Source organism: Comamonas sp. 23 (assembly GCF_049601575.1).
GTDB lineage: Bacteria > Pseudomonadota > Gammaproteobacteria > Burkholderiales > Burkholderiaceae_C > Comamonas > Comamonas squillarum.
The window spans coordinates 765,001-821,178 of the sequence record NZ_CP187127.1; the positions used below are offsets into that span (position 1 = coordinate 765,001).

The window sequence follows — 56,178 nt, forward strand, 5'->3', positions numbered from 1 at the left end:
AGCGCAACCCTTGCCATTAGTTGCTACGAAAGGGCACTCTAATGGGACTGCCGGTGACAAACCGGAGGAAGGTGGGGATGACGTCAAGTCCTCATGGCCCTTATAGGTGGGGCTACACACGTCATACAATGGCTGGTACAAAGGGTTGCCAACCCGCGAGGGGGAGCTAATCCCATAAAGCCAGTCGTAGTCCGGATCGCAGTCTGCAACTCGACTGCGTGAAGTCGGAATCGCTAGTAATCGTGGATCAGAATGTCACGGTGAATACGTTCCCGGGTCTTGTACACACCGCCCGTCACACCATGGGAGCGGGTCTCGCCAGAAGTAGGTAGCCTAACCGCAAGGAGGGCGCTTACCACGGCGGGGTTCGTGACTGGGGTGAAGTCGTAACAAGGTAGCCGTATCGGAAGGTGCGGCTGGATCACCTCCTTTCTGGAAAACAGCTTCGCTGTTTCGGTGGATGCTAACTTTGTGCAAACAAAGTTAAGTGCCATCGGCACGGCAGGAGCCAAAAAAGCAATCAAGATTGAACGCCCACACTTATCGGTTGTTGGAACACAAGCCAGGTGGCTAGCTCACAAGAGTTAGCTGCGTGGAATGGGTCTGTAGCTCAGCTGGTTAGAGCACTGTGTTGATAACGCAGGGGTCGTTGGTTCGAGCCCAACTAGACCCACCATAGATTCCAACGGATTAGAGGTTGAGCTTATGCCGCTTTAGTTAGTCGATGATTGACTAGAGCCAAGCAGTGCGAGGCGTCTGGTGCGAAGCACACTGATGTGTGTGAGCAGCGGGCAACGAAGCAATGCGCCGGCTATAGGCAATCAGGGGGATTAGCTCAGCTGGGAGAGCACCTGCTTTGCAAGCAGGGGGTCGTCGGTTCGATCCCGTCATCCTCCACCAATACTTTTACTGATAACTTATCACTCAACACCAAAGCGGTTTCGCAAGAGACTGTTTTGTTGTTGATTCCGGATTCCCGGATCAAACGGCTGTTCTTTAAAAATTCATAGAGTCGAAAATCAGCGTTGCTGGTGGAAACTGCACATTCGTAAAGGTTTAGTGCAGACCGTGCCACCAGCAACAATTTGATTGCGTCAAAACGAATGAAACTTTGCGAGAGCAATTTTATTCAGTAATGACGAATATTCTTCAAGAATGTGGATCTGGGCGACCAGGTCTACAGCAAAGATATTCACATTACGGCATAACGCGCGAGGTGAGAGACCTCGCAAAGCAGTTGCTTGGGTTCTTGGCTTGAGATCTAGAGATAGATGTCAAAGTTATAGGGTCAAGTGACTAAGAGCATGTGGTGGATGCCTTGGCGATGATAGGCGACGAAAGACGTGATAGCCTGCGATAAGCTTCGGGGAGTTGGCAAATAAACTTTGATCCGGAGATTTCTGAATGGGGGAACCCACCTAGCAATAGGTATCGGCAACTGAATACATAGGTTGTCGAAGCGAACCTGGAGAACTGAAACATCTAAGTACCCAGAGGAAAAGACATCAACCGAGATTCCGATAGTAGTGGCGAGCGAATTCGGAAGAGCCTTGCAGTGATAGTCAGTGTGTTAACAAAACGGAATGGAAAGTCCGGCCATAGTGGGTGATAGCCCCGTATGTGAAAACGCATTGGTGGTACTAGGCTGCAGACAAGTAGGGCGGGGCACGAGAAACCCTGTCTGAATATGGGGGGACCATCCTCCAAGGCTAAATACTCATCATCGACCGATAGTGAACAAGTACCGTGAGGGAAAGGCGAAAAGAACCCCGGGAGGGGAGTGAAATAGATCCTGAAACCGCATGCTTACAAAAAGTCGGAGCCCTTAGGGGTGACGGCGTACCTTTTGTATAATGGGTCAGCGACTTACATTCAGTGGCAAGCTTAACCGAATAGGGAAGGCGTAGAGAAATCGAGTCCGAATAGGGCGACAAGTCGCTGGGTGTAGACCCGAAACCAAGTGATCTATCCATGGCCAGGATGAAGGTGCCGTAACAGGTACTGGAGGTCCGAACCCACTAGTGTTGCAAAACTAGGGGATGAGCTGTGGATAGGGGTGAAAGGCTAAACAAACTTGGAAATAGCTGGTTCTCTCCGAAAACTATTTAGGTAGTGCCTCAAGTATTACCTGCGGGGGTAGAGCACTGTTTAGGCTAGGGGGTCATGGCGACTTACCAAACCTATGCAAACTCCGAATACCGCAGAGTACAGCTTGGGAGACAGAGCACCGGGTGCTAACGTCCGGACTCAAGAGGGAAACAACCCAGACCGCCAGCTAAGGTCCCTAAAACGGGCTAAGTGGGAAACGAAGTGGGAAGGCTAAAACAGTCAGGATGTTGGCTTAGAAGCAGCCATCATTTAAAGAAAGCGTAATAGCTCACTGATCGAGTCGTCCTGCGCGGAAGATGTAACGGGGCTAAGCCAGTTACCGAAGCTGCGGATGCACAGTTTTACTGTGCGTGGTAGGAGAGCGTTCTGTAAGCCTGTGAAGGTGTCTGGTAACGGATGCTGGAGGTATCAGAAGTGCGAATGCTGACATGAGTAGCGTTAAAGCGGGTGAAAAGCCCGCTCGCCGTAAGCGCAAGGTTTTCTACGCAACGTTCATCGGCGTAGAGTAAGTCGGCCCCTAAGGTGAGGCAGAGATGCGTAACTGATGGGAAACGGGTCAATATTCCCGTACCGATGTGTAGTGCGATGTGGGGACGAAGAAGGTTAGCTCAGCCAACTGTTGGATATGTTGGTTCAAGCCTGTAGTCGTGCTCGGTAGGCAAATCCGCCGGGCTAAGATGAGGGGTGATAACGGGTCTGCTTGCAGACGAAGTGAGTGATACCCAGCTTCCAGGAAAAGCCACTAAGCTTCAGCTACACACGACCGTACCGCAAACCGACACTGGTGCGCGAGATGAGTATTCTAAGGCGCTTGAGAGAACTCAGGAGAAGGAACTCGGCAAATTGACACCGTAACTTCGGGAGAAGGTGTGCCCTCAGTAAGTGAAGTTGTACAAACGGAGCTAAACGGGGTTGCAAAGAATAGGTGGCTGCGACTGTTTAATAAAAACACAGCACTCTGCAAACACGAAAGTGGACGTATAGGGTGTGACGCCTGCCCGGTGCTGGAAGATTAAATGATGGGGTGCAAGCTCTTGATTGAAGTCCCAGTAAACGGCGGCCGTAACTATAACGGTCCTAAGGTAGCGAAATTCCTTGTCGGGTAAGTTCCGACCTGCACGAATGGCGTAACGATGGCCACACTGTCTCCTCCTGAGACTCAGCGAAGTTGAAATGTTTGTGATGATGCAATCTCCCCGCGGAAAGACGGAAAGACCCCATGAACCTTTACTGTAGCTTTGTATTGGACTTTGAACAGATCTGTGTAGGATAGGTGGGAGGCTTTGAAGTGAGGATGCTAGTTCTCATGGAGCCAACGTTGAAATACCACCCTGGTGTGTTTGAGGTTCTAACCTTGGTCCATTATCTGGATCGGGGACAGTGCATGGTAGGCAGTTTGACTGGGGCGGTCTCCTCCCAAAGCGTAACGGAGGAGTTCGAAGGTACGCTAGTTACGGTCGGACATCGTGACGATAGTGCAATGGCATAAGCGTGCTTAACTGCGAGACTGACAAGTCGAGCAGATGCGAAAGCAGGACATAGTGATCCGGTGGTTCTGTATGGAAGGGCCATCGCTCAACGGATAAAAGGTACTCTGGGGATAACAGGCTGATACCGCCCAAGAGTTCATATCGACGGCGGTGTTTGGCACCTCGATGTCGGCTCATCTCATCCTGGGGCTGTAGTCGGTCCCAAGGGTATGGCTGTTCGCCATTTAAAGAGGTACGTGAGCTGGGTTTAAAACGTCGTGAGACAGTTTGGTCCCTATCTTCCGTGGGCGCTGCAGATTTGAGGAAGCCTGCTCCTAGTACGAGAGGACCGGAGTGGACACACCTCTGGTGTATCGGTTGTCACGCCAGTGGCATTGCCGAGTAGCTATGTGTGGAAGAGATAACCGCTGAAAGCATCTAAGCGGGAAACTCGTTCCAAGATGAGATCTGCCGGGGGCTTGACCCCCCTGAAGAGTCGTTCTAGACCAGGACGTTGATAGGTTGGGTGTGGAAGCGCAGCAATGCGTTAAGCTAACCAATACTAATTGCTCGTGCGGCTTGACCCTATAACTTTGATTGGCCCCGCCCTTAGATGGGGCCCAATGCAAAGAACACTGCAACTGCAGTTATGCCCAAAGCGCAATCAAATTTAGCTGATAAGACTCTATGAATTCGCTTCAAAAGCAGCAATGCCCTGATCGACCGATCAGCGCAAAGCCGCCAAGGAGCAAAAAGTTATGCCTGATGACCATAGCAAGTTGGTACCACTCCTTCCCATCCCGAACAGGACAGTGAAACGACTTCGCGCCGATGATAGTGCGGATTCCCGTGTGAAAGTAGGTCATCGTCAGGCTTTTATACTGATCAACCCCTCTGCTCTTCCCGAGTAGAGGGGTTTTTCTTTTGGTCGGCACCTGGCAGTGTAGAGCGGCGCATGCCGCATAATGGTCCATCCAGAACAACAAGGGCGTGCAGGGAGACCATGACACCGACTTATTCCATCGGGCAGCTGGCTGCAGAATTTGATCTGACCACCCGGGCCATCCGCTTTTACGAGGACATGGGCCTGTTGCACCCCGAGCGCACCGGCACCGGCGGCAAGCAGCGCGTCTACTCGGCCAAGGAGCGCACGCGCCTGCGCCTGACCTTGCGCGCCAAGCGCCTGGGGCTGAGCTTGCAGGAGGCCAAGGAGATCATTGATCTGTATGAGTCACCGCGCGATACCGGTGTGCAGCTGAGCCGCTTTATCGAGGTGCTGACGGCGCATCGCCAGCGCCTGCAGACGCAGTTGGCAGATTTGCAGGCCAACTTGGCAGAAATTGATGAGCATATGCAGGAAGCCCATGCTTTGCTCGCAAAGCAGCCGTCAAAAAAATAATATATAGTTGACGTGAACGTAAACGTAATGATGCAGCTCTAGCAGCTTTGCTGCGTATCGGCGGCATCGGGTGCGCCATATAGATAGGAGACAAGACCATGTCCAGATTACCAGGCCTGAATTTCCAGTTGGGTGAGGATATCGACGCCCTGCGCGACGCCGTGCGCGAGTTCGCGCAGGCCGAGATCGCGCCGCGTGCCGCCGAGATCGACCGCAATGACCAGTTTCCCATGGACCTGTGGCGCAAGTTTGGCGACCTGGGCGTGCTGGGCATCACGGTGTCCGAGCAATACGGCGGCGCGGACATGGGCTACCTGGCCCATATGGTGGCGATGGAGGAGATCTCCCGCGCCAGCGCCTCGGTGGGCCTGTCCTATGGCGCCCACAGCAACCTCTGCGTTAACCAGATCAACCGCAACGGCAATGAAGCCCAGAAGGCCAAGTACCTGCCCAAGCTGATCAGCGGTGAGCATGTGGGTGCATTGGCAATGAGCGAGCCCGGTGCCGGCTCCGATGTCATCAGCATGAAGCTCAAGGCCGAGGACAAGGGCGGCTACTACCTGCTCAACGGCAACAAGATGTGGATCACCAACGGCCCGGACGCCGACACCCTGGTGGTGTATGCCAAGACCGAGCCGGAGATGGGGGCCCGTGGCGTGACCGCTTTCCTGATCGAGAAGGGCATGCCGGGTTTCTCCATTGCGCAGAAGCTGGACAAGCTGGGCATGCGCGGCAGCCACACCGGTGAGCTGGTGTTCCAGAACGTCGAAGTGCCGGCCGAGAACGTGCTGGGCCAGCTCAATGGCGGTGCCAAGGTGCTGATGAGTGGCCTAGACTATGAGCGCGCCGTGCTGACCGGCGGCCCCCTAGGCATCATGCAGTCGGTGATGGACAACGTCGTGCCCTACATCCACGACCGCAAGCAGTTTGGCCAGAGCATTGGTGAGTTCCAGCTCATCCAGGGCAAGGTGGCCGATATGTACACCGTGCTGCAAGCAGGCCGCTCTTTTGCTTATACGGTTGCTAAAAACCTCGATCTGCTCGGAACCGACCATGTTCGTCAGGTGCGCAAGGACTGCGCCAGCGTCATCCTGTGGTGCGCCGAGAAGGCCACCTGGATGGCCGGCGAAGGCGTGCAAATCTATGGCGGCAATGGGTATATCAACGAGTATCCCCTCGGCCGCCTGTGGAGAGATGCGAAACTCTATGAAATTGGCGCCGGCACCAGCGAGATTCGCCGCATGTTGATTGGGCGTGAGCTGTTCGCAGAAACCTGCTGACCGGCTGCGCTGCGCCATCCTGATACCCACACAACAAAGGATAGCCTTATGACTACGACCTCCATCAAAGACCTGTTTGACCACAACCGTTTGTGGGCAGAGCAGATGGAGCGTGACCGCCCCGGGTTCTTCACGGGCCTGATGTCGCAGCAGCACCCCAAGTACATGTGGATCGGTTGTTCCGACAGCCGCGTGCCGGCCAACCAGATCACCGGTCTGGAGCCCGGTGAAGTGTTTGTGCACCGCAATGTGGCCAACGTGGTGGTTCCGAGCGATCTGAACTGCCTGTCGACCATCCAGTACTCGGTGGACCAGCTCAAGATCCAGGACCTGATGGTCGTGGGCCACTACGGCTGCGGCGGTGTGCTCGCGGCGCTCGAAGGCCTGCGCCTGGGCCTGGTCGACAACTGGACGCGCCACGTGCGCGATGTGCGCGACAAGCACCTGGCCTTGCTGCAAAGCCTCTCGCCCCAGCACCGCCATGATGCGCTGTGCGAGCTCAATGCCATCGAGCAGGTGGTGAATGTGGCGCAGAGCACCATCTTGCAGGACGCCTGGACGCGTGGCCAGAAGGTGACCTTGCACGGCTGGTGCTATAGCCTCAAGAACGGTCTGATCACCGATCTGGAAATGACCGTGCCAGGCATTGGCGGGCTGGCCGAAGTCCACCAACGCGCCGTGGCCCTGGTGGCCGAACGCAAGCGCGATTAAACCCGCAAGGCAGCCCTGGGTCAGGGCTGCTTTTTTTACAGCGCGAGCGGGCCCCGAGGTGCCAGCCGCACAAGACCCGAATTCAATCAGGAGACACCCGATGCATGATCCCGTCGTTATCGTTGGCGCAGCCCGTACCCCCATGGGTGCTTTCATGGGCGATTTTGCCGAGCTCTCGGCCAATGACCTGGGTGGCGCAGCCATCAAGGCTGCGGTGGAGCGCGCGGGTGTCGCCCCTGAAAAAGTGGAAGAAGTGCTGTTTGGCAACTGCCTGATGGCCGGCCAGGGCCAGGCCCCGGCGCGGCAGGCCTTGTTCAAGGGCGGCTTGCCCAAGAGCACCGGCGCCGTGACCCTGTCGAAGATGTGCGGTGCCGGCATGGAAGCCACCATCCTGGCCCATGACCAGCTGGTGGCTGGCAGCCGCGATGTGATGGTGGCAGGCGGCATGGAAAGCATGACCAACGCCCCCTATCTGCTCAAAAAAGGCCGTGGCGGCTACCGCATGGGCCATGACAAGGTGTTCGACCACATGATGCTCGATGGCCTGGAAGACGCCTATGAACCCGGCCGCTCGATGGGCACCTTTGGCGAGGACTGTGCCGCCAAGTACCAGTTCAGCCGCGAGCAGCAGGACCAGTTTGCGATTGCCAGCGTGCAGCGCGCGCAGGCGGCGACCCAGTCCGGTGCCTTCAAGGCCGAGATCACGCCAGTCACCGTGTCCACGCGCAAGGGCGATGTGACCGTGACGGAAGACGAAGGCCCCGGCAAGGCGCGGCTGGACAAGATCGCCGCCCTCAAGCCCGCGTTCAAGAAAGACGGCACCATCACGGCGGCGTCGAGCTCCAGCATCAACGATGGTGCCGCAGCTCTGGTGCTGATGCGCGAGTCCACCGCCAAGGAGCTGGGCTGCAAGCCGCTGGCCAAGATCGTAGCCCATGCCAGCTATGCGCAAGAGCCCGAGTGGTTCACCACCGCACCGATCGGCGCGACCGAGAAGGCCCTGAAAAAAGCCGGCTGGAAGGTCGAGGATGTGGACCTGTGGGAAATCAACGAAGCCTTTGCCGTGGTGCCGATGGCACTGATGGCCGACATGAAGGTCTCGCACGACATCGTCAACGTCAACGGCGGCGCCTGCGCGCTCGGCCACCCCATTGGTGCCAGTGGTGCACGCATCATCGTGACCCTGCTGCACGCACTGCAGGCTCGCGGCAAGCGCCGTGGCCTGGCCACCCTGTGCATCGGCGGAGGTGAGGCCACTGCGATGGCGATTGAAATCATGTAGTCTAGTCATCCTGAAAGAGGAGAAACTATGACGAACGAATCGGTGGGCCCCGGCCCGGGGCAGCTGCAAGCGCAGGACATCGAGTCCTTCTGGCAGGAGCTGGTCTACCAAGAGCGCCACCTGGCACTGCTGCCCAACCAAGCCTTTGTGGCGCAGGCCAATGAGATGCTGGCCCGCGTTGCCCCCGATTTGGCCCTGGAGCTGGAGCGCTCTGAAGGCAGCCTGTTTTCGCGTCTGGTGTTCAGCGCCCACGGCAATGTCGACCAGTTCGAGAACCTGATGGCCCTGGTGCGTGCCGCCCCCAGCCTGCCGGGCTACAAGGTGCAGGCGTTCCGCAACCGCAGCCCCATCCAGGATTTCAGCATGGCGATGGAGGGCCTGGAGCTCTCCTGCTCGGATGTGCTGGTGGCCCACTACGATGCCGGCGGCATCGTCGGCCTGGAGCTGGGCTTTGAGAAGATCATTGCGCCCGCGCAGCGCGAGCTGGCCCAGCACATGGCCTTCATCATGCTGGACCACGCGCTGGGTGAATGGGATTTCGCTGTGCGCGTGGGCCCGGTCGAGGTAGTTGATGGCTTTGCGCCGGAAGTCGCCGGCGTCGGCCCGCTGTCCGCCTTTCCGGCGGTGTTCGATGCCTTTTTGCGCGACAGCCTGGGGCGCAGCTACCGCTTTCCCTCGGCAGACGACGACCGCTGGAAAATGCTCGAAGCACGCCGCCGCGATGCGGCAGCTGACGCCGTGCCCGATCTGCTGGGCCTGCGCCTGTCGGCCAATGCCGTGGCCACGCGCGCCGATCTGCCCTACTGCCTGCAATGGACCTTGCCGTTTGAAGACGGCCAGAGCCTGGACCAGGCGCGCGATGCGCAAGAGAGCCTGCAAGCGGCGCTCGAGCGCATGGAGACCGGTATCCTGGCCTACACCCGTATTGAAGGTATGCGCGAGCGCAGCGCCTGCTATTACGTCGATGACGCTGCGGCCGCCCAGCAGTTGCTGCAGCAGCAGGCGGCGGCCTCGCCTGGGCGCGTCGAGGTGTCATTCGATCCGTCCTGGGATGCCTACCTGGCCGTGTATGCGGCAGCCGGCGCCGCGGCGGCCGATGCGGACGGTGACGACCCGGAGGCCGCATGATCGAAACGACGGAGCAACTGCGCGCCCTCTACGCCCAGCCCGCCGAGCGCGCGCTGGCCAAGCAGCTCGACCACCTCGATGCCCATTGCCAGCGCTTTATTGCGCTGTCGCCGCTGTGCGTGGTGGCCACGGCCGGGCAGGCGGCCGAGATGCTCGATGCCTCGCCCCGGGGCGGGCCGCCGGGCTTTGTCAAATGCCAGGGCGCGCAGCATCTGCTGCTGCCCGATGCCGGTGGCAATAACCGGCTGGATTCTCTCAGCAACCTGCTGACCGATGCGCGCATTGCGCTGCTGTTCCTGCTGCCGGGCGTGGATGAGACCTTGCGCGTCAACGGCACCGCAAAGCTGCGCGATGAGGCCCGCTTTATCGATGTGTTTGACGGCGAGCGCCAACGGCCCAAGCTGGTGATCGAGATCGAGGTGCGCGAAGCCTATCTGCACTGCGCCAAGGCCTTGATGCGCTCGCGCCTGTGGCAGGCCGAGGCACAGATTGCGCGCAGCACCCTGCCCACGCTCAACCAGATGATCCATGACCAGATGGGCTTGACTGCGGCGCCCGAGCCACAGGCGGATATGGTGGCGCGCTACCAGCAGCAGATTCTGCAAGAACAGGGACAGTGACAACAACCGCCAAGGAGGGCGTGGGAATGGCTGTGATTTTGGTGATTGGCGCCTCGCGCGGCATCGGCCTGGAGCTGGTGCGGGAATATGCGCAGGCAGGCTGGACCGTGCTGGCCACGGTGCGGGATACCGAGGCCCAGGCGCGCCTGCAGGCGCTGGGCGCGCAGGCGTTCCTGGTCGATGTGCTCCAGCCCGAGAGTGTGACCGCGCTGGCGACTGCGTTGGCTGGCCAGCAGATCGATGTGGCGATGTATGTGGCAGGGGTGATCCGCCGGCCCAACGCCCGCGAGGTGCCGACGCAGGCCGATTTTGATGCGGTGATGCACACCAATGTGCTGGGTGCGATGCAGTTGTTGCCGCAGATCGGCCCGATTGTCGAGGCCAGCGGCGGCGTGTTTGCCTTTATCTCGTCGTCGATGTCGCAGATCGAAGGTGTGGACGACAGCTACTCCTGGCTGTACCGCGTCAGCAAGACGGCGCTGAATATGGCGGTGGCCTCGGCCCAGCATGACTACCCGGGAGCGCGCCTGATCACCTTGGACCCGGGCTGGGTGCAGACCGACATGGGCGGGCAAGAAGCGCCCCTGACCGTGCAGCAAAGCGTGAGCGACATGCGCAAGACCCTGGCTTCGGTCAGCGATGCGGACAAGGGGCGCCTGCTGCACCACGATGGCCGCCGCGCCAAGCATTGGTAAGCCAGCCTGCCAGACCGCGCCAGAACTAGAAAATCCGGAGACAAACCCATGCTTTTGAACGACGACCAGACGATGATCCGCGATGCGGTGCGTGAATTTGCCCAGGCCGAGCTGTGGCCGCACGCTGCGCAGTGGGACCGCGACCATGTGTTCCCCAAGGCGGCCCACCAGGGCTTGGCCCAGCTCGGTGCCTACGGCATCTGCGTGCCCGATGCGCTGGGCGGCGCAGGGCTGGACTACATCAGCCTGGCCCTGGTGCTCGAAGAGATTGCTGCGGGCGACGGCGGCACCAGCACCGCCATCAGCGTGACCAACTGCCCCGTCAATGCCATCCTGATGCGCTACGGCAGCGATGCGCAAAAGAAGCAATGGCTGGCCCCTCTGGCGAGGGGCGAGATGCTGGGCGCCTTCTGCCTGACCGAGCCCCATGTGGGCTCGGACGCCAGCGCGCTGCGCACCACCGCCACCAGGCAGGGGGATGCCTATGTGATCAACGGCGTCAAGCAGTTCATCACCAGCGGCAAGAACGGGCAGATGGCGATTGTGATTGCGGTGACCGACAAGGGCGCCGGCAAAAAGGGCATGAGCGCCTTTATCGTGCCCACCGACAACCCCGGCTACCAGGTCGCGCGGCTGGAGGACAAGCTCGGCCAGCACAGCAGCGATACCGCACAGATCAATTTTGAGCAATGCGTGGTGCCGGCCGAGAACCTGATTGGCGCCGAGGGCGAGGGCTACAAGATTGCGCTGGGCGCGCTCGAAGGCGGGCGCATCGGCATTGCCGCCCAAAGCGTGGGTATGGCGCGCAGCGCCTTTGACGTGGCCGTGCAGTACGCCAAGGAGCGCGAGAGCTTTGGCACCGCCATCATCAACCACCAGGCCGTTGGCTTTCGCCTGGCCGAATGCGCCACGCAGATCGAGGCCGCGCGCCAGCTGATCTGGCATGCCGCCAGCCTGCGCGATGCCGGCCAGCCTTGCCTCAAGGAAGCGGCCATGGCCAAGCTGTTTGCCAGCGAAATGGCCGAGCGCGTCTGCAGCGCTGCCATCCAGACCCTGGGCGGCTATGGCGTCGTCAATGATTTTCCGGTCGAGCGCATCTACCGCGATGTGCGGGTCTGCCAGATCTATGAAGGCACCAGCGATGTGCAGAAGATTCTGATCACCCGCGCGCTGGCCTGAAGACTTTCGCGCAGACGTACCAAAAACAAACCCGGCGCTGCCGGGTTTGTTGATTACAGCGGCAGACGCCGGCCGTCGGCAAACACCATCAGCTCGCCGGGCTGGAAAGGCGTCCACTGTTCGTTGGTGGTCAGCGGCGCGGTCACCACCACGGCCACCCGGTCCTGTGGTGTGGTGCAGGTGGCAAAGTCAATGCTCAGGTCCTCGTCGCTCAGCTGGGCCTGGGCAAAGGGATGCGCGCGCTCGGTGTAGCACAGGAAGGTGTTGGCATGGGCCCAGAGCGCCTCGCCGTTGGAGAGCAGAAAGTTGAAGGTGCCCTGGGGCGCGATCTGCGCGGCCAGCTCGCGCAAGGTGTGGGTCAGCTCGGCAATGCTGGGCGTGCCGGCATGGGATTTCCACAGCTCCTGCATCAGCCAGCAAAATACATGCTCACTGTCGGTGTCGCCCACCGGGTGAAAGTGGCTGTGCAGGCGCGGGCGGAAATCCTTGAGGTCGCCATTGTGGGCAAACACCCAGTTCTTGCCCCAGAGCTCGCGCACAAAGGGGTGGCAGTTTTGCAGCATCACCTGGCCCTGGGTGGCCTTGCGGATATGCGCAATCACATTGCGGCTTTGGATGGGGTAGCGCCGCACCAGCTCGGCCACCGGCGACTGGACGGCGGGCTGGTGGTCCATCAGCAGGCGCAGGCCGCCTTCTTCAAAGAAGGCGATGCCCCAGCCATCGCTGTGGTGGTCGGTATTGCCGGCCCGCTGCGAAAAGCCGCTGAAGCTGAAGTTGATGTCGGTGGGGGTGTTGCAGTTCATCCCCAGCAGTTGGCACATGGCAAAAACTCTTTGAAAACCGTTGGATGGCCCAGTGTAGACCATTCGCCAGCCGCTCAGGGCTTGGCGCCCGCACGCGGCTGTAGCTGGCGGGCGGCAATGCCGGCCAGCACACAGACCACGGCCAGCATCAAAAAGGTGTCGCGAAAGCCCGCGACGCGTTCGGCCAGCGCAATGTCGATCGCGGGCGACTGGTTGGCGTAGAAGGCCACGCGCCACTCCAGAAAGATGCCGCAGAGGCTGACGCCAGCGGCGCCGCCGAGCATGCGCAGAAAGCTGAAACTGCTCGAGCCCTGCGAGATCAGGCTCTTGTCCAGCGGCCGCATGCTGCCCAGGGTGAGCGAGGGCAGGATAAAGCCCAGACCGACGCGGCCCAGCACCGTGTAGCCGATCAGCAGCCACAGCGACGAGCCCGGTTGCAGCACACCCGTGAGCACGAAGGACAGCGCCAGCAGCGAGAGGCCGCCGATCACCAGCCAGTGCACGGGGGTGCGGTCGGCCATGCGGCCGGCCAGCGCGATGACGCCGCCCAGCACCAGGCCGGCGGGCAGCATGGTGGTGCCGACCACCGAGGCCGAGTAGGACAGCCCCAGCTGCATGAACACCGGCAGCAGGTAGGTGGAGCCAAACAAGGCCACGCCATAGATAAAGGCCACAATGCAGCCGGCCGCAAAAGGCTTGCAGGCAAACAGGCGCAGGTCCATCAGCGGCTTGCCGCCCTGGGCCAGCAAGCGCCGCTGCCACGCGATGAAGGCGGGCAGGCAGACCAGCGCAATGGCCAGCAGTATGGCGCTTTGCTGCCAGCCCGTGCCATGCAGCGCCACCAGGCCATTGAGCAGGCAGACCGTGCCAGTGGTCGCAATGGCCAGGCCCAGCCAGTCCAGGCTTTTGCCATGGCGGTCGGCTGCGGCGCCACCCGGCGCATTGACGGGCACAAACTTCAGCGCCAGCCAGACCGAGGCCAGGCACAGCGGCACCACCATGAAGAACACCGAGCGCCAGCCCATCCAGTCGACCAGCAGGCCGCCCACGCTGGGGCCGATGGCCGGCGCCAGCACGATGCCCATGCCAAACAGGCCATTGGCGCGGCCTTGCTCATGGGCGGCAAAGGCATGCAGGATGATGATGGCCGGAATCGGCTGGATCACACCGGCCGCCAGGCCTTCGACCACGCGCGCCACCAGCACCAGGTTGTAGTCGCTGCTAAAACCCCCGCCAATGCCCCCCAGCATCAGCAGCAGCACGGCGCCCAGGTAGGTGTTGCGGTAGCCGTAGCGCGACAGCAGCCAGGGCGTGGTCAGCATCGCCACCGTCGTGGCCACCATGAAGGACGAGGTCACCCATTGCGCGCGCGACTGGCCGAGCTGAAAGTGCAGGCTCATCGCCGGGATGGCGACATTGAAGATGGTCGAGGAGATGATCGAGGCCATCGTGCCCACCATGACGCTGAACAGCAGGTACCAGCGGAAGCGCTCCCCATAGAGGCTGCGCAGATCCTGGGAGGTGTGGTGTCTTATCTGCATGGCGTGGGCTGGGCGGAGGGGGCGCGTTTGGCGAGGGGCCTGGTGGGGCGGCTGCGGGCAGGCCCCGGGCGTTTGATGATGATCCTGGGGTTGGCGCTTGTCAGTCACCCCGGTTGGGGCGGGCGCCGGGATCGGGCTGCGCACGCCCACAGGCCGGGCAGATGCAGCGTTGGCCCCGCTCGGCAGGGGCCAGGCGTTCCAAGGCCTGGGGATCGATCTCTGCGCTCATGCACCAGCACTGGGCAGCGGGCAGGCCCTGGGCCACCGCGCAGCCATTGCTCTGGCCGCACAGGGGGCATTGCTGCGCCCAGGTGCTGCTGCCTGTGCGGGTGGCAGGCATCATGGCGTGCCGGTTGGCGCCGGCGTAGGGGCGGGGCGCGCTGGCGGCAGTGCGTCTTCAGGCCGGGCGGTCAGCGTGCCTGCCAGCAGCTCGGGGATGCGGTCCACCCCCATGCGGAAGCCGCAGGCCTGGGCATGGCCGCCGCCGCCCATGCTTTCGGCCAGCGGGATGCAGTTGAAATCCGAGCGCGAGCGCAGGCCGCATTTGGCGCCCTTGGGGCTGGCGCTCCACATCAGCGCAAAGCTGCCGCTTTGCTTGGCGAGGATGTCGCCGACCTGGCTGTGGAACATGCCCGGGGCATTGACCATCAGGCCGGCCACGCCGTTGAACACCAGCGGCTGCGCGCCTTCGGCGATATCGCTGCAGAGCTTGAGGTATTTCTCGTCCATCGCGCCGCCACGGGCCATGAAGGCGCTCAGCTGCTCGGGGCTGAAGGCCGCAATCTCGGCCCAGCGCTCAAAGCTGCGCGGCTCCATGTCCAGCGCGGCCAAAAAGGCACCGCTGTCGGGATACTGCCAGCGCCAGATATCGCGGTCTTCGATGTGCAACACCAGCGCGGGGATCGGGTCCTTGGGGAAGAAGAACTCCCAGGCCAGGCGTGCGCCCGACTTGTTCATGTCGAAATGCACGACGCCGCAGGTGCATTGGTAGCCATTGAGCTTTTCAGCGGCGCTCTTGTGGTGGTCCAGCAGCACCAGCTTGTGGGCCTGGGCCTCAATGGCTGCCAACAGCTCGGGGCCAAAGGCGAAGTCGAGGATGTAGATCGTGCGGCCAGTCAGCGGCCCCAGGTCGTCCACGGTCTGGATTTCGCCGTGGTCCAGGCCGCGAAACTCTGCGTTGCCGGAGAAGAACAGCCAGGCCGCCAGCGCCGCGCCATAGCCATCGGGGCAGTTGCGGCCATGGTAGAGGATCAGCGGCTGGGGATCGTTGATGTCGGCCGTCACCGGCAGAGAGAGGTCAGGCAGAAGTTTCATCCTGCCATTTTCCGCCAAGCGTATTACCTGAGAGCGACCAGGTACTGCGCGGGCATCGGGTGGAGGGCCACCGGATGCCCGCAAAGCGCCTGGTGCTGGCGCAGCGTTCAAGCCAGCGTATAGGCGGTCTTCACCGTGGTGTAGAACTCCTGCGCATAGCGGCCTTGCTCGCGCGGGCCGTAGCTCGATCCCTTGCGGCCACCAAACGGCACATGGTAGTCCACGCCTGCGGTGGGCAGGTTGACCATCACCATGCCGGCCTGGGCATGGCGCTTGAAGTGGCTGGCGTACTTCAGGCTGGTAGTGGCAATACCGGCAGACAGGCCAAAGGCGGTGTCATTGGCGACGGCCAGCGCCTCTTCGTAGTCCCGCACGCGGATCACGCTGGCGACGGGGCCAAACACCTCTTCGCGGTTGATGCGCATCTGGGGTGTGCTGTCCACCAGCAGGGCCGGTTGCATGAAAAAACCTTCCTTGCCGCTGCCGGTGTGGCAGGCAATGCGGCTGCCGCCCGTGGCCAGCACGGCGCCTTCAGCCTGGGCGATTTCCACATAGCTCAGGTCCTGCTCCAGCTGGGCCTGGCTCACCACGGGGCCGATATCGGTGCCGGCGGCGCGCGCATCGCCGACCTTGATCTTGGCCATGCGCTCTTGCAGCGCCTGCACGAAGGCCGGGTAGATCTTGTCGGTGACGATCAGGCGGCTCGATGCGGTGCAGCGCTGGCCGGTCGAGTAAAAGCAGCTCTGGGCCGACAGCTCCACCGCCTGGGCCAGGTCGGCATCGTCGAGCACCACCTGCGGGTTCTTGCCACCCATCTCCAGCTGCACCTTCTTGCCCGATTTCACGCAGGCCTCGGCAATGCCCCGGCCCACACCGACCGAGCCGGTAAAGCTGATCGCGGCCACATCGGGGTGCTGCACCAGCGCATCGCCAATGATGCGGCCCCGGCCCATCACCAGGTTGAAGACACCGGCGGGGATGCCGCTGCGGTGGATGATGTCGGCCAGCGCCCAGGCGCTGCCGGGCACCAGATCGGCGGGCTTGATCACCACGCAGTTGCCAAAGGCCAGCGCCGGTGCGATCTTCCAGGCCGGAATGGCGATGGGGAAGTTCCAGGGGGTGATCAGGCCGACGACACCGACGGGCTCGCGCGTGATTTCCACGCCAATGCCGGGGCGCACCGACGGCAGGCTCTCACCGGCCAGGCGCAGGCATTCACCGGCAAAGAACTTGAAGATCTGGCCGGCGCGGGCCACTTCGCCAATCGCCTCGGGCCGGGTCTTGCCTTCTTCGCGGGCCAGCAGGTCGCCCAGCTCTTCCTTGCGCGCCAGGATTTCATTGCCGATCTTGTCCAGCGCATCATGGCGCGCCTGGATGCCCGAGACGCTCCAGGCCGGGAAGGCCGCCGTGGCTGCTGCCACTGCGGCATCCACATCGCTGGCATCGCCCTGCGCATACTGGCCGATCACGTCGGACAGGTCGCTGGGGTTGGTGTTGGGCGAGGTGGTCTTGCCGGGTGTCCAGCTGCCGTTGATCAGGTTGTTGTGTGTCGTCATAAGCTTGCCAGGCGGTTGGGCCTGTTCTCAAAAAAATGGGTGGATGGTTCGGTCGTCGTAAAAACGTTCTCAACCAGCACGGGCCTGTGCCGCAGCTTGGGACCAGGGCACTTCCTGCAGCGGCTGGCCATTGGCGATCAAGCTGCGCAGGTTGGCCAGCACCAGATCGGCCATCGCGCGGCGCGTCTCCTGGGTGCCGCTGGCGATATGCGGTGCCAGCACTACGTTGTCCTGCTGCAGCAGGCCGGGCAGGGGGCGTGGTTCGTCCTCGAACACATCGAGGCCCGCGCCGGCAATGCGCTGGTGTTGCAGCGCGTCCAGCAAGGCCGCTTCATCGACCACGCTGCCGCGCGCCACATTGATCACAAAACCCTGCGGGCCCAGGGCGTCCAGCACCTGGGCATCGACCAGGTGGCGGGTGTCGTCGCCACCGGCAGCAGTGATGACCAGAAAATCGCACCACTGGGCCAGTTCCTGCAGCGACTCCATGTAGCGGTGCGGCGAATCGCTGACTGGGCGGCGGTTGTGGTAGGCCACCTCCATGTCAAAACCGCTGGCGCGGCGCGCCACCTGGCGGCCAATGCGGCCCATGCCCAGAATGCCCAGGCGCTTGCCCGAGGCACGGGTGTAGACGCCAAAGCGCTCGGTGGGCCACAGGCCCGCGCGCACAAAGCGGTCGGCCGCTGCCAGGCGGCGGGCACTGTCCAGCAGCAGTGCAAAGGCCATGTCGGCCACGCAGTCGTCCAGCACGCCGGGGGTGTAGCCCACGCGCGCGGACTGGGCGAGGATGGACTGCTGGTCCAGCGCATCAAAGCCCACGCCAAAGCTGCTGATGCCGCGCAGCGCCGGCAAGGCCTGGATCACCGAGGCCGATGCGCCCATGCTGGCCGAGGTGACCAGGTAGGCAAACTCCGAACCGTGGGCAGCCAGGAACTGCTGCGGGTCCGCTTGTGCGCTCAGCACGGTGGTATCGAATTCCTGGGCCAGATCGGCATCAAGCGCGGGCAGCGGCATCTTGCCCATTTGCAGCACGCGTGGGCGGTGGGTGGCAGTCATGTGTGGAGAGGGCTTTCAACGGAAAGAGCCCGGCACCATCCGCAGCACCGTGCTGCAGGTGGTTACCGGGCCAGGAGGTCAACGGAGATCAGGCTTCGACCTTCTTGATCAGTGCTGCCAGCATATCGACTTCCTCGGGCTTGAGGTCAGCCAAAGGCGCGCGCACCGGACCGGCATCGTGGCCCACCAGCTTGGCACCGGCCTTGATGATGGACACGGCGTAGCCAGCGCTGCGGTTGCGGATCTTCAGGTAGGGCATGAAGAAGTCCTTGAGCAGCTGGTGCTGGGTGGCGTGGTCATCGGTGCGCACGGCTTCGTAGAAGCGGATGGCGGTCTTGGGGATGAAGTTGAACACGGCAGAAGAGTACACGGGCGTGCCCAGTGCCTTGTAGGCGGCGGCATAGACTTCGGCGGTTGGCAGGCCACCCAGGTAGGCCAGGCGGTCGCCCATCGTCAGGTACATGGCCGACATGGCTTCGATGTCGCCCACGCCGTCCTTGAAGCCGACCAGGTTGGGGTTGCGCTCGCAGAGCTTGGCCACGGTCTCGGGGGTGAAACGGCTCACGCCACGGTTGTAGATGATGACGCCGAACTTCACGCTCTTGCAGACGGCTTCGACGTGCGCGGCCAGGCCTTCCTGGCTGGCTTCGGTCATGTAGTGGGGCATCAGCAGGATGCCGTGGGCGCCAGCGGCTTCCGCAGCCTGTGCGCACTGGATCGCAAAGCGGGTCGGGCCGCCTGCACCGGCGATGATCGGCACCTTGCCCTTGCAGGTGTCCACGGCGGTCTTGATGATCGCAGGGTACTCTTCGGCGGTCAGCGAGAAGAACTCACCGGTGCCGCCAGCGGCGAACAGCGCGCTGGCGCCAAACGGGGCCAGCCATTCCAGGCGCTCGGCATAGCCCTTGGCATTGAAGTTGCCTTGTGCATCAAAGTCGGTAATGGGGAAGGACAGCAGTCCGGAACTCATCACGTTCTTCACATCCTGGGGGCTCATGGTGCTCATATCAAACTTTCAAAGAAAAGAGAGGGAATCGACAGTGCCAAATCCGGGCGGCTCAATCGAGCTGCAGATTGGCGGTTTGAACGACCGTGCGCCAGCGCTGGCGTTCGGCCTTGAAAAATTGGTCAGTCTCGGCCGGCGTCATCGTGACCACCTCGGCGCCCTGGCCGGTCAGGCGCGAGCGCACCTCGGGCGAGCGAATGGCGGTAAGCAGCGCCTGGTTCACCTTCTGGATCACCGCTTCTGGCGTTTTGGCCGGCAGTACCACGCCTTGCCAGGTGCCCGAGGCAAAGCCGGCTGCGCCTTGCTCGGCCAGGGTCGGCACATCGGCGATCAGCGGCATGCGGGTGTTCTTGGAGATACCCAGCAGCTTTAACTTGCCGCTTTGCACATGGGGGTAGGTGGCCAGCATGCCGTTCATCAGCACCTGGGTCTGGCCAGCCACCGTGTCCTGCACCGATTGCACGCCGCCCTTGTAGGGCACATAGACCCATTTGGCGCCCGTCAGCCGGGCCAGCTCGACACCGGCCAGATGCGGCGCGCTGCCGGTGGCCGTGACGGCAAAGTTCAGGTCCTGCTTCTTGGACAGGGCCACCAGCTCCTGCAGGTTGTTGGCTTGCACCGACGGGTGCACCACCAGCATGTGCGGCGAGTAGGCCAGCATGGCGGCGCCACGCAGGTCCTTGCTGGGGTCAAAGCTCAGCTTGGTGTAGATGGACGGGGAGATCGCGAGCGCTCCGAGGTCGCACAGCAGCCAGGTGTAGCCATCGGGCTGGGCGCGGGCGACAAACTCGGCGCCCAGGTTGCCGTTCGCTCCGGGCTTGTTGTCGATCACCACTGTCTGCTTGAGCTCTTGCGAGATCAGCTGGCCGATCGAGCGCGCAATGATGTCCGAGCTGCCGCCGGGCGGGTAGGGAACAATCAGCCGGATCGGCTTGCTGGGCCATGCATCGGCCGCCAACAGCGGAGTCGATAACAAGCTGCCGGCGGCCAGGGCCAGCGCTGAATAGATCAGGTGCGAACGGCGATGCATAGGTCTTTGTCTCCTTTTTAGATATAAGACATCATACAACTCAAAACGCAGATCGCCAAGCTTTGGTTGACTAGGGGAAACGCTTGTGTGGGTGGCCGGCGGGGCGGGTCATGCCGCCTGGCGCCGCCGTGGGCTGGCGCTGGGGCGGGCCCGGCGCTGCGCCAACGGATAATGGTGTGGCGGGCGCAGCGGTGGCGCGACCCGGGGCGTGAAGGCAGCAGCCCCGTGCCGGGCTGCTGCGCGGCTTAGCGCTCGCTGCCTGGTGCGCCGGTTGCTTGCTGTTCCTGGGCCAGGCGCTGGGCCAGGCGCAGGCGTTCGCGCGAGTTGGTCAGGTGGATGCGCATCGCAGCGCGGGCCGAGTCCGCATCCTGGCGCTCGATCGCGGAGAAGATCTCTTCATGCTCGCGGTTGACGCGCTTGAGGTAGTCCGGGTCGCGCGTGGGGATGTGGATCGAGGCAATCCGGTTGCGCGGAATCAGCATCGAGCCAAAGTGCTGCAGGATCTCCTGGAAATAGCGGTTGCCGGTGGCCTTGGCGATGCTCAGGTGAAAGTCCAGGTCATGGCTCACGGTCTCGCGGCCCAGTGCAAAGTTCTGCTCAAAGGCCTGCAGCGCAGTGCGCATCGCGCGCAGATGCGGCTCCTGGCGCCGGGTCGCAGCCAGTCCCGCCGCCTCGGTCTCCAGGCTGATGCGCAGCTCCAGCACCGCGAGCACATCGACCGATTCACTCAGTTCGTGGGCGCTGAGCACCATGCCCGGCGTGCTGCGCGCGGGCAGCACAAAGGTGCCGATGCCGTGCTTGGTCTCCACCAAACCCGAGGCCTGCAATTTGGACAACGCCTCGCGCACCACTGTGCGGCTGACGTCATAGCTGCGCACCAGTTCGGTTTCGGTGGGCAGCTTGTCGCCCTCTTGCAACAGCCCCTGGCGGATCTTGTTTTCAAATTCTTCCGACAACAGATTGGCCAGGCTGCGGCTGCCCTTGGCGGCACGGCTGCCGCGCAGACTGGCGGCGGAGTCTATGGCCATCGATGGGGTTGTAGCGAGTTCCAAGGGGCTTTTAAGCATGGCTGTGATCCGGCAGAACGTGGGCCTGGCCGTTGGCTTTTGCGGCACGGCTACCGCACAAAGTGGCAGCGCTGGCCGATGCCATTGACGGGGAAGCGGGTAATTCCGAGGGGCTTTTAAGCATGGCTGTGATCCGGCAGAACGTGGGCCTGGCCGTTGGCTTTTGCGGCGCGCCAACCGTACAAAGTGGCAGCGCTGGCCGATGCCATCGACGGGGATGCGGGTAATTCCGAGGGGCTTTTAAGCATAGCTGTGATCCGGCTGAAGGTGGGCCAAGCAGCTGCCTTGCGGGGTGTGGCAACCGTGCAAAGTGGCATCCTGGCCTGATGCCATTGACGAGGATGCGGGTAATTCCGAGGGGCTTTTGAGCATAGCTGTGATCATAATTCACACCTGTCGTCAGACAACACATGACTGATGCCTTGTTGTAACCTACTTTCCAATCATGCTCAAGCTTTTCTCCAAAACCACCGTATGTGCCGTCACTCTGCTGGCTGCTTCCCTGGCGCAAGCGCAGACCTCCACGCTGGAGAAGATCAAGCAGAACGGCGCAATCACCATCGGTGCGCGCGACATGTCCGTGCCCTTCAGCTACAAGGTCAACGGCAATGCGGACCCTATCGGCTTGATCAATGACATCTGCCTGAAGGTAGCAGAGGCGGCGCAAAAGGCGGCGGGCTTGCAGAAGATGGAAATCAAGTACCTGATCACCACGCCCACCAGCCGCATCCCGCTGGTGCAGAACGGCACCGTCGATCTGGACTGCACACCGGTGACCAACACCCTTGCGCGCCAGGAGCAAGTCTCCTTCTCGCCGAGCTACTTCTCGGCCAATGTGACCCTGGCCGTGCGCAAGGACTCGCCAGTCAAAGGTATTGCCGATCTGCAAAACCGCAATGTGGCCACCGTGACCGGCACCACCTCGATCCAGCTGCTGCGCGCCTACAAAAAGGCCCAGAACGTGAAGTTCAACGAGGTCTATGGCAAGGACCCGTCCGAAGCCTTTGTGATGTTCGAATCGGGCAAGGCCGACGCCTTTGTGCTCGATGACGTGCAACTGGCCAGCTTTATCGCCACCTCGCCCCAGCGCGACCAGTATGTGATCCTCAACGAGCCGCTGCGCACCGAGCCCTATGGCGTGATGCTGCGCAAGGATGACCCGACGTTCAAGAAGCTGGTCGATGACACCGTTTACGCGATGATCAAGTCCGGCGAGATGGAAGCGCTCTACCAGAAGTGGTTCATGACCACGATCCCTCCGCGCAACGTGAACATCAACTTCCCGCTCAGCGATTCGACCAAGGCGCTCTACGCCAACCCCAATGACAAGGGCATCTAAGAGAAACCGAGCGATTGCGAATTTATGTTGAAGCTAAGTCAAAAAGTCGAGAGCCTGCCTTCGTCGCCGAGCATGGCGATTTCCTCGCTGGCCAAGAAGATGAAGTCCGAAGGCATCGATGTCATCGACCTGAGCATTGGCGAGCCCGATTTCAATACGCCCGAGCACATCATTGATGCGGCGATGGCCGCGGCCAAGGCCGGTGCCACCAAGTACACGGTGCCGGCCGGCACCGAGAGCCTGCGCAAGGCGATTGCGCAGAAGTTCAAACAGGACAACGAACTCGACTACACGGTGGCCGAGATCACCACCGGTGTCGGCGCCAAGCAGCTGATCTTCAATGCCTTCATGGCGACCCTGGAGAGCGGTGATGAGGTCGTGGTGCCCACCCCTTGCTGGGTGTCCTATGGTGACATCGTGGCCTTGCATGGCGGCGTGCCGGTCTATGTGCCTTGCGCAGAAGCGGTGGGCTTCAAGCTCACGCCCGACGCGCTGCGCCAGAGCATCACGGCCAAGACCCGCTGGCTGATCATCAACAGTCCCGGCAACCCCACCGGCGCGGTCTACAGCCGCGCCGAGCTGCAGGCGCTGGGCGAGGTGCTCAAGGACTTCCCCGATGTGCTGGTCATGTCCGATGAAATCTACGAGCACATCATCCTGACCGGTGTGCCCTTTGTCTCGTTCGCCCAGGCCTGTCCTTATCTGAAGGACCGCATGCTGATCATCAACGGCGTCTCCAAGTCCTACGCGATGACCGGCTGGCGCATTGGCTATGCGGCAGGCCCCGAGAAGTTGATCGGCGGCATGAACAAGCTCGAATCGCAAAGCTGCACCAGTGCCACATCGGTGGCGCAGGCCGCTGCGCAAGCGGCTTTGCTGGGCGACCAGGACTGCGTGCGCCAGGCGCGCCAGACCTTTGTGGACCGGCTCGAGACCATTCGCCGCGAGCTGGCCATCGTGCCTGAGCTGACCCTGTCGTCGGTGCCCGATGGCGCCTTCTACCTGTTCCTCGGTTGCCAAAGCCTGATCGGCCGCCGCACGGCCGAAGGCCAGGTGCTGGACAGCGATGCTGCCGTCTCGAGCTTTCTGCTCAAGGCGGCCAATGTGGCCACCGTGCCGGGCGCGGCCTTTGGCATGTCGCCTTATGTCCGTCTGTCGTTCGCCACCGACCCTGCGCTGGTGGTGAAGGCCCTGAAGAACATGCGTTCTGCCATCGACGGCCTGGCTCAAGGCTGACCACCCCAGGCGCTTTTCATAAGCGCCTTTTTTTATGGAAAGGAGCAGGCCATGCAGGCACAAACAACCCCGCTGCAACGCTTGCTGTTGACTGGTGCTGCCGGCGGCCTGGGCCAGGTGCTGCGCCAGCGCCTGCGCGGCCTGGCCCCTGTGCTGCGCGTGTCCGACATCGCCGGCATGGGCGCGCCGCGGGATGCGCAAGAAGAAGTCGTCCCCTGCGACCTGGCCGACAAGCAGGCCGTCGACGCGATGGTGGCCGGCTGCGACGCCATCGTGCACCTGGGCGGTGTGTCGGTGGAGCGGCCTTTTGAAGAGGTGCTGGAGGCCAATATCAAAGGCATCTTCCACCTCTACGAGGCCGCGCGCCGCCACGGCGTGAAGCGCATTGTGTTTGCCAGCTCCAACCATGTGATCGGCTTTTACCAGCAAAGCGAGAAGATCGACGCCCATGCGCGCCGCCGCCCCGATGGCTACTACGGCCTGTCCAAATCCTTTGGCGAGGACATGGCGAGTTTCTACTTTGACCGCTACGGCATCGAGACGGTGAGCATACGCATTGGTTCGTCCTTTCCCGCGCCCAAGGACCGGCGCATGATGCACAGCTGGCTGAGCTATGACGACCTGGTGCAGCTGGTCGAGAAAAGCCTGTTCACCCCTAACGTCGGCCATACCGTCGTCTACGGCGCATCGGCCAACCGCGACCTGTGGTGGGACAACCATGCCGCTGCCCACCTGGGCTTTGTGCCCAAGGACAGCTCCGAGCCCTGGCGCGCCCAGGTGGAGGCACAACCCGCCCCTGCGGCCAACGACCCGGTCGCCGTCTACCAGGGCGGCGCCTTCACCGCCCAAGGCCCCTTTGGCGATGCGCCGGAGCCGTCTGCATGACAGCCGCCGAGCTGGTGCTCGACGCCCGCAATGCCACCGGCGAAAGCCCTGTGTGGCGTGCGCAGGAGGCTGCGCTGTACTGGGCCGACATACCGCGCGGCCTGCTGCAGCGCTGGCAGCCGGGGCAGGGCGCCGCCACGCAGTGGCAGCTGCCGCAGATGCTGGCCTGCATCGCCGCCTGGCAGGGCGAGCCGCGCAGCTGGATTGCCGGCTTGGAAGACGGCATTTACCAGGTGACGCTGGGCGATGGTGAGGCTCACACCCAACAACTGGCTGCCGTCGTCCACGCCATGCCAGGCATGCGCTTTAACGATGGGCGCTGCGACCGCCAGGGCCGCTTTGTGGCGGGCAGCATGCTGATGGACATGGCCGCCGCGCAGCCGGTGGGCAAGCTCTACCGCTTTGGCGCCGAGGACATGGCTGCAGGCCGCGCGCAGGATCTGCAGCTGGGCCCGCTGGTCACGCCCAACGGCCTGGCCTTCAGCCCCGATGGGCGAACCATGTACCTGTCGGATTCGCACCCCAGCAGCCAGCAGATCTGGGCCTTTGACTACGACGCGGACACCGGCACACCCCACAACCGCCGCCAGTTTGTCGATATGACGAGCCTGCCGGGCCGGCCCGATGGCGCGGCCATCGATGCCGAAGGCTGCTACTGGATCTGCGGCAACGACGCGGGCCTGGTGCACCGCTTCCGGCCCGATGGCCGGCTGGACCGCTCGTTGGCGCTGCCGGTCAAGAAGCCGGCGATGTGCGCCTTTGGCGGCCCGGGCCTGGATGTGCTCTATGTCACATCGATACGGCCGGACGGTATCGATCTGTCGGACCAACCGCTGGCCGGTGGCGTGTTTGCGCTGCGCCCGGGCGTTTCAGGAATGGAGGAGACGGAATTTCGGCCCCTGTAAACAGGCGAGGTGTGTGTGACCCAGAGACCCGGAAACCATTCGGGCATGTTCCCCCAACCATAGAGATAACGAGGTAGACAAATGCGACTTTCCACTCTCAGTGCAGCGCTGGCTGCCGGTCTGCTGGCGCTCAGCGCTCAGGCCACCGAATTTCGTTCATCAGATATCCACCCGGACGACTACCCGACCGTGCAGGCGGTGAAGTTCATGGGCGAGCGCCTCAAGGCGCTGTCCGGCGGCAAGCACAGCATCCGCGTCTACCCCAACGGGGCACTGGGGGGCGAGAAGGAAACCATCGAGCAGGCCAAGATCGGCGCGCTGGCGATGGTGCGGGTCAACGTAGGCGCGATGAACAATGTCTGCAACGAGACCGTGGTGCCCACGATGCCCTTCTTGTTCCGCTCAGTGGAGCACATGCACAAGGTGCTCGATGGCCCCGTGGGCGAAGAGATCCTCAAAGCCTGCGAAAAACAGGGCTTCATCGGCCTGGGCTTTTACGACAGTGGTGCGCGCTCCATGTTCACCGCCAAGCGGCCGGTCAAGAGCCTGGCCGACATGAAGGGCATGAAGGTGCGCGTGCAGCAGTCCGACCTGTGGGTGAGCATGCTCGAAGCGATGGGCGCCAATGCGACGCCAATGCCGATGGGCGAGGTCTACACCGGGCTGAAGACCGGCCTCATCGATGCGGCCGAAAACAACTACCCCACGTTTGAGAGCTCGCGCTCGTTCGAAGTCGCCAAGTACTTCAGCAAGACCGAGCACTCGATGGCGCCGGAGATTTTGCTGTTCTCCAAACGCACCTTTGACAAGCTCTCGCCCGAGGAGCAGCGCTGGGTACGCCAGGCCGCCAAGGAGTCGGTGCCCTATATGCGCAAGCAGTGGGCCGAGCGTGAGGCCAAGTCGCTCGAGGTCGTGAAGGTGGGCGGCGCCGAGATCATCGAGGTGGACAAGGCCCCGTTCCAGGCGGCGATGCGGCCGGTGTATGACAAGTTCATCACCGATGCCAAGTTGAAAGACCTGGTCAAGCGCGCGCAGGAAACACCTTGATCCGCCGCTGATCCCACGCCAATGCCAGTGCCCGCCGGGTGCTGGCTCCTTGCAACTCTTTGCCCGGAGGCTGTACGCCCCGGGCCTGCACGGGCACCACGATGTTTACCAAGATTTGCAGCGCCTTGTCGCGCTTGTGCATGTGGCTGGGAATTGCCGGCCTGATGCTGCTGATTGCTGCCGTGAGCTGGCAGGTGTTTGGCCGCTATGTGCTCAACAACACGCCCACCTGGGCCGAGAGCCTGTCGCTGTTGCTGGTGCTCTATGTGACCATGTTCGGCGTCGCCGTGGGCGTGCGCGACAGCGGCCATATCGGGCTGGAGTCGCTCCTGGTGCTGGCGCCGGACTGGCTGCGCACCAAGATGGAGTTTCTGATCCATGCGCTGATCCTGGTGTTTGGCGCGGCCATGGCCTATGGCTGCGCGTCGCTGGCCGAATCGGTCTGGGACTACCGCCTGCCGACCCTGGGCGTGTCCGAAGGCTGGAAATACGTGCCCGCCATCGTTGCCGGCAGCCTGATTGTGCTGTTTTCCATCGAACACCTGATCGCACTCGCGCAAGGCCGCGAAGTGCAGCCCAACTAGGAGCGCGGCGATGACCACAGCCTTGCTGATTCTGAGCCTGAGCTTTGCCGTCCTGCTGCTGCTGGGCGTGCCGGTGGCCTTCTCCATTGGTCTGTCTGCGCTGGCCACGCTGGCCTATGAGGGGCTGCCGCTGGAGGTGGGCTTTCAGCAGATGACTGCCGGCATGGGGGTGTTCTCCTTCCTGGCGATTCCGTTCTTCATCTTTGCCGGCGAGCTGATGCTGCACGGCGGCATTGCCGACCGCATCGTCAACTTTGCGCGGGCGCTCATCGGCCATGTGCGCGGCGGCCTGGGCATGTCCAACGTAGTGGCCTGCACCTTGTTTGGTGGCGTCTCGGGCTCGCCGGTGGCTGATGTCTCGGCCATGGGTGCGGTGATGATCCCGATGATGAAGAAAGAGGGCTACCACGCCGATTACGCGGTCAACGTGACCACGCATGCTGCCCTGGTGGGCGCACTGATGCCCACCAGCCACAACATCATCATCTATGCGCTGGCGGCCAGCGGCAAGGTCTCGATTGCGGCGCTGATTCTGGCGGCCATCATCCCGGCGCTGATCCTGACCCTGAGCAACCTGGGCGCGGCCTACTGGGTGGCACGCCGCCGTGGTTACCCGGCCGGCACCTTCCCCGGCTGGCAGGTCGTGGGCCGCAGCTTGGCCGCGGCGCTGCCGGGTCTGTTTGTCGTGGTGCTGATTCTGGGCGGGATTCTGTCGGGCGTGTTCACCGCGACCGAGTCGGCCGTGGTCGCCGTGCTCTATGCGCTGGCGCTGACGGTGTTTGTCTACCGGTCACTCAGCTGGTCGCACTTTGTCAAGGCCGCCTCCAAGGCCGTGCGCAACACCGGCATCATCTTGCTGCTGATCGGCATCTCCAGCACCTTTGGCTACCTCATCAGCCTCTACGGCGTGGCCGAGCTCACCGGCCAGATGCTGGCCCAGGTCACCACCACGCCCTGGATGGTGTTTCTGTTGATCAACATCATCCTGTTTCTGCTCGGCACCTTCCTCGACATGGCCGCCACCATCTTGCTGTGCACGCCCATCTTCTTGCCGATTGCCCAGCACTACGGCATGAGCTCGGTGCAGTTCGGCATTGTGCTGCTGATCAACTGCGCGCTGGGGCTGAACACCCCGCCGGTAGGCACGACCCAGTTTGTCGGCTGCGCCATTGGTGGTGTGTCGGTGGGTACCGTCATGCGCACCATCTGGCCGTTCTATGGCGCGCTCATCTTTGCGCTGGGCCTGGTGACCTTTGTGCCGGCCTTCACCACCTGGCTGCCGCAGATCTTCATGACCGTGCGCTAAGCATTCACCGCCTCCCAACCCTTCACTCCTTCTGCTTTCTTCTGCGTTTTCACGATGAGTACCTCACACGCCATTCGCCATATCCGCATCACGCCGATTGCCTTCCGCGATCCGCCGCTGCTCAACGCTGCCGGCATCCACGAGCCCTGGGCGCTGCGCTCCATCATCGAGATCGAGACGGCCTCGGGCCTGGTGGGCATCAATGAGAGCTATGGCGACCAGCCGATGCTCGATGCACTGGCCAAGGCGGCACCGGCACTGGTGGGGCTGTCGCCCTGGGCGCTCAACGAGATGGAGCAGCGGGTGGCCGCGCTGGTGGCGCCGCCCGTGCAAACGGCCTCGGAGTTTCTGGGCCAGCAGGTGTCGCTCGCGCCGGGCACCCATGTGTCCAAAACAGTGGCCAAGGTGGTCAGTGCGTTCGAGGTGGCCATGCTTGATCTGCAAGGCCAGATGGCGAATGCGCCCGTCGTGGATCTGCTGGGCGGCGCGGCGCGCCCCAGTGTGCCGTTCTCGGCCTACCTGTTCTACAAGTACGCCGAGCATGCCGGCCAGCCCTATGCCCCGGATGCCTGGGGCGAGGCGCTGACACCGCAGCAGCTGGTGGCACAGGCCCAGCGCATGATGGGCCAGTACGGCTTTCAGAGCATCAAGCTCAAGGCCGGGGCCTTGCCGCCCGATGAGGAGGCTGCCGGCATTCTGGCCCTGGCCGAGGCCTTTCCCGGCCTGCCTTTGCGCATCGATCCCAATGCCAACTGGACGGTGGAGACCAGCCTGCGCATTGTCGAGAAGCTGCGCGGCGTGCTGGAGTACTACGAAGACCCGGCCCCCGGGCTGGACGGCATGGCGGCCGTGGCCCGCGCCTGTGAGGTGCCGCTGGCCACCAATATGGTGGTGACCGATTTTGCCGAGTTCCGGCGCAATGCCGAGATGGGCTGCCCGGTGAAGATTGTGCTGAGCGACCACCACTACTGGGGCGGCCTGCGCGCCACGCAGCGCCTGTCCACCCTGTGCCGCACCTTTGACCTGGGCCTGTCGATGCACAGCAACTCGCACCTGGGCATCAGCCTGGTGGCGATGACGCATCTGTGTGCCAGCGTGCCGCTGCTCACCTATGCCTGTGACACGCACTACCCCTGGCAGGACGAGGAGGTCATCGAAGGCGGGCGCCTGCAGTTTGAAGCGGGCAGCCTGCGCGTGCCCACCGCGCCGGGTCTGGGCGTGCGCCTGGACCGCAATGCGCTGGCGCGCCTGCATGACAACTACCTGCACTGCGGCATCCGCAACCGCGATGACCTGGGCCAGATGCGCAAGTACGACCCGAGCTTCGACGGCAAGCAGCCGCGTTTCTGAGCCCCACCGAGTTCATTGAACCAGCCTTTTGACGATTACAAACCAAGGAGACATCCATGCAACGCAGAACCCTGATCCAAAGCTCCCTCGCGGCCAGCGCCTTGATGCTGGGCGCCGGCCTGGCCAGCACCTCCGCGCTGGCCCAAAGCAGCTGGCCCACGGGCAAATCCATCACCTACCTGGTGCCGTTTCCCCCCGGCGGCAATACCGACACCCTGGCACGCGTGATCGCCCAGCCGCTGGGCAAGGCGCTGGGCACGCCGATGATCATCGAGAACAAGGGCGGGGCCGGCGGCAGCGTGGGCTCGGCACTGGCCGCGCGCGCCGCGCCCGATGGCTACACCATCCTGGGCGGCACCATCAGCTCGCATGCGATCAATATCAGCCTGTATTCCAAGCTCGACTACGACCCGGTCAAATCCTTCACGCCGGTCGCGATGCTGGGCTCGGGCCCGCTGGTGCTGGTGGTGCCCGCCTCCAGCCCCTACAAGACCCTGGCCGATGTGATGGCTGGCAGCAAGGCCAAGGCCTCCAGCGGCGGGCTGACCTCGGCTTCGCCCGGTAGCGGCACCTCCAACCACATGGCGCTGGAGCTGCTGGCCTACCAGACGGGCGTCAAGTTCACCCATGTGCCCTACAAGGGCAGCGGCCCGGCGGTGCAGGATGTCATCGGCGGCCAGGTGGACATGATGTTTGACACGGCCCTGGTCGTGGGCCCGCACATCCAGGCCGGCAAGCTGCGCCCGATCGCGGTGACCAGCTCCAAGCGTCTGGAATCGCTGCCCGATGTGCCGACCATTGCCGAGGCTGGTGAAAAGGGCTTTGACATGGGCTCCTGGCAGGCGGTGTTTGCACCCGCTGGCACACCCAAGCCCGTGGTGGACCGCCTGCATGCCGAGATCATGAAGATCGTCGCCACGCCGGAAGTGCAGACGCGTTTGAAGGCCTTTGGCATGCAGCCCTCGACGATGACGCCGGCCGAGCTGGCCGAGTTTCAGAAGGCCGAGGTGGCCAAATGGGCGCAGGTGATCCAGGCCGCCGGCATCAAGGCCGATTGAGCGTTTGCGTGCGGCCCTGTCGCGCAAAGCGACAGGTGCCAGGCGGGCCGGCAGCGCGCATGCGCTACGCTGCCGGAGCACCGCCGTAGAGAGTATTTGCCATGACACAAGCCAGAACGACCCCACTTTCGATTTCCATGCATGCGGCGGACAACGTCGCGATCATCGCCAATGACGGCGGGCTGCCGGCCGGCACGGTGCTGCCCTCGGGCCTGCGGCTGGTCGAGCAGGTGCCGCAGGCGCACAAGGTGGCCTTGGTGGACATTGCGCAGGGCGAGGCCGTGCGCCGCTACAACGTGGTCATCGGCTATGCGCGCCAGGCCATTGCCGCGGGCAGCTGGGTGCATGAGCGCCTGCTGCAGATGCCCGAGGCCCGCTCGCTCGAAGGCCTGCCCATTGCCACGGTGCCGGCCCCCGATCTGCCACCGCTGGAGGGCTATACCTTTGAGGGCTACCGCAATGCCGATGGCACGGTGGGCACCCGCAATATCCTGGCCATCACCACGACGGTGCAGTGCGTGGCGGGCGTGCTCGATTTTGCGGTGCGCCGCATCAAGGCCGAGCTGCTGCCGCGCTACCCGCAGGTCGACGATGTCGTCGGGCTCGAGCACAGCTATGGCTGCGGCGTGGCCATTGATGCGGTGGGTGCCGAGATCCCGCAGCGCACCTTGCGCAACATCAGCCACAACCCGAACTTTGGCGGCGAGGTGATGGTCGTGAGCCTGGGCTGCGAAAAGCTGCAGCCCGAGCGCCTGCTGCCGCCGGGCTCCTTCCCGATCGCCGATGCGCGCGCGCCCGCGTTGGATGTGGTCTGCCTGCAGGACGAGGCGCATGTGGGCTTCATGTCGATGGTGCAGTCCATCATGACCCGCGCCGAGGCGCACCTGGCACGGCTGAACCAGCGCCGGCGCGAGACGGTGCCGGCCAGTGCCTTGGTCGTGGGCGTGCAGTGCGGCGGCAGCGATGCCTTTAGCGGCGTCACCGCCAACCCGGCCGTCGGCTTTTGCACCGATCTGCTGGTGCGCGCAGGGGCGACCGTGATGTTCAGCGAAGTGACCGAGGTGCGCGATGGCATTGACCAGCTCACCTCACGCGCCTCAACCCCAGAGGTGGCGCAGGCGATGATCGACGAGATGGCCTGGTACGACGCCTACCTGGACAAGGGCAAGGTGGACCGCAGCGCCAACACCACGCCGGGCAACAAGAAGGGCGGCCTGTCCAACATCGTGGAAAAGGCGATGGGCTCGATCATCAAGAGCGGCACAGCGCCCATCACCGGCGTGCTCTCGCCCGGCCAGAGACTCGCAGATCGCGGCATCGAGCGCGGCCTGGTCTATGCGGCGACGCCCGCGAGCGACTTCATCTGCGGCACCTTGCAGCTGGCCGCCGGCATGAACCTGCATGTGTTCACCACCGGGCGCGGCACACCCTATGGCCTGGCGCAGGTGCCGGTGATCAAGGTGGCCACGCGCAGCGATCTGGCGCGCCGCTGGCATGACCTGATGGATGTGAACGCCGGGCGCATTGCCGATGGCGAGGCGAGCATCGAGGAGATGGGCTGGGAGATGTTCCGCCTGATGCTGGAGGTGGCCAGCGGCCGCAAGAAGACCTGGGCCGAGGAGTGGCAGCTGCACAATGCGCTGGTGCTGTTCAACCCCGCCCCGGTGACCTGAGCACGCAGAGGCTTGGCCTCTACTTCTTCCACTTCTCGCGCAGCGCGGCGCAGTGGTCCTGGGCCGGCAGCGCCGGGGTGCTGTGTACCCAGTCGCGGTCGGCCGCATCGGCCTGGGCCTGGCTGCCCGCCTGGCCAATGGCCACCACCGAGCGGGTGCCCGCAGGCAGCCAGGTCGGAATGCCGATGCTGCGCAGCACATGGCCGCGCCCGGCGATCAGCAGCACCGTCTTGCCGGGCTGCAGCTGGGAGCTAGCGGTCTGGGCCATGCTGTCGTCCTTGGCCAGCTGGATGCGCGCCATCGGGGCCAGCTGGCCCTCGGGCAGCAGGCCGCAGTGGCCGTCGGCAATGGCGTCGAGCTGGCGCTGCCATGCAGCAGCGGGCAGGTGGCTGTCCCAGCGAGTTTGCTGCATCACATCGCGCATCTGCGCTCGCGGCAGGTTGCCGCCCAGCACGGGCACCCCCGCCTGCACCGCCGTCATCACCGCCGGGCCGTAGTGGCGCCAAGGCCAGCTCTTGTCATTCCAGGCCAGCGCCTGCTGCACCTGGGCTTCGCTGGCGCTGGGGGCCAGGCCCTGGGTGCTGTGACCGGCGTCGGCCATCTCCAGCACCACGGCGGCCAATTGCTGTCGCGCGGCCCACTGGGCCACCGTGGTCTGCTGCCACTGCTGGTGCTCGGGCGCATCATGCTGCTCGCCCAGCAGCAGCACATCGGGCGCTTTGGAGCGCGCCAAGGCTGCCAGGTTGAATTCGGCGTTGGCGGAGGCTGCGGCTTGGGGCGGTTGGCTTGTGCAACCGCCCAGCAGCGCCAGACCCAGCAGGCCGGACAGCCAGCCACCATTGCGAATGGATGGTATTTGCATCATTCGCGCATCGTAGTGGCTGGCCTGCGGCCTGTCGACCTGAAGGGTTGCCGTGTCCTCGCTCAGCGGCGCTGGCCGTTGGTCCAGATCGCGCCGGTGGTCAATGCGCCTTCCATCGACACGTTGACCAAGGTGGCGCCCGTCAGGTTGGCGCCGGCCAGGTTGGAGTTGTCCAGGCTCACATTGACCAGCTCGGCGCCCTGGAAGTTGGCGCCCTGCAGGTTGGAGTTGGACAGGTCTACATTCGTGAAGCTGTGGCCGGCAAAGTTGGCCTGGGGCAGGTTGGAGCCGGACATATTGGCGTTCACATGGGCCTGGTTGCCGCCGCCGCTGCGCTTTTGGCTGCGCACGGTGGCCGACGTTTTGCCCTGGCCTTCGACGACGACGGCTGCGCCACCGGCCCCACCGTGCACGGTGCTGCTGCGGCCGGGGATATTGGTCTCGGCCACGGCGCCACGGCCCGAAGCCGCATTGACGACGGCACCGTTGACGGTGACCGAGGCGCCTTGGCTGCCGCCGCGCACATCGACGCCGGGGGCCGAGATGACGGCGCCTTGCGCCCAGACGCCGCCAGCGGCCAGGCTCAGGGTCAGCACGGCCAGGGCCTGCTTGATTTTGGGTTGTTGCATGCTTGTCCTTTCTTGCGCTACTCGGTGAGCGGCGCGTTGTGACTCAGGTTGGAGGGCTGCATGCCTGGGGCATGCGCGGCAGAGGGGAGCCCCTCGGTCGGCACCACCTGCTCCTGCGAGAGCGGTGGGGTGTTGGTATCTGCCGCCGCATCGCCATCGGCGGCGGGCGGCTCTGGCCAGGCAAAGGGCTGCTGGCTCAGCTGCGAGAGCGGGTCGGCCACGCGTTGGGGGCGATCGGGCGGCGCGCTGGGGTGTTTTTCTTCGACCTGCAAGGCCACGGCATTGATGCGCGCGGCCAGCTCCTGCATCCAGGCTTCGTCAATGACCGGTTGCTTGTCGTTGCTGCGGCTGAAGATCAGCGCCAGAAACTCGCGCGCCTTGGGCGAGCCGGCATCGGCGGCGCGCCGGTAGTACTGGATGGCGGTGGCGAAATTGCGCTGCACGCCGCGCCCCAGATGGTAGCGGTAGGCCAGCTCCAGCAGCGCATTGGCATTGCCCTCGTCGGCACGCGCGCGCAGGCGGCCCAGCTGCTCGGCGGTGCTGGCGCGCTGGTAGCTGGCGATGCGGCCGAGGTTTTGGGCCGCCGTCTGGCTGCCGCCGGCCTGGGCCTGGGCGTACAGCTCCTTGGCCTCGTTCATGCGTCCTTCGAGCTCGCGCTCGACGGCCAGGTCATTGAGCGCCATCGCATCGCCATCGCGCGCGGCCTGCTCCAGCAGCAAGCGCGACTGCTGCATGGCCTTGGGGCCAGTCACTTTGCGCTCGACCAGGGACAGCAGGTAGGTGGCCTTGGCCAGGCGCGCATCGGCTGCGCGCTGCAACCACTGGCGGCCGGTGGGCACATCCCGCACACCGCCGGTGCCCGTGCCCAGCATGTAGCCCAGCGCCGCCATGGCCCGGGCATCGCCTTGTGCGGCGGCCTGGCCCAGCCACTGGCGGGCCTGGGCGCCCGCTTGCGGCAGGCCGGCGTTCTGGTAGTAGTACATGCCCAGCTCGAACTGGGCGCTGACTTCGCCTTCCTGTGCCTGTCGGCGCAGCGCCTGCAGGCTGGCATCGCTGCGCTGGGCTGGCATGCGGATCGATGAGCCCGGCGCGGCGGGCGCTGCAGGGGCCGGGCTGCTGGCGGCCGCGCCGGCATCGCCGCCGCCTGCCGATGGCAGCACGATGGCGGCCCAGCTGGCGCAGGCTTGCAGCAGCAGCCCGCCGGTCAGCGCCAAAAGGCCCGCCCGGCGGCGGGTAGGTGCGAGGCGCCTCATCGCGTTTTGCCGCGGCGTGCGGGGGCGGCGGCAGGGGCAGGCTGGGCAGGGGGGGTGGCCACAGGGCCCTCCACTTCCCAGCGCAGCTGCGACTGGGCGATGACGCCGGTCTGCGCGGCAATCTGCTGCTGCACGGCCTCGATGCTGGTCAGGCCCTCAATCGGTGCCAGCTGGGCCTGGGTGAGGGCCACCGGCACGCGGCCGGTCAGCGGCTTGGTGGTCTGGGCGCAGTACACCTGCTCCACGCCAGGGCGGGCGGTCTCGATCAGGAAGGAATTGGCTTGCGACACATCGGGCACCATCAGGCCGATGCGACCCTGGGCCACCACCGCCTGCTGCTGCGGGTTGGGATAGACCTGGGTGACCACCTGGGCGGCATCCTGGTAGTAGCAGTAGAGAAAGCCGGTGTGGGCCGGCGCCACACGCAGCACCACCGAGGTGCCGATGGGCAGCTGCGAGGCCGGCTCCTTGTGGCCGAGCAGGGACAGCGCCAACGCGTCGGTGGTCGGCTCGTTGTCCGGCAGGCCGTGCGGGCGCGGCTTCAGTTCGTTGCTTTGCGGCGAGTAGCTGGAGGCGATCTTGTCATCGGCCGACATGCCGGCATACAGGCGCAGCAGCCCCATATAGGTCTCAAAGTTGACGACGCCAACCGGGGTCAGGTCCAGCGATGCCTGGTAGAGCGCCAGCGCATTGCGCAGCGCGGTGGAGTCGTTCCCATCGATGGGGCCGCTCCAGGCGCCTTGGGCCTGCAGCACGCGCTGGGCCAAGGTGATGCGGTCGGCCGCGCCTTGCTCGTCAAACCAGGTGCGCATCTGGCGTTTGAATTCGGGGTGGTTTTGCTCGTAGTCGATGCATTCCCAGTACGGCACCTTGGCCCATTTGCCCACCAGCTCGATGGTGGCCAGGTCGACCAGCAGGCGCACGGCCGCGCCCGCGCCCTGGTTCACGTCGGCAGCCACTTCGTACTGCACGCCCAGGCGGTAGATGTGCTTGGGCAGGCCGGTGGCGCGCCCGCCGATCTCGACCGAGCGGCCGCCGGTGGCGACGACCAGCTCGTTGGCTGAATCCAGGCCGGGGTAGAGCGTGCGGGAGTTCATGTCGCCCAGATGCAGATCGAGCCCCACCACCGTACCCAGCAAGTCCCAGCTGTAGCCGGTGTCGGTATTGGCGGTGGAGACGCCCAGGCTGCTGCGCTTGGAGACCACCGTCTTGTCGCCAAAGCTGATGGCGCCCGAGACATAGATCTGTGGCTTGCGCAGCTCGATCTGGCCGTTGTTGAGCAGCAGGCTGGTCATCGTCTGCACGGTGTCCTGCTTGAGCGCATCGACTTCATAGTCGACCACGCGGAAGGCCTGGCTGGTGCGTGACATGCGCGAGAGCGCCGTGATTACCATCTCCTTGGTGCCGGTGGAAAACAGCCCCGAGGGATCGGGGATGCTCTTGACCGCGACCAGCGTCGAGGGCACCTGCTCGGCCGCCAGCATGCGGTCCATGCAGGCCAGGCCTTCGCGCATCGCCGATGCGGATTTGGTGGGCGTGACCAGCGGTGACTGCTCGGTGATGCCCTTTTCAATGATGTCCTTGCGGTCGGACAAGGTGGGCTGGATGCTGCAGGCAGACAAGGCCAGCACGCAGGGCGCAAGCGCCAGGCGGCGAATCGATGAAAGATGCATGGTGGTTATTCGTTATGGCGATGGTGGGGCTGCCGCTGGGCTCAGCGTGCTGCCGGGCTCCCTCGTCCCGGGGTGGCTGCACAGAGTTTTCTGGCTCTGGCGCAGAAGCCATCGTGTTTATTTGCAGATATTGATGACTGAGCCACGTACCACGGTGACCTGGTCGGCATTGCCTGCCCCATAGCGGTTACCGATACCGGCCGTGCCTTCGTTGATCTGGGGGGCGGCACCCACATTGGTATTGCAGTTCTTGCCCGAGGGGCCGGTGACCATTTCACGCTCGATGGCGGATCTGGAGTCCTGCTCCGTCAGGTAGTTGCGGGCCATGGCATTGCTCACCTTGTTGCGTGAGGCTGGATCGAGCCCGGTGCGGCCTGCGGGTGGCTTTTGCTGGGCCTGTGCGGCGGCGCACAACAGGGCGAGAACCCATACCCCGGCATAGCTGGCTTTCATGCGCAGTCTCCTTGAGGGACCCTCTGCACAACGATCGCAGGCGAAGGGATGCGGCCGCATCCCTTGGCGCTGACGAATGCTCTGCAGAAGATCTTTTTTATAGGGGCCGGCCAGCAAATGGTCTCCAGACGCATTCGGCGGCCAGCGGGATGAAGGGATGGGGATTACTTGCCGTCGTTGGAGGCGAGGTTTTGCTCGGCCTTGGTCATCGCGCCGATCGCCATATTGGCCACGGCACCATTGGTGACCGAGACTTCCTGCTTGTTATTGCCGCCAATATTGACGTTGCCCTTGTTGGAGGCCAGGTTTTGCGTAGCGGTAGCACCTGCGCCGATGGCCATATTGGCGACAGCGCCGTTCTTTACAGTGACCTTCTGGTCGTTGTTGCCCTTGATTTTCACTTCTGCCTGGGCAGACATGGCGATAGCCGAAACCGACACCAGAATTGCGAAAAACTTCTTCATAAAAATCTCCTCGTTACTGAAAGAATATGGTGCACTTCCTGTGTATGCACCTCTGCAGTCAGCTCCCCATGTCGGAGAAACCGAACCGTTCATTGGCGTGCGGCCGCAGAGCGCCCTGCTACCGTCCACCAATGTTCACTACGCTGCGCATGCCGGTGCCGGTGGCCTGGTTGACCACCGGTCCGCCTACGGACACCACCTGGCTGCCGCTGCCGACTCCGCCATTGCGCGACGCAATATTCAATTCGCTATAGGCACCGAAACTGGCCATGTTCGCGACCACGCCATTGACCGAGGTCACCTGGTTGTTGCCGCGAATCTGGCGGATGTTCTTGTTCGATGAGATATTCATCACCGCCTGGGCCGCCGGGCCGGAGATATTGACGATGCCGCCATTGACCACCACCTGCTGGTTGTTTTGGGCGAATACCGAGGCGCTCAGCCCCAGGCCTGCCCACAGCAGCAGATGCCGCTGTTGTGCCAGTACCTGGATGCATGCATGCTTGGCGCATGTAATGGATTGATGGCCCATGGTCAATAGCTCCTTGCCGATAGACGAAAACTTGCTAAGGCGTGTTTTTAACTGCAGACCGGTGCCGCGAAATGACGAGTTGAAACCGGGTGATTCATGAATATTTCATGACATAAGAAATATCTGGTAGCAATTGACTTTGATTTTTTGAAAGTGCCTATAGAAAATAAATATGCGAGTAACAAGTGAATTACATATGAGCCTATAAACCGAATAGATGCGTAAGCAATTTCTTTACAAAGATCTGCAAATTGGTAAGGCGCTTTACTTTTGAGCTTTGTTTTTACGAATAAGTAAAAAAGCCTGCCCAAATGGGGCAGGCTTTGAACCGGATTAGCGGGGGTGCTATAAAAAAAGCAGCCCATTGGGCTGCTCCTGGTGTTTACCCTAGGGCAAACCATGCGCTGTGCCGCGCAAGGCGGAGGCCTGCGTTCATGCGCCGGCCTTGACCTTCAGGCGCCAGGCGTGCAGCAATGGCTCGGTGTAACCCGAGGGCTGCTCCTTGCCCTTGAACACCAGGTCCAGTGCGGCCTGGAAGGCGGCACCCTGCGGGTTGGCCACTAGGCTCTTGTAAGCCGCGTCGCCTGCGTTCTGGCCATCGACCACCTTGGCCATGCGGGCGAAGCTGTCGCGCACCATCGCTTCGGTCACGATGCCGTGCTGCAGCCAGTTGGCGATGTGCTGGCTGGAGATGCGCAGGGTGGCGCGGTCTTCCATCAGGCCCACGTTGTGGATGTCGGGCACCTTGGAGCAGCCCACGCCCTGGTCGATCCAGCGCACCACATAGCCCAGGATGCCCTGCACATTGTTGTCCACTTCCTGCTGCTTGTCGGCATCGCTCCAGTTCGGGTTGGCGGCCACGGGTACTTGCAGGATGGCATTGAGCAGGTTGTCGCGCTCGGCATCGGCGCTGGTCTTTTCCAGCTCCTTTTGCACCTCGGCCACATTGACCTGGTGGTAGTGCAGCGCATGCAGGGTGGCGCCGGTGGGCGAGGGCACCCAAGCGGTGTTGGCGCCGGCCTTGGGCTGGGCAATCTTTTGCTCCAGCATGGCCTTCATCAGGTCGGGCATGGCCCACATGCCCTTGCCGATCTGGGCGCGGCCGCGCAGGCCCATGGTCAGGCCCACCAGCACATTGCTCTTTTCATAAGCGGGCAGCCAGGCGCAGGTCTTCATGTCCGCCTTGCGCACCATGGGGCCGGCGTACATGGCGGTGTGCATTTCGTCGCCGGTGCGGTCCAGGAAGCCGGTGTTGATGAAGGCCACGCGTGCAGGCGCTGCGGCAATCGCGGCTTTCAGGTTCACCGTGGTGCGGCGCTCTTCGTCCATGATGCCGAGCTTGACGGTGTTGGCAGGCAGCCCCAGCATCTGCTCGACGCGGCCAAACAGCTCGTTGGCAAAGGCCGCTTCGGCCGGGCCATGCATCTTGGGCTTGACGATGTAGACACTGCCGGTGCGGCTGTTGCGGATGCCCTGGGCGCCCTTGCCCTGCAGGTCGTGCATGGCAATCGCCGTGGTCACCACCGCATCCATGATGCCTTCGGGGATCTCTTTCTGGTCGGCACCCCAGAGGATGGCCGGGTTGGTCATCAGGTGGCCGACATTGCGCAGGAACATCAGCGAGCGGCCATGGAGCTTGAGGCTGTCGCCATTGGCGCCCGTGTACTCGCGGTCGGCGTTCAGGCCCCGGGTCACCGTCTTGCCGCCCTTGTCGAAGGACTCGGTCAAGGTGCCCTTGAGAATGCCCAGCCAGTTGGCGTAGCCGTTGACCTTGTCTTCAGCGTCCACCGCCGCCACCGAGTCTTCCAGATCGAGAATCGTCGACAGCGCCGCTTCCACCACCACGTCGGAGACGCCGGCGGCATCGCTGCTGCCAATGGGGGTGGCCTTGTTGATGATGATGTCGATATGGATGCCATGGTTCTTCAGCAGCACCGATTGGGGTGCGGCGGCATCGCCTTGGAAGCCGACGAACTTGGCAGCTTCGTGCAGGCCGGTCTTGCTGCCGTCCTTGAGCGTGACGGCCAGTTGGCCGCCTTCGACGGCGTAGCCGCTGGCATCGGCGTGCGAGCCTTTTGCCAGCGGCGCGGCCTGGTCCAGGAACTGGCGGACATAGGCGACGACCTTGGCGCCGCGCACCGGGTTGTAGCCCTTGCCCTTTTCTGCGCCGCCGTCTTCGCCAATGACATCGGTGCCGTAGAGCGCGTCATACAGCGAGCCCCAGCGGGCGTTGGCCGCGTTGAGCGCATAGCGCGCATTGAGAATGGGCACCACCAGCTGCGGGCCGGCTTGCACGGCCAGCTCGGAGTCCACGTTCTCGGTGCTGGCCTTCACGTCTTGCGGCTGCTCGACCAGGTAGCCGATCTGGGTCAGGAACTGGCGGTAGGCCGGCATGTCGGTGATCGGGCCGGGATGGGCCTTGTGCCAGCTGTCCAGCTCGGCTTGCAGGCGGTCGCGCTCGGCCAGCAGGGCCGCGTTCTTGGGCGCCAGGTCAGAGACGATGGCATCAAAACCTTGCCAGAACGCAGCGGGCTCCACGCCGGTGCCTGGCAGCACCTGGGTGTTCACAAAGTCATACAGAACCTGGGCCACTTGCAGGCCGTGGACGGTGGTGCGTTCAGTCATGGTGTCTACCTTTCAATACTTAACAACTGCAGGTGCGCGGGAGCACCCATCAGCACACTTTATTCCATACCCGCCATGGCAATCAATCCATTAAAAACACTTTGATATATGACTTTTATGGATGTAATCAACGACTGTCAGCGCCTCGTTAGGGGGGGTGTGGATGTGATGGTTTGAATGATCTGATCCGACATATTTATATATCAAGCCTTTGTCAGGATGCTGTCGGCGTAGGCGCTGGCTTGCTGCAGCGCCCCTACCACAGCTGTTGCCCAAAAGTAGCAAGCCGTCAGAAAAAGCGCGCAAAGCTTGATGGAAATCAGAAATGATCAGATACAATCATTTTCATCAGGAGGCGGTAATTTTCCACGCGCCTTCGCTTCTCAGGAGTGTTTCCATGGCGAATTTGACCGACAGCTTGAGTGATCTGATGTCTCTGGACGGCGCTTTGTGCGCAGCCGTTGTCGACTACAACAGCGGCATGATGCTGGCCAGCGCCGGCACTGGCGTGGACATGGAACTGGCAGCTGCCGGTAACACCGAAGTGGTGCGCGCCAAGATGAAGACCATCAAGGCCCTGGGTCTGAACGAGAACATCGACGATATCCTCATCACGCTGGGCAAGCAGTACCACATCATCCGTCCTTGCTCGCGTCTGGCCGGCATCTTTGTGTACTACGTGCTCGACAACAAGCGCGCCAACCTGGCACTGGCACGCCGCAAGGTGACCGACGTCGAAAGCGCGATGACCATGTAAGGCCGCGCCGCCACAGCGATGCTGAGCGGCCATGGTTGTTACCTGGCGTGCCGCCGTGGCACCGCCGCGTCGCAAATAACATACGCTTTGTTACGAGTTGCGGGCCGCGCTGCTGCACGCTGTTTTTGCAGGCGGCAACAAGCCAGACCATGCGCGGCTGCTATCCAAATGTCGAATATCTGCGCCGAATGCACCTGCCTGGGTAACAGCCGCATGCAGAGAATGATTGCTCCGATCAGAAGTGACTTATTAGAATCATCTATACCTTCATAAGGTGGTAGTGCTTGATATAGATCACATGGATTGGAGATCGACATGGCAAATCTGAACGACAGCTTGAGCGACTTGATGACGATGGACGGCGCGCTGTGCGCTGCCGTGGTGGATTACAGCAGCGGCATGATGCTGGGCAGCATCGGCAGCGGTGTGGACATGGAGCTGGCAGCAGCTGGCAACACCGAAGTGGTGCGCGCCAAGATGAAGACGATGAAGGCCCTGGGCCTGAACGACAACATCGACGACATCCTCATCACCTTGGGCAAGCAGTACCACCTTATCCGCCCATCGCAGAAGCTGGCCGGCATCTTCGTCTACTACGTGCTGGACAAGGCCCGCTCCAACCTGGCGCTGGCCCGCCGCAAGGTGGCCGATGTCGAATCGAACATGACCATGTAAACGACGTTGGTCGCCACAGCACAACGGGCCCGATGGGCCCGTTTGCTTTTGCAGCGCCCGTGCTGCGCAGGTTAGGCCGAGACCAGCGGCGCGCGGAACTGGTAGCCCACTTTTTGCTGCGATTGCAGCGGCACCGCCAGCGGCGTGGCCTTCTCGATGCGGCGGCGCAGGCGGTAGATGGTGGCGTGCAGGCTGTTGTCGGAGTCGCTGGCGGTCGGGTAGCCCAGCAGTTCACGGATCTGGTCGCGGCCCACGACGGCGCCCTGGGCTTTTAGAAAACACTGCATCAGCATCAGGTCGGTGGGGCTCAGTTCCACGCTCTGGCCATCGGGCGTCAGCAGCAGGCTGCGGTGGCTGTCGAGCTTCCAGGCCGTGGCGACCTGGGCGGTGGTCATGATGCGGCGGTGCACGGCGCGCACGGCCAGCTCCACCTGCTCGAAGGTCACCGGCTTGGTCAGGTACATGTCGGCGCCGGCATGGATGACCTCGGCAAACACCTCGGGGCCCAGCCGTCCCGAGACGATCAGCACGCCCGCCTGGTTGCGCTTGCGCAGAATGCGCAGAAGATCGGTGCCGTTGACGCCGGGCAGCATCAGGTCCAGCACATAGAAGTCAAAACGGTAGGGCTCGATATCGGCTAGCAGGTCGCTGCTGTCGTTGTAAACCTGTACCTGCACGCCCTGGTTGCGCAAGTGTTGGGCCAGAAATTCGCTGTATTCGGGGTCGTCGTCGACCAGGGCGAGCGTGGCGGGGAGCATGGTGGTTCCGTGAAATGGTGCAGTCGGTGAAAAGTCCTGAGAAGCGCGGTGCCAGCTTCTGCAGGGGCAAGCGGCCGGTGGCCATCGCGTGGCTGGCTAATCATCCAGCCCTTGGGGCAACTCGATACGCATGATGGTGCCGTTTGGCTGGCGCGGCAAGGCCTGCACGGTGCCCTGGTGCAACTGCACCACCGAGCGCACGATGAACAGACCCAGGCCGGCACCCGCCCGGTGGCGGTGCTCGGTGCCGCGCGTGCCTTTCTCGAACAGGCGCGGGCGCAGGCTGTCGGGGATGCCCGGGCCTTCGTCGATCACCTCGATGATCAGCGCCAGCGGGTCGTCCGAATCGGCCAGGCGCAGCAGCACGGGGCTGTCGACCGGCGCGTAGTTGAGCGCGTTGTTGAGCAGGTTGCGGATGGTCAGCCGCATCAGCGCCGGGTGCAGCTGCACCGTGCGCGCCTCGGCATCCCAGACCACCTGGATGCGCGGGCGGGCATCGGCAGCGATGTCGTGCAGCACCAGGTTGACCAGGGTGGGCAGATCGGTATCGGACGAGGCGCCAGCGCGCCCGCCCACGGCAAGAATAGTGCCGGCGGCCAGGGTGTTGTCCAGGGTGCCGATGACCTGCTGGAGCACATGCTCGGCGCGCAGCAAGGCCTTGGTGGCCGGCGTGGTCTGGCTCAGCTGCAGCTCGGCAATGGCCGACATGGTGGCCTGCATCGCGGCCGAGGCGTTGTTGAGCGGCTGGCGGATCTCATGCGAGAGCAGCTGCAGCATTTCGCTGTGCTCGGTGAGCATGGCGGTGCGCCAGTCCAGCAAGGTGCGCAGCTTGAGCAGCTCGCTTTTCTCCTCGGTGCGCTCCAGGTCGGTGGACGACAGCGCGGCCAGTTGCGCGCGCAGGTCATCCGCTTGCGCCGCATTGGCGTATTCGGCGCTGCAGTCCTGCATGAGCATCAGCACGCCCTGGGCGGTTTTGCTGCCTGCCGGCCCGGGCCAGAGGTGGGGCGAGAGGCTGATGCGGCGCCAGGCGACCTGGCCATGGGCATCGGTCTTGCACGTGTCGAACTGCTGGCGCAGGCCCTGGGTGGCGGCCTGCAGCGCCGCGTGGTGCTGCTGGGCAAAGTCGGGGGGCAGCGCTTCATCGAGCTGCTGACCGACGATGCCGGTGGTGGGCACACCAAACCATTCGCACCACTGCGGCGTGGCCAGGCGCAGGCGCTGGTCACGGCCCCAGTAGGCCATGGCAACGGGGCTGCTGCCAAACAAGCGCAGCAGTTGCGCGGGGGCGTACCAGAGCGCGTCGGCGCTGGAGGGAGTGCTGCTGGGCGGCGTTGAAGCTGACGGCATAGGAGCGGGGGCGCGGGAAAAGAGCGGCTGTCAATGAGTGTCGCAGCGGGATGTGCGCTTTCATGCGCCCGCCAGGCCGGAGCCCCGATGATAATAGGCTGTGGCCCAGCCAGCGCGCCGCACAAGCGGCGGCCAGCGGGCTTTGCGTATTTTCTGTGTTCTGTCTGGTATGGATCGCCTCAAGCAGCTCGAATCATTTGTCGCCATCGCCTCGCGCGGCAGCCTCACGGCCGCTGCCAAGGCCGAAGGCGTGGCCCCGGCCATCATGGGCCGCCGGCTCGATGCGCTGGAGGAGCGCCTGGGCGTCAAGCTGCTGGTGCGCACCACGCGCAAGCTCACCCTGACGTACGAGGGCGCGGCCTTTTTGGAAGACTGCCAGCGCCTGCTGGCCGAGCTAGCCAGTGTCGAGGCCAGCGTCAGCGCCGGGGGCATCAAGGCCACTGGGCATCTGCGCGTGACCGCACCGGCCGGCTTTGGGCGCCGCCATGTGGCGCCGCTGCTGCCGCTCTACCATGCGCGCCACCCCGACGTGACGATCTCGCTGAACCTGAGCGACCGCCTGGTCGACCTGGCCGGCGAGGGCTATGACTGCGCGATCCGCGTGGGCGACCTGCCCGACTCCTCACTGGTCAGCGTGCGCGTGGCCGACAACCGGCGCCTGTGCGTGGCCACGCCCGAGTACCTGCGCCGCCGCGGCATTCCCCGCCACCCCAGCGAGCTGAGCCAGCATGACTGCCTGACCTTGTCGAGCGAGGCCTCGCAAACGCGGGGCTGGGCGTTTCGCATGCCGGCGGCCACTGGCGCCAGCGAGGTGGTCTACCTCAAGCCTGGCGGCCCGCTCGATTGCTCGGACGGCCAGGTGCTGCACGACTGGTGCCAGCAAGGCTGGGGCATTGCCTGGCGCAGCACCTGGGAGGTCGAGTCCGAGATTGCCGCCGGCCGCCTGGTCGAGGTGCTGGAGGACTTTGCTGCGCCGCCCAACGGCATCTATGTGATGTTCCAGCAGCGCAAGCACCTGCCGCTGCGGGTGCGCTTGTGGATCGATTTCGTCAAGCAGCACTACGAACGTGCCGATTTCTGGAAAAAGATGGAGTAACACGATGACTTTGGAAGCTGTTCTGGCCTGCCTGCACCTGCTGGCCTTGTTGACCATGGTGGTTTTTCTCTCCAGCGAGGCGGCGTTGTGCCGCGCCGAGTGGATGAATGGGGCCGTGGTGCAGCGCTTAGCGCGCCTCGATCTGATCTACGCCTTTGCCGCGCTGGCGGTGCTGGCCACCGGCTTGCTGCGCCTGTTTCTGGGCGCCAAGGGCGTGACCTGGTATGTCAGCCAGCCGCTTTTTCACCTGAAGATGACCTTGGTCGTCGTCGGCGTGGTGCTGTCCTTCAAGCCGACAGCCGTGTTCCGCCGCTGGTTACGGCAATTGCGCGACAATGGCGCTTTGCCCGGGGACGCCGAGGTGCGCGCCACGCGTAAATGGGTCATGTGGCAAGCCCATCTGATTCCCGTGATCGCCGCCGTCGCCGTGTTTTATGCCCGGGGCTGGTAAACCGGCCTGGCGCTGGTAACCGCTTCGTCTAAGTTTCAAATATGTTGCAAGTCAAAAAAGATTTGCTCGCAGTGCTTGCTGCCGAGCTCGAGAAATTGTCGCCTGGCGCAGGTAGCCGTGCGGCCTTTGAAACGCCCAAGGTGGCCGCCCACGGTGACTATGCCGTGACCGCCGCGATGCAGCTGGCCAAGCCGCTCAAGGCCAATCCCCGCGCGCTGGGCGAGCAGCTCAAGGCGGCGCTGGAGGCCGCGCCCGCCTTTGCGCAATGGGTGGATGCGGTCGAGATCGCCGGTCCAGGCTTTTTGAACCTGCGCCTCAAGCCCGCTGCCAAGCAGCAGGTGGTGCAGGAAGTGCTGGCCCAGGGCGAGCGCTTTGGCATGCAGCCGCCGCGCGATGAAAAGATCATCGTCGAGTTTGTCTCGGCCAACCCCACCGGTCCGCTGCACGTGGGCCATGGCCGCCAGGCCGCGCTGGGCGATGCGATCTGCAACCTCTACGGCAGCCAGGGCTGGAGCGTGCACCGCGAGTTCTACTACAACGACGCGGGCGTGCAGATCGACACCTTGACCAAGAGCACCCAGCTGCGTGCCAAGGGCTTCAAGCCCGGTGACGACTGCTGGCCCACCGACAGCGACAACCCGCTGGCCAAGAACTTCTACAACGGCGACTACATCGGCGATATTGCCCAGGCGTTCCTGGCCAAGCAGACCATCGAGGCCGATGACCGCGCGTTCACCGCCAATGGAGATGTCGAGGATTACGACAACATCCGCAACTTTGCGGTGGCCTACCTGCGCAACGAGCAGGACAAGGACCTGCAGGCCTTCAACCTCAAGTTTGACGAGTACTACCTCGAATCGAGCCTGTACCAGAACGGCCATGTGGACGAGACCGTCCAGCGCCTGATCGCCAGCGGCCACACCTATGAGCAAGATGGCGCGCTGTGGCTGCGCACCACCGACTTCGGTGACGACAAGGACCGCGTGATGCGCAAGTCCGACGGCACCTACACCTACTTCCTGCCCGATGTGGCCTACCACACGCAAAAGTTCCTGCGCGGCTACGGCAAGGCCGTCAACATCCAGGGCACGGACCACCACGGCACCATCGCCCGCGTGCGCGCCGGTCTGCAGGCGGTCAATGTCGGCATTCCCCAGGGCTACCCCGACTATGTGCTGCACACCATGGTGCGCGTGGTGCGCGGTGGTGAAGAGGTCAAGATCAGCAAGCGCGCCGGCAGCTATGTCACCTTGCGCGACCTGATCGAGTGGACCAGCAAGGATGCGGTGCGCTTTTTCCTGCTCTCGCGCAAGCCCGATACCGAGTACACCTTTGATGTCGACCTGGCCGTGGCCCAGAACAATGACAACCCGGTGTTCTACGTGCAGTACGCCCATGCGCGCATCTGCTCGGTGCTGCGCGGCTGGCAGGAGCAAGGCGGCGCTGGTCTGCCTGCGCTGAGCGGCATTGACCTGGGCGCGCTGCAAGGGCCGCAGGCCCAGGCGCTGATGCAGATGCTGGCCCAGTATCCCGAGATGCTGAGCAACGCCGCGGCTGGCAATGCGCCGCACGATGTTACGTTCTATCTGCGTGACCTGGCCTCGGCCTACCACAGCTACTATGATGCAGAGCGTATCTTGGTGGATGACGAAGCCACCAAACTGGCCCGTCTGGCACTCGTGGCAGCGGTCGCGCAGGTGCTGCGCAATGGCCTGGCCGTGCTGGGTGTGAGCGCACCAGAGCGCATGTGATTTTGCGAACAAAGGTAATAACTGCAATGCGACGACATCAACGTGGTGGAACCATCCTGGGCCTGATCCTGGGGCTGCTGGTGGGCGTGGGCGCGGCCTTGGCCGTGGCCGTGTACGTCACCAATGTGCCGGTGCCGTTTGTCAACAAAGGTGGCGTGCGCGGCGAGGCCAAGGACAAGGCCGAGGCGCAGCGCAACCAGAACTGGGACCCGAACTCGCCGCTCTATGGCAAGAACCCCGCGCGTGCGCCCGCGGCTGTGGCACCGGCCGCTCAGGGCGTGGTGGTGCCTGAGCCGCCGCGCACGGTGGCTGACAACGCCCCCGCGCCAGTGGAAAACAAGCCTGCCAAGCCCGAAGTGGTGCTGCCCGATACCACCAAGCCCGCTGACAAGCCGGCAGACAAGACCCAGGTCGCAAAGCTCGACCCCAAGGCCGGCCAGGGCGCCGATCCGCTGGGCGATCTGGCCAAGTCGCGCAGTGCCGATGGCACCGACGGCTTCCAGTACTTCGTGCAGGCCGGTGCTTTCCGCAGCCAGTCCGATGGCGATGCACAGCGCGCCAAGCTGGCGATGATGGGCTGGGAAGCGCGCGTGAGCGAGCGCGAAGTCAATGGCCGCACCGTATACCGGGTGCGCGTGGGCCCCTTCAACAAGCGCGATGATGCCGATGGCCTCAAAGGCAAGCTCGATGGCGCCGGCGTGGATGCGCAAATCGTCCGCGTGCAGCGTTGAACTTTTGGCGGTGCAGGGCACTCCTAACCGCAACTTGTCACTGGAGTTAACAAAACATGAAACGTCGTGAGTTTTCCACTTTGGCGGCTTCCGCTACTGCCGCCTCGGCGCTGAGCCTGCCTTTTGCCACCGGCGCCAACGCACAGGCCAAGTTCAAGGAAGGCAAGGACTACCTGAAGCTGGCCAAGCCCGTCACCCCCGATGCGCCCGCTGGCAAGGTCGAGGTGATCGAGTTCTTCTGGTACAGCTGCCCCCACTGCAATGCCTTCGAGCCGCAGTTTGAAGCCTGGGCCAAGACTGCCCCCAAGAACCTGCAGATCCGCCGCGTGCCCGTGGCCTTCAACAACACCTTTGTGCCCCAGCAAAAGATCTACTTTGCGCTGGAGTCGATGGGCCTGATCCCTGACGTACATGTCAAGGTTTTCCGTGCGATCCACGTCGAGCGCCAGCGCCTGAACAAGGACGACGAGATCTTCGCCTGGATGGACAAGAACGGCGTGGACCTGGCCAAGTTCAAGGAAGCCTACAACTCCTTCAGCGTCGCAGGCCAGGTGCGCAAGGCCACCCAGCTGCAAGAGTCGTACGGCGTCGAAGGCGTTCCATCGCTGGGCGTGGCGGGCAAGTACTACACCGACGGAACCCGTGCCGGCTCGATGAGCAACGTGCTGCAAGTGGTAGAGTTCCTGGCTGCACAAGGCTGAGCGGATTCCCCAACGCTTGAGACAGAGCCCGCGCACGCGGGCTTTTTTGTGCCAGAAACGGCCTAACGCTCCAGCATGGCTACAATGGGGCAGAGCAAGATTCATGCCTTATGAGACACCGTATTTTTAACTCTTTGTTGGTGGCAGTGGCCCTGGCCGTGCCGCTGCTGTCGCACGCCGAGCGTGCAGACCGCACCAAGCCCATGAACATCGAGGCGGACGATGGCCGCCACGATGAACTCAAGCAGACCAGTGTCTTCACGGGCAATGTGGTGGTGACCAAGGGCACCATCATCATCCGTGGCGCGCAGCTGACCGTGAGCCAGGACCGCGACGGCTTCCAGCACGGCGTGGTGACTGCTGCGCCGGGCAAGCTCGCATTCTTCCGCCAAAAGCGTGACTCGGCCCCAGGCGCGCCTGACGAGTTCGTCGAAGGCGAAGGCGAGGTCATCACCTATAACGGCCGCGATGACACCGTGCACTTTGAGCGCCGCGGCGAGTTGCGCCGTTACCGCGAGACCACGTTGACCGACCAGGTCAGTGGCCCGCTGATCGTCTACAACAATCTGAGCGATACCTTCACGGTCTCCGGCCAAAAGGGCGCCCAGGCGGCGGCCGATCCCAAGCCCGGTGCGCCCAAGAAGGACCGCGTCCGTGTGATCCTGACGCCCAAGGCCGATGGCAAGGCAGACGACAAGGCCAGCGCCCCGGCCAAGCCCGCTGCCGATGACAAGACGCCATTGCGCCCCAGCACCCAACTGAACGACGGAGCCAAGTGACCGTGGCAGAAAACTCGTCGACCATTTCCGTCAACGCCCGGGTCGCCAACAGCGACCACCGCAGCCAGCTGGAGGTCTTGCACCTGGAGAAATCCTATGGCAGCCGCAAGGTGGTCAAGGACGTGTCGCTGTCGGTGCGCAAGGGCGAAGTGGTGGGGTTGCTAGGCCCCAATGGCGCGGGCAAGACCACCTCGTTCTACATGATCGTGGGCCTGGTACGCAGCGATGGCGGGGATATCCGCATCGATGGGCAGTCGGTGGCCAATATGCCGATCCACCAGCGCTCGCAGCTGGGCCTGTCCTACCTGCCGCAGGAAGCCTCGATCTTTCGCAAGCTCAGCGTGCAGGACAATGTGCGCGCCGTGCTGGAGCTGCAAAAAGATGAGCATGGCAAGCCGCTCTCGCGCGCCGAGGTCGAGCGCCAGCTCACCGCGCTGCTGCAGGAGCTGCGGGTCGAGCACCTGCGCGAATCACCGTCAGTCGCGCTGTCCGGCGGCGAGCGCCGCCGGGTCGAGATCGCCCGTGCGCTGGCCACCCAGCCCCGTTTCATCCTGCTCGACGAGCCTTTCGCCGGCATCGACCCCATCGCCGTGATCGAGATCCAGCGCATTGTCGCCTTTCTCAAGGAGCGCGGCATTGGCGTGCTGATCACCGACCACAATGTGCGCGAAACCCTGGGTATCTGTGACCATGCCTGCATCATCAGCGATGGCAAGGTGCTGGCCGCCGGGACGCCGCAAGAGATTGTGGAGAACGCAGAGGTCCGGAGGGTGTATCTGGGTGAACATTTCCGTATGTGACACCGCACGCCTTGGCGGGCGTGCCAGCCAAGATGCCGTCCCGCGCTGCGGGGCCGGCAGGGCTGATCCGTTGCCAGCTGCCCCAGCCCGTGTGGAGGCGCAGCCATGATGCCGTCGCTGTCGCTGCGCGTATCGCAGAACCTGACCCTGACCCCCCAGCTGCAGCAGTCGATTCGCCTGCTGCAGCTGTCCACGCAGGAGCTGACACAGGAAGTCGAGCAGATGCTCGACGAAAACCCGTTTCTGGAGCGCGAGGGCGATGAGGCCCCCGAGGCTGAAGCCGGTAAAGAAGCCGCTGAATCTGCCGAAGCTGCAGACGCTGCAGACGCAGCCGACAAGGTTGCCGATACTGCTGCCAGCACCGACACCAACAACAGTAGCGATTTCGAGCCCGAAACCTCCGACCAGCCGCTGGATTTTGGCGCGGGCAAGGAAACCGGCGTCGATGCCGAGGCCGCTGCCGGCGATTCGGCATCGGACTGGGAAGAGTGGGGCGGCGATCTGCCCGCCCGCTCCAGCGCTGGCGATGACGACGACGAGACGCCGATGTCCGACCGGCGCAGCGAGCACCTGAGCCTGCAGGATGTGCTGCACCGCCAGGCCTTGTCGCTGCGCCTGTGCCAGGAAGACCGGGCCGCGCTCTACTTTCTGATTGAATCACTGAACGACGACGGCTACCTCGAAGAAACGCTGGCCGAGCTCGCGCAAAGCTTTGGCGATGCCTCGGACCCCGAGCGCTACGAGGCCCTGCTGCACCACCTGACCGTGGCGCTGCGCTTGCTGCAAAGCCTGGAGCCGATTGGCGTGGGCGCGCGCAACCTGTCCGAATGCATGCAGCTGCAGATCAAGGCCCAGCAGCGCCTGTTGGATGAAGAGGGCTCGGACACGCCCGAGGCCGATGCGCTGGCGCTGGAGACCGCTTTGCTGGTCTGCCAGGAATCGCTGGAGCTGCTGGCGCGCCGTGATGTGCGCAAGCTGGTGCAACTGACCGGATGCAGTGATGCCGCGGTGCGCAGCGCGCTGGCGCTGATCGCCAAGCTCGAGCCCCGCCCCGGCCGGCCCTATGCCGATGTGGACCGCAACACCATCATCCCCGATGTCATCGTGCGACCCAGCAATGAGCGCGGCCTGCCGGTGCCCGGTTTCAGCGTGCAGCTCAATGCCGAGGTGATGCCGCGCCTGCGCGTGCAGGATGTCTACGCCAATGCCTTGCGCAGCCACAAGGGCAGCGAGGGCCATGGCGCGCTGCAGCAGCGGCTGCAGGAGGCGCGCTGGTTCATCAAGAACATCCAGCAGCGCTTTGACACCATCTTGCGCGTCTCGCAGGCCATCGTCGAGCGCCAGCGCAATTTCTTTGTCCATGGCGAGCTGGCGATGCGCCCCATGGTGCTGCGCGAGATTGCCGATGAGCTGGGCCTGCACGAGTCCACCATCAGCCGCGTGACCACGGCCAAGTACATGGCCACGCCGCAGGGCACGTTCGAGCTCAAGTACTTCTTTGGCTCGGGCCTGGGCACCGAGACCGGCGGCAGTGCGTCGAGCACGGCGGTCAAGGCGCTGATCAAGCAGCTGCTGGACGAGGAAAGCGCGAAAAAGCCGCTGTCGGATGCAAAAATCGCCGATCTGCTGCAGGCCCAGGGCATTGAATGCGCGCGCCGCACGGTGGCCAAGTACCGCGAGGCGATGCGCATCCCGCCGGCCAGCCTGCGCAAGGCGCTGTAAGCGCAAGCAGCCAGGGCCCATAAAAAAACCGCAGTTGCGTTAGGCACTGCGGTTTTGCTTTGAGACGGAGCCGCTTTACTTTGGCCACAGCCACCAGATGAACAAGGCCAGCACGGCCAGCATCAGGCCAAACTTGGTGAGCTTGTAGGCCGTCTTGTTCCAGGCCTTGAAGCGGCGGCGGTACTGGCCCATGTAGAACGAGATCTTGAAGATGCGGCTGATGAAGCCGCGCGGATCGCCTTCGTTGTTGGGCGAGCTGGCGGCAGCGACCACATGCGTGCCCAGCCAGCGGTTGAGCCACTGCGCAAAGCCATTGGTCATCGGGCGCTCGACATCGCAGAACAGCACGATGCGGTTGCCTTCGGAGCGGTTCTCGGCCCAGTGCATGAAGGTCTCGTCAAAGATCACGCCTTCGCCCTCGCGCCAGCTGTAGGGCGTGCCATCGACCTCGATCATGCAGCGGTCATCATTGGGCGCCAGCACAGCGAGGTGGTAGCGCAGCGAGCCCGCATAGGGGTCGCGGTGCAGGTTGAGCTTGGCGCCGGGCGGCAGCTCGGCAAACATGGCCGCCTTGATGCCGGGGATGGACTGCACCAGCGCCGTGGTCTTGGGGCACAGCTCCATCGCAGACGGGTGGGCCTGGCCGTACCACTTCAAGTAGAAGCGCTTCCAGCCGGTCTTGAAGAACGAGTTGAAGCCCGCGTCGTCGTTGTTGGCTGCGGCCTTGATCTGCATGGCCTGGTGCAGACCGATGGCCTCTTCGCGGATCTCGCGCCAGTGGGCCTGCAGCGGGGCCAGGTCGGGGAAGGTGCTGGTGGGCAGGTAGGGCGTGCGCGGTACCTTGCTGAACATCAGCATGAACACATTGAATGGCGCCGTGAACGTGGAGTGGTCAAACAGCTGGCGCAGCAGCTTGTGCCGCACCTTGCCACGCAGGTGCATGTAGAGGCCGCAGCCAAAGAAAAGCAGCACCAGGGCCAGAACGATGATTTTTGCCATAGACAGCGATTTTAGCGACTGTGCTGTGGCGGCTGTCTGCGCAAGCGCAAACTGGCGCGCTGCAAGGGCTGCGGGGCGGTGGGATGGCCTGCTGGCAGCAGGCCTATTGCGGTTTGGTCAATGGCAAGCCAGGTGCGCTTACCTGGGCTGGGCGGCAAAGGCGGTCTTGAGGCGCTGCAGCATCTCGCGGTTGAGCTGGCGCTGCTGGCCGCTCCAGTGCGTCATCGCCTTGTTCAGCTCGGCCTGCAGTGCGTTGGCGGTCTGCCAGTCGCCCTGGCCAGCAGCCCAGATCGCGTACTCGGCCATCACATCGAAGCTGCCCGAGTGCTGGCGCGCAAAATCAAAGCTCTTGCGCGCCATCGCCTGGTCGCCCAGCTGGGCGTAGGCCTTGGCCACCAGCAGGCCCACGGCCTCGGCGCGAAAGTGCACATCCGCCTGGGCAATCACGCGCAGCTGCTGCAGCGCCTGCTGCGGATGGCCGGCCTGGTAGGCCGCTTGCGCAGCGCCCCAGCGGATATCGAGGTCGTTGGCAAACGGACCCTTCATGCTGGCCTCGAAGTGGCCAAAGGCCTGCTCGGCCTGGCCATTGGCCAGCAGGGCCTGGGCCAGGCGGATCTGGTTCTGCGCGGTGGGGCTGTAGTCGTAGGCGGCCTGGGCTTCGCGCACCTCGCGGGTCGGGTCCAGCGCCTTGACGGCGTTGCTCGCCAGGCTGCGGGCATGGCGCTGCAGGCGCGAATTGGGCAGGTAGATGGCAAAGAAATACACCACGCTGCCCAGGAAAGGGAAGGCCAGCAGCACAAACAGCCAGTAGTTGTTCTGGCCGCTGCGCACGGCGTGGACCGCAAAAAACAGCGCAATGATGACGTGTACGCCAGCTCCGAGGTAGGGCATCCGCATTCTCTCTGAGTGATGGAGGGGAAGGGCGGCTGCACCGAGGGCTGCGGCCCGCTCTGGGGCCAGACTATAGCAGCCAGCCACCCGTTACCGCTGCGCTATAGGAGCCGGGCTGGCGAATGCCACTGGCACAGTCCACATTCCCGTGCGCTTGGCAGACAATGGGGCAAGCGCGTATGCTTGCCCCCCTGCTTATGAACCAACTGCATTTGTTTTTGCCCTGCGCCGCCGGCGTCGAGGGCCTTTTGGCGGACGAAGTCCATGCCATCACCGGCGCCAGCGGCCAGGACCTCCTGGTGGCGCGCGGCGGCGTCATGCTGCGCGGCATGTGGCGCGATGCGCTGCTGCTGAACCTGCACAGCCGCCTGGCCCAGCGCGTGCTGGTCGAGCTCTCGCACAGCATGTACCGCAACGAGAACGACCTCTACCGTGCCGCCAGCGAGGTGGCCTGGGAGATCTGGTTTTCGCCCAAGGAGACCTTCAAGATCGAGGTCACCTCCCAGCATAGCCCGTTGACCAGCCTGAACTTTGCGGCGCTGCGCGTCAAGGATGCGATTGCCGACCGCTTCCGCGAGCGCCGCCACGGCGTGCGCCCCAGCGTGGAGACGCACCACCCCGATGTGCGCGTGCACCTGCACCTGACCACTGATGGCGCCACCATCTATATCGACACCTCGGGCGAGGCGCTGTTCAAGCGTGGCTGGCGCGAGGACAAGGGCGATGCGCCGCTCAAGGAAACGCTGGCCGCGGCGATGATTGCCGCGAGCGGCTGGGACCCGCACGGCGACGACCCGCAGCCGCTCTACGACCCCTGCTGCGGCAGCGGCACGGTGCTGATTGAAGCGGCCCAGATCGCGCGCAAGATCCCGGCCGGTATCCTGCGCCGCTTTGCGTTTGAAAAGCTGGTGCCTTTCCAGCGCCATGTCTGGGAGGCGATGCTCGATGAGGCCGAGCGCCAGATCCTGCCCCAGAGCCCGGTGGGCATCTATGGCTCGGACATCTCGTTCCGTATGGTCGATTTTGCCCAGCGCAATGCCGAGCGCGCCGGTGTGGCCGAGACCATCGAGCTGCGCGGCGGCGATGCGCTGCAGCGCATGCCCCCCTGCGAGCAGCCCGGCATGATGCTGCTCAACCCGCCGTATGGCGAGCGTATCGCGGCGGCGGGCGCTGCCGGCCGCAATGCGGCCGAGCGCATGGGCCATGTCGAGCGCGCAGGGCGCGAGACGGCGCAGACCGAAGATGGCGGCGAGTTCTTCACCCAGCTGGCCAGCCACTGGAAAAAGAACTACAGCGGCTGGAGCGCCTGGCTGCTGACGCCTGACCTCAAGCTGCCCGGCAAGATGCGCCTGAAGGAATCGCGCCGCACCCCCATGTGGAATGGCCCGATCGAGTGCCGCTTGTTCCGCTTTGACATGGTCAAGGGGGCGCTCAAGCCCCGGGGAGAGCAGCCCGCGCCAGGCGGTCAGCCATGAAGGTGGTGCTCAAGTGGCCAACGTGCAATGAAGGTTACACCGGACCGCTTCCCCGGCCGGTGGTGCTGGACACCAATGTGGTGCTCGACATGCTGATCTTCGATGACCCGCATATCCCGCCGATCC

Annotated in this window: 51 protein-coding genes, 2 tRNA genes and 3 rRNA genes (2 of these 56 cut by a window edge); 35 read left to right on the plus strand and 21 right to left on the minus strand. The window is 63.6% G+C overall.

Annotated features, from left to right (window positions below):
* From ACPEE1_RS03365 to ACPEE1_RS03425, 13 genes are all read left to right on the plus strand, one after another.
* Window positions 1-432: ribosomal RNA gene (locus ACPEE1_RS03365) — 16S ribosomal RNA — on the plus strand; it begins 1,097 nt to the left of the window's first position.
* Between the two features lie 167 nt (window positions 433-599).
* Window positions 600-676: transfer RNA gene (locus ACPEE1_RS03370), tRNA-Ile, on the plus strand.
* A 148-nt stretch (window positions 677-824) separates the two neighbouring features.
* Window positions 825-900 (plus strand) — tRNA-Ala (locus ACPEE1_RS03375).
* A gap of 386 nt (window positions 901-1,286) precedes the next feature.
* Window positions 1,287-4,165: ribosomal RNA gene (locus ACPEE1_RS03380) — 23S ribosomal RNA — on the plus strand.
* 174 nt (window positions 4,166-4,339) lie between these two features.
* Window positions 4,340-4,452 (plus strand): 5S ribosomal RNA (rrf, locus tag ACPEE1_RS03385).
* The 16S, 23S and 5S rRNA genes sit together here with 2 tRNA genes alongside, the layout of an rRNA operon.
* 129 nt (window positions 4,453-4,581) lie before the next feature.
* Entirely contained in the window at window positions 4,582-4,977 is a 396-nt protein-coding gene (locus tag ACPEE1_RS03390) for a MerR family transcriptional regulator (RefSeq protein ID WP_182343851.1), read from the plus strand.
* Between the two features lie 98 nt (window positions 4,978-5,075).
* Window positions 5,076-6,257 carry an isovaleryl-CoA dehydrogenase gene (locus tag ACPEE1_RS03395; RefSeq protein ID WP_182343849.1) on the plus strand — a complete coding sequence of 394 codons (1,182 nt, stop codon included), beginning with the start codon at window positions 5,076-5,078 and terminating at the stop codon, window positions 6,255-6,257.
* A 48-nt stretch (window positions 6,258-6,305) separates the two neighbouring features.
* Window positions 6,306-6,968 carry a carbonate dehydratase gene (gene can, locus ACPEE1_RS03400; RefSeq protein WP_116926220.1) on the plus strand — a complete coding sequence of 221 codons (663 nt, stop codon included), beginning with the start codon at window positions 6,306-6,308 and terminating at the stop codon, window positions 6,966-6,968.
* Window positions 6,969-7,068: 100 nt separating this feature from the next.
* The gene (locus tag ACPEE1_RS03405; protein ID WP_182343846.1) at window positions 7,069-8,250 is read left to right on the plus strand and encodes an acetyl-CoA C-acyltransferase; all 1,182 of its coding nucleotides are present in this window, start codon (window positions 7,069-7,071) and stop codon (window positions 8,248-8,250) included.
* 27 nt (window positions 8,251-8,277) lie between these two features.
* On the plus strand, window positions 8,278-9,378 hold the full coding sequence (locus ACPEE1_RS03410) for a hypothetical protein (RefSeq protein ID WP_116926222.1): 1,101 nt from the start codon (window positions 8,278-8,280) through the stop codon (window positions 9,376-9,378).
* Window positions 9,375-9,998 (plus strand): MSMEG_1061 family FMN-dependent PPOX-type flavoprotein, encoded by a 624-nt coding sequence (locus ACPEE1_RS03415; protein ID WP_423935192.1) that lies wholly within the window; start codon window positions 9,375-9,377, stop codon window positions 9,996-9,998. Before ACPEE1_RS03410 ends, ACPEE1_RS03415 begins: the two co-directional genes overlap by 4 nt.
* Window positions 9,999-10,024: 26 nt before the next feature.
* Window positions 10,025-10,693, plus strand: coding sequence for an SDR family oxidoreductase (locus ACPEE1_RS03420; RefSeq protein ID WP_116926223.1), 669 nt, complete (start codon window positions 10,025-10,027; stop codon window positions 10,691-10,693).
* Between the two features lie 48 nt (window positions 10,694-10,741).
* Window positions 10,742-11,872: an acyl-CoA dehydrogenase family protein gene (locus ACPEE1_RS03425; protein WP_182343844.1), complete on the plus strand. Its 1,131-nt coding sequence runs from the start codon at window positions 10,742-10,744 to the stop codon at window positions 11,870-11,872.
* A 53-nt stretch (window positions 11,873-11,925) separates the two neighbouring features.
* On the opposite strand, the gene ACPEE1_RS03430 is transcribed toward ACPEE1_RS03425, so the two are convergent.
* From ACPEE1_RS03430 to ACPEE1_RS03470, 9 genes are all read right to left on the minus strand, one after another.
* Window positions 11,926-12,693, minus strand: coding sequence for a class II glutamine amidotransferase (locus tag ACPEE1_RS03430; protein ID WP_116926225.1), 768 nt, complete (start codon window positions 12,691-12,693; stop codon window positions 11,926-11,928).
* A 56-nt stretch (window positions 12,694-12,749) separates the two neighbouring features.
* Window positions 12,750-14,216, minus strand: coding sequence for a DHA2 family efflux MFS transporter permease subunit (locus ACPEE1_RS03435; RefSeq protein ID WP_116926226.1), 1,467 nt, complete (start codon window positions 14,214-14,216; stop codon window positions 12,750-12,752).
* A 100-nt stretch (window positions 14,217-14,316) separates the two neighbouring features.
* Window positions 14,317-14,559, minus strand: coding sequence for a cysteine-rich CWC family protein (locus ACPEE1_RS03440; protein WP_243419342.1), 243 nt, complete (start codon window positions 14,557-14,559; stop codon window positions 14,317-14,319).
* Complete coding sequence (locus ACPEE1_RS03445) at window positions 14,556-15,530, minus strand: DHH family phosphoesterase (protein WP_116926227.1); 975 nt, start codon at window positions 15,528-15,530, stop codon at window positions 14,556-14,558. The genes ACPEE1_RS03440 and ACPEE1_RS03445 overlap by 4 nt, the downstream gene beginning before the upstream one ends.
* 107 nt (window positions 15,531-15,637) lie before the next feature.
* Window positions 15,638-17,086 (minus strand): aldehyde dehydrogenase family protein, encoded by a 1,449-nt coding sequence (locus ACPEE1_RS03450; protein ID WP_116926228.1) that lies wholly within the window; start codon window positions 17,084-17,086, stop codon window positions 15,638-15,640.
* 69 nt (window positions 17,087-17,155) lie between these two features.
* On the minus strand, window positions 17,156-18,142 hold the full coding sequence (locus ACPEE1_RS03455; RefSeq protein WP_182343841.1) for a 2-hydroxyacid dehydrogenase: 987 nt from the start codon (window positions 18,140-18,142) through the stop codon (window positions 17,156-17,158).
* A gap of 88 nt (window positions 18,143-18,230) precedes the next feature.
* Window positions 18,231-19,139, minus strand: coding sequence for a 5-dehydro-4-deoxyglucarate dehydratase (kdgD, locus tag ACPEE1_RS03460; RefSeq protein WP_116926387.1), 909 nt, complete (start codon window positions 19,137-19,139; stop codon window positions 18,231-18,233).
* Window positions 19,140-19,200: 61 nt separating this feature from the next.
* Window positions 19,201-20,178, minus strand: a complete 978-nt coding sequence (locus tag ACPEE1_RS03465; protein ID WP_260718312.1) for a Bug family tripartite tricarboxylate transporter substrate binding protein — start codon at window positions 20,176-20,178, stop codon at window positions 19,201-19,203.
* 245 nt (window positions 20,179-20,423) lie between these two features.
* A complete protein-coding gene (locus tag ACPEE1_RS03470) occupies window positions 20,424-21,206 on the minus strand; it encodes a FadR/GntR family transcriptional regulator (RefSeq protein WP_116926230.1) in 783 nt (260 codons plus the stop codon).
* Window positions 21,207-21,690: 484 nt separating this feature from the next.
* Between ACPEE1_RS03470 and ACPEE1_RS03475 the strand changes: the two genes are divergently transcribed.
* The 10 genes from ACPEE1_RS03475 to garD all read left to right on the plus strand — a co-directional run bounded on the left by ACPEE1_RS03475 (window position 21,691) and on the right by garD (window position 32,628).
* Window positions 21,691-22,584, plus strand: coding sequence for an amino acid ABC transporter substrate-binding protein (locus ACPEE1_RS03475; protein WP_116926231.1), 894 nt, complete (start codon window positions 21,691-21,693; stop codon window positions 22,582-22,584).
* A 72-nt stretch (window positions 22,585-22,656) separates the two neighbouring features.
* Complete coding sequence (locus tag ACPEE1_RS03480; RefSeq protein WP_423935197.1) at window positions 22,657-23,820, plus strand: pyridoxal phosphate-dependent aminotransferase; 1,164 nt, start codon at window positions 22,657-22,659, stop codon at window positions 23,818-23,820.
* Window positions 23,821-23,871: 51 nt separating this feature from the next.
* Window positions 23,872-24,705, plus strand: coding sequence for an NAD-dependent epimerase/dehydratase family protein (locus tag ACPEE1_RS03485; protein ID WP_182343837.1), 834 nt, complete (start codon window positions 23,872-23,874; stop codon window positions 24,703-24,705).
* Window positions 24,702-25,610: an SMP-30/gluconolactonase/LRE family protein gene (locus ACPEE1_RS03490; protein WP_182343835.1), complete on the plus strand. Its 909-nt coding sequence runs from the start codon at window positions 24,702-24,704 to the stop codon at window positions 25,608-25,610. Before ACPEE1_RS03485 ends, ACPEE1_RS03490 begins: the two co-directional genes overlap by 4 nt.
* Before the next feature lie 81 nt (window positions 25,611-25,691).
* Window positions 25,692-26,657, plus strand: a complete 966-nt coding sequence (locus ACPEE1_RS03495; RefSeq protein WP_423935200.1) for a TRAP transporter substrate-binding protein — start codon at window positions 25,692-25,694, stop codon at window positions 26,655-26,657.
* Between the two features lie 101 nt (window positions 26,658-26,758).
* On the plus strand, window positions 26,759-27,241 hold the full coding sequence (locus ACPEE1_RS03500) for a TRAP transporter small permease (protein WP_182343833.1): 483 nt from the start codon (window positions 26,759-26,761) through the stop codon (window positions 27,239-27,241).
* Between the two features lie 10 nt (window positions 27,242-27,251).
* A complete protein-coding gene (locus tag ACPEE1_RS03505; RefSeq protein WP_116926236.1) occupies window positions 27,252-28,547 on the plus strand; it encodes a TRAP transporter large permease in 1,296 nt (431 codons plus the stop codon).
* Between the two features lie 54 nt (window positions 28,548-28,601).
* A complete protein-coding gene (locus tag ACPEE1_RS03510) occupies window positions 28,602-29,897 on the plus strand; it encodes a glucarate dehydratase family protein (protein ID WP_423935202.1) in 1,296 nt (431 codons plus the stop codon).
* Between the two features lie 56 nt (window positions 29,898-29,953).
* A complete protein-coding gene (locus ACPEE1_RS03515; RefSeq protein WP_116926238.1) occupies window positions 29,954-30,955 on the plus strand; it encodes a Bug family tripartite tricarboxylate transporter substrate binding protein in 1,002 nt (333 codons plus the stop codon).
* Window positions 30,956-31,056: 101 nt separating this feature from the next.
* Complete coding sequence (garD, locus tag ACPEE1_RS03520) at window positions 31,057-32,628, plus strand: galactarate dehydratase (RefSeq protein ID WP_260718305.1); 1,572 nt, start codon at window positions 31,057-31,059, stop codon at window positions 32,626-32,628.
* Window positions 32,629-32,647: 19 nt separating this feature from the next.
* Here the strand turns inward: garD and ACPEE1_RS03525 are convergent, their stop codons facing one another.
* The 8 genes from ACPEE1_RS03525 to ACPEE1_RS03560 all read right to left on the minus strand — a co-directional run bounded on the left by ACPEE1_RS03525 (window position 32,648) and on the right by ACPEE1_RS03560 (window position 41,119).
* On the minus strand, window positions 32,648-33,490 hold the full coding sequence (locus ACPEE1_RS03525) for a ChaN family lipoprotein (RefSeq protein WP_232539463.1): 843 nt from the start codon (window positions 33,488-33,490) through the stop codon (window positions 32,648-32,650).
* Between the two features lie 62 nt (window positions 33,491-33,552).
* Window positions 33,553-34,119 (minus strand): pentapeptide repeat-containing protein, encoded by a 567-nt coding sequence (locus tag ACPEE1_RS03530; RefSeq protein WP_182343827.1) that lies wholly within the window; start codon window positions 34,117-34,119, stop codon window positions 33,553-33,555.
* Window positions 34,120-34,136: 17 nt separating this feature from the next.
* Window positions 34,137-35,372, minus strand: a complete 1,236-nt coding sequence (locus ACPEE1_RS03535; RefSeq protein ID WP_182343825.1) for a tetratricopeptide repeat protein — start codon at window positions 35,370-35,372, stop codon at window positions 34,137-34,139.
* A complete protein-coding gene (locus tag ACPEE1_RS03540) occupies window positions 35,369-37,045 on the minus strand; it encodes a DUF4384 domain-containing protein (RefSeq protein ID WP_423935206.1) in 1,677 nt (558 codons plus the stop codon). Before ACPEE1_RS03540 ends, ACPEE1_RS03535 begins: the two co-directional genes overlap by 4 nt.
* Before the next feature lie 117 nt (window positions 37,046-37,162).
* Window positions 37,163-37,498 (minus strand): hypothetical protein, encoded by a 336-nt coding sequence (locus ACPEE1_RS03545; RefSeq protein ID WP_021025065.1) that lies wholly within the window; start codon window positions 37,496-37,498, stop codon window positions 37,163-37,165.
* A gap of 164 nt (window positions 37,499-37,662) precedes the next feature.
* Complete coding sequence (locus tag ACPEE1_RS03550; RefSeq protein ID WP_021025064.1) at window positions 37,663-37,962, minus strand: hypothetical protein; 300 nt, start codon at window positions 37,960-37,962, stop codon at window positions 37,663-37,665.
* 118 nt (window positions 37,963-38,080) lie between these two features.
* On the minus strand, window positions 38,081-38,494 hold the full coding sequence (locus ACPEE1_RS03555; RefSeq protein WP_423935208.1) for a hypothetical protein: 414 nt from the start codon (window positions 38,492-38,494) through the stop codon (window positions 38,081-38,083).
* A gap of 432 nt (window positions 38,495-38,926) precedes the next feature.
* Window positions 38,927-41,119, minus strand: coding sequence for a malate synthase G (locus ACPEE1_RS03560; RefSeq protein ID WP_423935210.1), 2,193 nt, complete (start codon window positions 41,117-41,119; stop codon window positions 38,927-38,929).
* A gap of 397 nt (window positions 41,120-41,516) precedes the next feature.
* Between ACPEE1_RS03560 and ACPEE1_RS03565 the strand changes: the two genes are divergently transcribed.
* Both ACPEE1_RS03565 and ACPEE1_RS03570 read left to right on the plus strand, forming a co-directional pair.
* Window positions 41,517-41,876 (plus strand): hypothetical protein, encoded by a 360-nt coding sequence (locus ACPEE1_RS03565; RefSeq protein WP_423935212.1) that lies wholly within the window; start codon window positions 41,517-41,519, stop codon window positions 41,874-41,876.
* Between the two features lie 315 nt (window positions 41,877-42,191).
* Window positions 42,192-42,551 (plus strand): hypothetical protein, encoded by a 360-nt coding sequence (locus tag ACPEE1_RS03570; protein ID WP_116926388.1) that lies wholly within the window; start codon window positions 42,192-42,194, stop codon window positions 42,549-42,551.
* A gap of 71 nt (window positions 42,552-42,622) precedes the next feature.
* Here the strand turns inward: ACPEE1_RS03570 and ACPEE1_RS03575 are convergent, their stop codons facing one another.
* On the minus strand, window positions 42,623-43,309 hold the full coding sequence (locus ACPEE1_RS03575; protein ID WP_116926247.1) for a response regulator transcription factor: 687 nt from the start codon (window positions 43,307-43,309) through the stop codon (window positions 42,623-42,625).
* 96 nt (window positions 43,310-43,405) lie between these two features.
* A complete protein-coding gene (locus ACPEE1_RS03580) occupies window positions 43,406-44,656 on the minus strand; it encodes an ATP-binding protein (RefSeq protein ID WP_423935214.1) in 1,251 nt (416 codons plus the stop codon).
* 169 nt (window positions 44,657-44,825) lie between these two features.
* Here ACPEE1_RS03580 and ACPEE1_RS03585 point away from each other — a divergent pair, with 169 nt between their 5' ends.
* The 8 genes from ACPEE1_RS03585 to rpoN all read left to right on the plus strand — a co-directional run bounded on the left by ACPEE1_RS03585 (window position 44,826) and on the right by rpoN (window position 52,687).
* Window positions 44,826-45,752 (plus strand): LysR family transcriptional regulator, encoded by a 927-nt coding sequence (locus tag ACPEE1_RS03585; protein ID WP_021025057.1) that lies wholly within the window; start codon window positions 44,826-44,828, stop codon window positions 45,750-45,752.
* A gap of 4 nt (window positions 45,753-45,756) precedes the next feature.
* Window positions 45,757-46,203 (plus strand): DUF2214 family protein, encoded by a 447-nt coding sequence (locus ACPEE1_RS03590; protein WP_021025056.1) that lies wholly within the window; start codon window positions 45,757-45,759, stop codon window positions 46,201-46,203.
* 41 nt (window positions 46,204-46,244) lie between these two features.
* Window positions 46,245-47,954, plus strand: coding sequence for an arginine--tRNA ligase (gene argS, locus ACPEE1_RS03595; protein WP_116926250.1), 1,710 nt, complete (start codon window positions 46,245-46,247; stop codon window positions 47,952-47,954).
* Window positions 47,955-47,980: 26 nt separating this feature from the next.
* A complete protein-coding gene (locus tag ACPEE1_RS03600; RefSeq protein WP_116926251.1) occupies window positions 47,981-48,685 on the plus strand; it encodes an SPOR domain-containing protein in 705 nt (234 codons plus the stop codon).
* Window positions 48,686-48,741: 56 nt separating this feature from the next.
* Window positions 48,742-49,386, plus strand: a complete 645-nt coding sequence (locus ACPEE1_RS03605; protein ID WP_021025053.1) for a thiol:disulfide interchange protein DsbA/DsbL — start codon at window positions 48,742-48,744, stop codon at window positions 49,384-49,386.
* 110 nt (window positions 49,387-49,496) lie between these two features.
* Window positions 49,497-50,165 carry a lipopolysaccharide transport periplasmic protein LptA gene (gene lptA / locus ACPEE1_RS03610; RefSeq protein ID WP_116926252.1) on the plus strand — a complete coding sequence of 223 codons (669 nt, stop codon included), beginning with the start codon at window positions 49,497-49,499 and terminating at the stop codon, window positions 50,163-50,165.
* Between the two features lie 23 nt (window positions 50,166-50,188).
* Window positions 50,189-50,965: an LPS export ABC transporter ATP-binding protein gene (gene lptB / locus ACPEE1_RS03615; RefSeq protein ID WP_116926389.1), complete on the plus strand. Its 777-nt coding sequence runs from the start codon at window positions 50,189-50,191 to the stop codon at window positions 50,963-50,965.
* Window positions 50,966-51,070: 105 nt separating this feature from the next.
* Window positions 51,071-52,687 (plus strand): RNA polymerase factor sigma-54, encoded by a 1,617-nt coding sequence (gene rpoN, locus ACPEE1_RS03620; RefSeq protein WP_423935218.1) that lies wholly within the window; start codon window positions 51,071-51,073, stop codon window positions 52,685-52,687.
* A gap of 75 nt (window positions 52,688-52,762) precedes the next feature.
* Here rpoN and ACPEE1_RS03625 read toward each other — a convergent pair whose 3' ends face one another.
* Both ACPEE1_RS03625 and ACPEE1_RS03630 read right to left on the minus strand, forming a co-directional pair.
* A complete protein-coding gene (locus ACPEE1_RS03625) occupies window positions 52,763-53,677 on the minus strand; it encodes an aspartyl/asparaginyl beta-hydroxylase domain-containing protein (RefSeq protein WP_409515661.1) in 915 nt (304 codons plus the stop codon).
* A 147-nt stretch (window positions 53,678-53,824) separates the two neighbouring features.
* Entirely contained in the window at window positions 53,825-54,577 is a 753-nt protein-coding gene (locus ACPEE1_RS03630) for a hypothetical protein (RefSeq protein WP_021025048.1), read from the minus strand.
* A gap of 197 nt (window positions 54,578-54,774) precedes the next feature.
* Here ACPEE1_RS03630 and ACPEE1_RS03635 point away from each other — a divergent pair, with 197 nt between their 5' ends.
* The gene (locus ACPEE1_RS03635) at window positions 54,775-56,052 is read left to right on the plus strand and encodes a THUMP domain-containing class I SAM-dependent RNA methyltransferase (RefSeq protein ID WP_423935220.1); all 1,278 of its coding nucleotides are present in this window, start codon (window positions 54,775-54,777) and stop codon (window positions 56,050-56,052) included.
* Window positions 56,049-56,178: the 5' end (the start) of a putative toxin-antitoxin system toxin component, PIN family gene (locus ACPEE1_RS03640; RefSeq protein WP_116926257.1), read on the plus strand. 365 nt of this gene lie beyond the right edge of the window; only the first 130 of its 495 coding nucleotides appear in the window; its start codon is at window positions 56,049-56,051; its stop codon lies off the right edge, out of view. Before ACPEE1_RS03635 ends, ACPEE1_RS03640 begins: the two co-directional genes overlap by 4 nt.

Bases quoted from the DNA above. Each gene is read 5' to 3' on its own strand.
- ACPEE1_RS03390 (WP_182343851.1), top strand. From the start codon at position 4,582: ATGACACCGACTTATTCCATCGGGCAGCTGGCTGCAGAATTTGATCTG.
- ACPEE1_RS03395 (WP_182343849.1), top strand. From the start codon at position 5,076: ATGTCCAGATTACCAGGCCTGAATTTCCAGTTGGGTGAGGATATCGAC.
- can (WP_116926220.1), top strand. From the start codon at position 6,306: ATGACTACGACCTCCATCAAAGACCTGTTTGACCACAACCGTTTGTGG.
- ACPEE1_RS03405 (WP_182343846.1), top strand. From the start codon at position 7,069: ATGCATGATCCCGTCGTTATCGTTGGCGCAGCCCGTACCCCCATGGGT.
- ACPEE1_RS03410 (WP_116926222.1), top strand. From the start codon at position 8,278: ATGACGAACGAATCGGTGGGCCCCGGCCCGGGGCAGCTGCAAGCGCAG.
- ACPEE1_RS03415 (WP_423935192.1), top strand. From the start codon at position 9,375: ATGATCGAAACGACGGAGCAACTGCGCGCCCTCTACGCCCAGCCCGCC.
- ACPEE1_RS03420 (WP_116926223.1), top strand. From the start codon at position 10,025: ATGGCTGTGATTTTGGTGATTGGCGCCTCGCGCGGCATCGGCCTGGAG.
- ACPEE1_RS03425 (WP_182343844.1), top strand. From the start codon at position 10,742: ATGCTTTTGAACGACGACCAGACGATGATCCGCGATGCGGTGCGTGAA.
- ACPEE1_RS03430 (WP_116926225.1), bottom strand. From the start codon at position 12,693: ATGTGCCAACTGCTGGGGATGAACTGCAACACCCCCACCGACATCAAC.
- ACPEE1_RS03435 (WP_116926226.1), bottom strand. From the start codon at position 14,216: ATGCAGATAAGACACCACACCTCCCAGGATCTGCGCAGCCTCTATGGG.
- ACPEE1_RS03440 (WP_243419342.1), bottom strand. From the start codon at position 14,559: ATGATGCCTGCCACCCGCACAGGCAGCAGCACCTGGGCGCAGCAATGC.
- ACPEE1_RS03445 (WP_116926227.1), bottom strand. From the start codon at position 15,530: ATGAAACTTCTGCCTGACCTCTCTCTGCCGGTGACGGCCGACATCAAC.
- ACPEE1_RS03450 (WP_116926228.1), bottom strand. From the start codon at position 17,086: ATGACGACACACAACAACCTGATCAACGGCAGCTGGACACCCGGCAAG.
- ACPEE1_RS03455 (WP_182343841.1), bottom strand. From the start codon at position 18,142: ATGACTGCCACCCACCGCCCACGCGTGCTGCAAATGGGCAAGATGCCG.
- kdgD (WP_116926387.1), bottom strand. From the start codon at position 19,139: ATGAGCCCCCAGGATGTGAAGAACGTGATGAGTTCCGGACTGCTGTCC.
- ACPEE1_RS03465 (WP_260718312.1), bottom strand. From the start codon at position 20,178: ATGCATCGCCGTTCGCACCTGATCTATTCAGCGCTGGCCCTGGCCGCC.
- ACPEE1_RS03470 (WP_116926230.1), bottom strand. From the start codon at position 21,206: ATGGCCATAGACTCCGCCGCCAGTCTGCGCGGCAGCCGTGCCGCCAAG.
- ACPEE1_RS03475 (WP_116926231.1), top strand. From the start codon at position 21,691: ATGCTCAAGCTTTTCTCCAAAACCACCGTATGTGCCGTCACTCTGCTG.
- ACPEE1_RS03480 (WP_423935197.1), top strand. From the start codon at position 22,657: ATGGCGATTTCCTCGCTGGCCAAGAAGATGAAGTCCGAAGGCATCGAT.
- ACPEE1_RS03485 (WP_182343837.1), top strand. From the start codon at position 23,872: ATGCAGGCACAAACAACCCCGCTGCAACGCTTGCTGTTGACTGGTGCT.
- ACPEE1_RS03490 (WP_182343835.1), top strand. From the start codon at position 24,702: ATGACAGCCGCCGAGCTGGTGCTCGACGCCCGCAATGCCACCGGCGAA.
- ACPEE1_RS03495 (WP_423935200.1), top strand. From the start codon at position 25,692: ATGCGACTTTCCACTCTCAGTGCAGCGCTGGCTGCCGGTCTGCTGGCG.
- ACPEE1_RS03500 (WP_182343833.1), top strand. From the start codon at position 26,759: ATGTTTACCAAGATTTGCAGCGCCTTGTCGCGCTTGTGCATGTGGCTG.
- ACPEE1_RS03505 (WP_116926236.1), top strand. From the start codon at position 27,252: ATGACCACAGCCTTGCTGATTCTGAGCCTGAGCTTTGCCGTCCTGCTG.
- ACPEE1_RS03510 (WP_423935202.1), top strand. From the start codon at position 28,602: ATGAGTACCTCACACGCCATTCGCCATATCCGCATCACGCCGATTGCC.
- ACPEE1_RS03515 (WP_116926238.1), top strand. From the start codon at position 29,954: ATGCAACGCAGAACCCTGATCCAAAGCTCCCTCGCGGCCAGCGCCTTG.
- garD (WP_260718305.1), top strand. From the start codon at position 31,057: ATGACACAAGCCAGAACGACCCCACTTTCGATTTCCATGCATGCGGCG.
- ACPEE1_RS03525 (WP_232539463.1), bottom strand. From the start codon at position 33,490: ATGCAAATACCATCCATTCGCAATGGTGGCTGGCTGTCCGGCCTGCTG.
- ACPEE1_RS03530 (WP_182343827.1), bottom strand. From the start codon at position 34,119: ATGCAACAACCCAAAATCAAGCAGGCCCTGGCCGTGCTGACCCTGAGC.
- ACPEE1_RS03535 (WP_182343825.1), bottom strand. From the start codon at position 35,372: ATGAGGCGCCTCGCACCTACCCGCCGCCGGGCGGGCCTTTTGGCGCTG.
- ACPEE1_RS03540 (WP_423935206.1), bottom strand. From the start codon at position 37,045: ATGCATCTTTCATCGATTCGCCGCCTGGCGCTTGCGCCCTGCGTGCTG.
- ACPEE1_RS03545 (WP_021025065.1), bottom strand. From the start codon at position 37,498: ATGAAAGCCAGCTATGCCGGGGTATGGGTTCTCGCCCTGTTGTGCGCC.
- ACPEE1_RS03550 (WP_021025064.1), bottom strand. From the start codon at position 37,962: ATGAAGAAGTTTTTCGCAATTCTGGTGTCGGTTTCGGCTATCGCCATG.
- ACPEE1_RS03555 (WP_423935208.1), bottom strand. From the start codon at position 38,494: ATGGGCCATCAATCCATTACATGCGCCAAGCATGCATGCATCCAGGTA.
- ACPEE1_RS03560 (WP_423935210.1), bottom strand. From the start codon at position 41,119: ATGACTGAACGCACCACCGTCCACGGCCTGCAAGTGGCCCAGGTTCTG.
- ACPEE1_RS03565 (WP_423935212.1), top strand. From the start codon at position 41,517: ATGGCGAATTTGACCGACAGCTTGAGTGATCTGATGTCTCTGGACGGC.
- ACPEE1_RS03570 (WP_116926388.1), top strand. From the start codon at position 42,192: ATGGCAAATCTGAACGACAGCTTGAGCGACTTGATGACGATGGACGGC.
- ACPEE1_RS03575 (WP_116926247.1), bottom strand. From the start codon at position 43,309: ATGCTCCCCGCCACGCTCGCCCTGGTCGACGACGACCCCGAATACAGC.
- ACPEE1_RS03580 (WP_423935214.1), bottom strand. From the start codon at position 44,656: ATGCCGTCAGCTTCAACGCCGCCCAGCAGCACTCCCTCCAGCGCCGAC.
- ACPEE1_RS03585 (WP_021025057.1), top strand. From the start codon at position 44,826: ATGGATCGCCTCAAGCAGCTCGAATCATTTGTCGCCATCGCCTCGCGC.
- ACPEE1_RS03590 (WP_021025056.1), top strand. From the start codon at position 45,757: ATGACTTTGGAAGCTGTTCTGGCCTGCCTGCACCTGCTGGCCTTGTTG.
- argS (WP_116926250.1), top strand. From the start codon at position 46,245: ATGTTGCAAGTCAAAAAAGATTTGCTCGCAGTGCTTGCTGCCGAGCTC.
- ACPEE1_RS03600 (WP_116926251.1), top strand. From the start codon at position 47,981: ATGCGACGACATCAACGTGGTGGAACCATCCTGGGCCTGATCCTGGGG.
- ACPEE1_RS03605 (WP_021025053.1), top strand. From the start codon at position 48,742: ATGAAACGTCGTGAGTTTTCCACTTTGGCGGCTTCCGCTACTGCCGCC.
- lptA (WP_116926252.1), top strand. From the start codon at position 49,497: ATGAGACACCGTATTTTTAACTCTTTGTTGGTGGCAGTGGCCCTGGCC.
- rpoN (WP_423935218.1), top strand. From the start codon at position 51,071: ATGATGCCGTCGCTGTCGCTGCGCGTATCGCAGAACCTGACCCTGACC.
- ACPEE1_RS03630 (WP_021025048.1), bottom strand. From the start codon at position 54,577: ATGCCCTACCTCGGAGCTGGCGTACACGTCATCATTGCGCTGTTTTTT.
- ACPEE1_RS03635 (WP_423935220.1), top strand. From the start codon at position 54,775: ATGAACCAACTGCATTTGTTTTTGCCCTGCGCCGCCGGCGTCGAGGGC.